The 53552-nt window shown below is 49.3% G+C and carries 68 protein-coding genes and 2 other annotated features; all 68 genes read right to left on the bottom strand.

Going from position 1 to position 53552, the window contains the following annotated elements; translation table 11 throughout:
* Window positions 1–375: 375 nt before the first annotated feature.
* The 68 genes from KNO58_RS14870 to KNO58_RS14535 all read right to left on the bottom strand — a co-directional run bounded on the left by KNO58_RS14870 (window position 376) and on the right by KNO58_RS14535 (window position 53367).
* The gene (locus tag KNO58_RS14870; protein ID WP_251026280.1) at window positions 376–996 is read right to left on the bottom strand and encodes a KinB-signaling pathway activation protein; all 621 of its coding nucleotides are present in this window, start codon (window positions 994–996) and stop codon (window positions 376–378) included.
* Window positions 997–1030: 34 nt separating this feature from the next.
* Complete coding sequence (locus KNO58_RS14865) at window positions 1031–2062, bottom strand: Mrp/NBP35 family ATP-binding protein (protein WP_021066632.1); 1032 nt, start codon at window positions 2060–2062, stop codon at window positions 1031–1033.
* A 142-nt stretch (window positions 2063–2204) separates the two neighbouring features.
* On the bottom strand, window positions 2205–2597 hold the full coding sequence (gene rpsI, locus KNO58_RS14860; protein WP_021066631.1) for a 30S ribosomal protein S9: 393 nt from the start codon (window positions 2595–2597) through the stop codon (window positions 2205–2207).
* A gap of 25 nt (window positions 2598–2622) precedes the next feature.
* Window positions 2623–3060: a 50S ribosomal protein L13 gene (rplM, locus tag KNO58_RS14855; RefSeq protein ID WP_021066630.1), complete on the bottom strand. Its 438-nt coding sequence runs from the start codon at window positions 3058–3060 to the stop codon at window positions 2623–2625.
* Between the two features lie 154 nt (window positions 3061–3214).
* Complete coding sequence (gene truA / locus KNO58_RS14850) at window positions 3215–3955, bottom strand: tRNA pseudouridine(38-40) synthase TruA (RefSeq protein ID WP_214755099.1); 741 nt, start codon at window positions 3953–3955, stop codon at window positions 3215–3217.
* A complete protein-coding gene (locus KNO58_RS14845; RefSeq protein WP_214755097.1) occupies window positions 3952–4743 on the bottom strand; it encodes an energy-coupling factor transporter transmembrane component T family protein in 792 nt (263 codons plus the stop codon). Before KNO58_RS14845 ends, truA begins: the two co-directional genes overlap by 4 nt.
* Entirely contained in the window at window positions 4740–5618 is an 879-nt protein-coding gene (locus KNO58_RS14840; RefSeq protein WP_214755095.1) for an energy-coupling factor transporter ATPase, read from the bottom strand. The genes KNO58_RS14845 and KNO58_RS14840 overlap by 4 nt, the downstream gene beginning before the upstream one ends.
* Entirely contained in the window at window positions 5594–6430 is an 837-nt protein-coding gene (locus KNO58_RS14835) for an energy-coupling factor transporter ATPase (protein ID WP_214755093.1), read from the bottom strand. Before KNO58_RS14835 ends, KNO58_RS14840 begins: the two co-directional genes overlap by 25 nt.
* 69 nt (window positions 6431–6499) lie before the next feature.
* Window positions 6500–6853, bottom strand: a complete 354-nt coding sequence (gene rplQ / locus KNO58_RS14830; protein WP_012727650.1) for a 50S ribosomal protein L17 — start codon at window positions 6851–6853, stop codon at window positions 6500–6502.
* 24 nt (window positions 6854–6877) lie between these two features.
* Complete coding sequence (locus KNO58_RS14825; RefSeq protein ID WP_021066625.1) at window positions 6878–7822, bottom strand: DNA-directed RNA polymerase subunit alpha; 945 nt, start codon at window positions 7820–7822, stop codon at window positions 6878–6880.
* Window positions 7823–7914: 92 nt separating this feature from the next.
* The gene (gene rpsK / locus KNO58_RS14820) at window positions 7915–8310 is read right to left on the bottom strand and encodes a 30S ribosomal protein S11 (protein ID WP_021066624.1); all 396 of its coding nucleotides are present in this window, start codon (window positions 8308–8310) and stop codon (window positions 7915–7917) included.
* A gap of 16 nt (window positions 8311–8326) precedes the next feature.
* Entirely contained in the window at window positions 8327–8692 is a 366-nt protein-coding gene (gene rpsM, locus KNO58_RS14815; RefSeq protein ID WP_021066623.1) for a 30S ribosomal protein S13, read from the bottom strand.
* Between the two features lie 19 nt (window positions 8693–8711).
* Window positions 8712–8825 (bottom strand): 50S ribosomal protein L36, encoded by a 114-nt coding sequence (gene rpmJ / locus KNO58_RS14810; protein ID WP_003156543.1) that lies wholly within the window; start codon window positions 8823–8825, stop codon window positions 8712–8714.
* A gap of 30 nt (window positions 8826–8855) precedes the next feature.
* Window positions 8856–9074, bottom strand: a complete 219-nt coding sequence (gene infA / locus KNO58_RS14805; RefSeq protein ID WP_021066622.1) for a translation initiation factor IF-1 — start codon at window positions 9072–9074, stop codon at window positions 8856–8858.
* Window positions 9075–9179: 105 nt separating this feature from the next.
* Complete coding sequence (gene map, locus KNO58_RS14800; RefSeq protein WP_021066621.1) at window positions 9180–9938, bottom strand: type I methionyl aminopeptidase; 759 nt, start codon at window positions 9936–9938, stop codon at window positions 9180–9182.
* Window positions 9935–10585, bottom strand: coding sequence for an adenylate kinase (locus KNO58_RS14795; protein WP_029594431.1), 651 nt, complete (start codon window positions 10583–10585; stop codon window positions 9935–9937). The genes map and KNO58_RS14795 overlap by 4 nt, the downstream gene beginning before the upstream one ends.
* Window positions 10586–10663: 78 nt before the next feature.
* Entirely contained in the window at window positions 10664–11953 is a 1290-nt protein-coding gene (gene secY, locus KNO58_RS14790; protein ID WP_214755091.1) for a preprotein translocase subunit SecY, read from the bottom strand.
* A complete protein-coding gene (rplO, locus tag KNO58_RS14785) occupies window positions 11953–12393 on the bottom strand; it encodes a 50S ribosomal protein L15 (protein ID WP_021066618.1) in 441 nt (146 codons plus the stop codon). Before rplO ends, secY begins: the two co-directional genes overlap by 1 nt.
* 31 nt (window positions 12394–12424) lie before the next feature.
* The gene (gene rpmD / locus KNO58_RS14780) at window positions 12425–12610 is read right to left on the bottom strand and encodes a 50S ribosomal protein L30 (RefSeq protein WP_021066617.1); all 186 of its coding nucleotides are present in this window, start codon (window positions 12608–12610) and stop codon (window positions 12425–12427) included.
* A gap of 15 nt (window positions 12611–12625) precedes the next feature.
* Complete coding sequence (rpsE, locus tag KNO58_RS14775; RefSeq protein WP_021066616.1) at window positions 12626–13126, bottom strand: 30S ribosomal protein S5; 501 nt, start codon at window positions 13124–13126, stop codon at window positions 12626–12628.
* A gap of 20 nt (window positions 13127–13146) precedes the next feature.
* A complete protein-coding gene (rplR, locus tag KNO58_RS14770; RefSeq protein ID WP_012727661.1) occupies window positions 13147–13509 on the bottom strand; it encodes a 50S ribosomal protein L18 in 363 nt (120 codons plus the stop codon).
* A 34-nt stretch (window positions 13510–13543) separates the two neighbouring features.
* Window positions 13544–14083, bottom strand: coding sequence for a 50S ribosomal protein L6 (gene rplF / locus KNO58_RS14765; RefSeq protein WP_021066615.1), 540 nt, complete (start codon window positions 14081–14083; stop codon window positions 13544–13546).
* Window positions 14084–14116: 33 nt separating this feature from the next.
* On the bottom strand, window positions 14117–14515 hold the full coding sequence (gene rpsH, locus KNO58_RS14760) for a 30S ribosomal protein S8 (protein ID WP_021066614.1): 399 nt from the start codon (window positions 14513–14515) through the stop codon (window positions 14117–14119).
* Window positions 14516–14546: 31 nt separating this feature from the next.
* The gene (gene rpsN, locus KNO58_RS14755) at window positions 14547–14816 is read right to left on the bottom strand and encodes a 30S ribosomal protein S14 (RefSeq protein WP_021066613.1); all 270 of its coding nucleotides are present in this window, start codon (window positions 14814–14816) and stop codon (window positions 14547–14549) included.
* A gap of 20 nt (window positions 14817–14836) precedes the next feature.
* Window positions 14837–15376, bottom strand: a complete 540-nt coding sequence (gene rplE, locus KNO58_RS14750) for a 50S ribosomal protein L5 (protein ID WP_016508927.1) — start codon at window positions 15374–15376, stop codon at window positions 14837–14839.
* 32 nt (window positions 15377–15408) lie between these two features.
* Window positions 15409–15717 carry a 50S ribosomal protein L24 gene (rplX, locus tag KNO58_RS14745; RefSeq protein WP_021066612.1) on the bottom strand — a complete coding sequence of 103 codons (309 nt, stop codon included), beginning with the start codon at window positions 15715–15717 and terminating at the stop codon, window positions 15409–15411.
* 37 nt (window positions 15718–15754) lie between these two features.
* A complete protein-coding gene (rplN, locus tag KNO58_RS14740; RefSeq protein ID WP_012727667.1) occupies window positions 15755–16123 on the bottom strand; it encodes a 50S ribosomal protein L14 in 369 nt (122 codons plus the stop codon).
* Between the two features lie 43 nt (window positions 16124–16166).
* The gene (rpsQ, locus tag KNO58_RS14735) at window positions 16167–16427 is read right to left on the bottom strand and encodes a 30S ribosomal protein S17 (RefSeq protein ID WP_021066611.1); all 261 of its coding nucleotides are present in this window, start codon (window positions 16425–16427) and stop codon (window positions 16167–16169) included.
* 33 nt (window positions 16428–16460) lie between these two features.
* Window positions 16461–16664: a 50S ribosomal protein L29 gene (rpmC, locus tag KNO58_RS14730; protein WP_012727669.1), complete on the bottom strand. Its 204-nt coding sequence runs from the start codon at window positions 16662–16664 to the stop codon at window positions 16461–16463.
* Complete coding sequence (gene rplP / locus KNO58_RS14725) at window positions 16651–17088, bottom strand: 50S ribosomal protein L16 (RefSeq protein ID WP_016508922.1); 438 nt, start codon at window positions 17086–17088, stop codon at window positions 16651–16653. The genes rpmC and rplP overlap by 14 nt, the downstream gene beginning before the upstream one ends.
* Window positions 17089–17120: 32 nt before the next feature.
* Window positions 17121–17780 (bottom strand): 30S ribosomal protein S3, encoded by a 660-nt coding sequence (rpsC, locus tag KNO58_RS14720; protein WP_021066610.1) that lies wholly within the window; start codon window positions 17778–17780, stop codon window positions 17121–17123.
* A gap of 13 nt (window positions 17781–17793) precedes the next feature.
* Window positions 17794–18126, bottom strand: a complete 333-nt coding sequence (rplV, locus tag KNO58_RS14715) for a 50S ribosomal protein L22 (RefSeq protein WP_021066609.1) — start codon at window positions 18124–18126, stop codon at window positions 17794–17796.
* Between the two features lie 20 nt (window positions 18127–18146).
* Window positions 18147–18422, bottom strand: a complete 276-nt coding sequence (gene rpsS / locus KNO58_RS14710) for a 30S ribosomal protein S19 (RefSeq protein ID WP_012727673.1) — start codon at window positions 18420–18422, stop codon at window positions 18147–18149.
* Between the two features lie 66 nt (window positions 18423–18488).
* Window positions 18489–19319, bottom strand: a complete 831-nt coding sequence (gene rplB, locus KNO58_RS14705) for a 50S ribosomal protein L2 (protein WP_021066608.1) — start codon at window positions 19317–19319, stop codon at window positions 18489–18491.
* A 34-nt stretch (window positions 19320–19353) separates the two neighbouring features.
* Window positions 19354–19635: a 50S ribosomal protein L23 gene (gene rplW / locus KNO58_RS14700; RefSeq protein ID WP_021066607.1), complete on the bottom strand. Its 282-nt coding sequence runs from the start codon at window positions 19633–19635 to the stop codon at window positions 19354–19356.
* Window positions 19635–20258 (bottom strand): 50S ribosomal protein L4, encoded by a 624-nt coding sequence (gene rplD / locus KNO58_RS14695; RefSeq protein WP_021066606.1) that lies wholly within the window; start codon window positions 20256–20258, stop codon window positions 19635–19637. The genes rplW and rplD overlap by 1 nt, the downstream gene beginning before the upstream one ends.
* A gap of 28 nt (window positions 20259–20286) precedes the next feature.
* Window positions 20287–20913 (bottom strand): 50S ribosomal protein L3, encoded by a 627-nt coding sequence (rplC, locus tag KNO58_RS14690; protein WP_021066605.1) that lies wholly within the window; start codon window positions 20911–20913, stop codon window positions 20287–20289.
* 60 nt (window positions 20914–20973) lie between these two features.
* A complete protein-coding gene (rpsJ, locus tag KNO58_RS14685; RefSeq protein ID WP_021066604.1) occupies window positions 20974–21282 on the bottom strand; it encodes a 30S ribosomal protein S10 in 309 nt (102 codons plus the stop codon).
* 378 nt (window positions 21283–21660) lie between these two features.
* On the bottom strand, window positions 21661–22170 hold the full coding sequence (locus tag KNO58_RS14680) for a hypothetical protein (RefSeq protein WP_214755089.1): 510 nt from the start codon (window positions 22168–22170) through the stop codon (window positions 21661–21663).
* Between the two features lie 109 nt (window positions 22171–22279).
* Entirely contained in the window at window positions 22280–23467 is a 1188-nt protein-coding gene (gene tuf / locus KNO58_RS14675) for an elongation factor Tu (protein WP_021066602.1), read from the bottom strand.
* A 115-nt stretch (window positions 23468–23582) separates the two neighbouring features.
* Window positions 23583–25661: an elongation factor G gene (gene fusA, locus KNO58_RS14670; protein ID WP_029594429.1), complete on the bottom strand. Its 2079-nt coding sequence runs from the start codon at window positions 25659–25661 to the stop codon at window positions 23583–23585.
* Between the two features lie 116 nt (window positions 25662–25777).
* On the bottom strand, window positions 25778–26245 hold the full coding sequence (gene rpsG / locus KNO58_RS14665) for a 30S ribosomal protein S7 (RefSeq protein ID WP_021066600.1): 468 nt from the start codon (window positions 26243–26245) through the stop codon (window positions 25778–25780).
* A 48-nt stretch (window positions 26246–26293) separates the two neighbouring features.
* A complete protein-coding gene (gene rpsL, locus KNO58_RS14660) occupies window positions 26294–26716 on the bottom strand; it encodes a 30S ribosomal protein S12 (protein ID WP_012727683.1) in 423 nt (140 codons plus the stop codon).
* Between the two features lie 288 nt (window positions 26717–27004).
* Window positions 27005–30604, bottom strand: coding sequence for a DNA-directed RNA polymerase subunit beta' (rpoC, locus tag KNO58_RS14655; protein ID WP_029594428.1), 3600 nt, complete (start codon window positions 30602–30604; stop codon window positions 27005–27007).
* Between the two features lie 22 nt (window positions 30605–30626).
* Window positions 30627–34175, bottom strand: coding sequence for a DNA-directed RNA polymerase subunit beta (gene rpoB, locus KNO58_RS14650; RefSeq protein ID WP_058765118.1), 3549 nt, complete (start codon window positions 34173–34175; stop codon window positions 30627–30629).
* Window positions 34176–34368: 193 nt separating this feature from the next.
* Window positions 34369–34965, bottom strand: a complete 597-nt coding sequence (locus tag KNO58_RS14645) for a class I SAM-dependent methyltransferase (RefSeq protein WP_029594426.1) — start codon at window positions 34963–34965, stop codon at window positions 34369–34371.
* An 86-nt stretch (window positions 34966–35051) separates the two neighbouring features.
* Window positions 35052–35417, bottom strand: a complete 366-nt coding sequence (rplL, locus tag KNO58_RS14640) for a 50S ribosomal protein L7/L12 (RefSeq protein ID WP_024372175.1) — start codon at window positions 35415–35417, stop codon at window positions 35052–35054.
* Between the two features lie 59 nt (window positions 35418–35476).
* Window positions 35477–35983 carry a 50S ribosomal protein L10 gene (gene rplJ, locus KNO58_RS14635; protein ID WP_214755087.1) on the bottom strand — a complete coding sequence of 169 codons (507 nt, stop codon included), beginning with the start codon at window positions 35981–35983 and terminating at the stop codon, window positions 35477–35479.
* A gap of 45 nt (window positions 35984–36028) precedes the next feature.
* Window positions 36029–36182, bottom strand: a sequence feature (ribosomal protein L10 leader region).
* 59 nt (window positions 36183–36241) lie between these two features.
* Entirely contained in the window at window positions 36242–36928 is a 687-nt protein-coding gene (gene rplA, locus KNO58_RS14630; RefSeq protein WP_214755084.1) for a 50S ribosomal protein L1, read from the bottom strand.
* Between the two features lie 98 nt (window positions 36929–37026).
* A complete protein-coding gene (rplK, locus tag KNO58_RS14625; protein ID WP_021066593.1) occupies window positions 37027–37452 on the bottom strand; it encodes a 50S ribosomal protein L11 in 426 nt (141 codons plus the stop codon).
* 146 nt (window positions 37453–37598) lie between these two features.
* The gene (gene nusG / locus KNO58_RS14620; protein WP_128124035.1) at window positions 37599–38150 is read right to left on the bottom strand and encodes a transcription termination/antitermination protein NusG; all 552 of its coding nucleotides are present in this window, start codon (window positions 38148–38150) and stop codon (window positions 37599–37601) included.
* Window positions 38151–38167: 17 nt separating this feature from the next.
* Window positions 38168–38338, bottom strand: a complete 171-nt coding sequence (secE, locus tag KNO58_RS14615) for a preprotein translocase subunit SecE (protein ID WP_012727692.1) — start codon at window positions 38336–38338, stop codon at window positions 38168–38170.
* A gap of 34 nt (window positions 38339–38372) precedes the next feature.
* Window positions 38373–38519 (bottom strand): 50S ribosomal protein L33, encoded by a 147-nt coding sequence (rpmG, locus tag KNO58_RS14610; RefSeq protein WP_214720358.1) that lies wholly within the window; start codon window positions 38517–38519, stop codon window positions 38373–38375.
* Between the two features lie 128 nt (window positions 38520–38647).
* On the bottom strand, window positions 38648–39289 hold the full coding sequence (gene sigH, locus KNO58_RS14605; protein WP_214755082.1) for an RNA polymerase sporulation sigma factor SigH: 642 nt from the start codon (window positions 39287–39289) through the stop codon (window positions 38648–38650).
* A 220-nt stretch (window positions 39290–39509) separates the two neighbouring features.
* Window positions 39510–40037: an NYN domain-containing protein gene (locus tag KNO58_RS14600; RefSeq protein WP_214720357.1), complete on the bottom strand. Its 528-nt coding sequence runs from the start codon at window positions 40035–40037 to the stop codon at window positions 39510–39512.
* Window positions 40034–40783 carry a 23S rRNA (guanosine(2251)-2'-O)-methyltransferase RlmB gene (gene rlmB / locus KNO58_RS14595; RefSeq protein ID WP_029594424.1) on the bottom strand — a complete coding sequence of 250 codons (750 nt, stop codon included), beginning with the start codon at window positions 40781–40783 and terminating at the stop codon, window positions 40034–40036. Before rlmB ends, KNO58_RS14600 begins: the two co-directional genes overlap by 4 nt.
* A 127-nt stretch (window positions 40784–40910) precedes the next feature.
* Window positions 40911–41318, bottom strand: a complete 408-nt coding sequence (locus KNO58_RS14590) for a Mini-ribonuclease 3 (protein ID WP_214755081.1) — start codon at window positions 41316–41318, stop codon at window positions 40911–40913.
* On the bottom strand, window positions 41315–42712 hold the full coding sequence (gene cysS, locus KNO58_RS14585) for a cysteine--tRNA ligase (protein WP_214755079.1): 1398 nt from the start codon (window positions 42710–42712) through the stop codon (window positions 41315–41317). The genes KNO58_RS14590 and cysS overlap by 4 nt, the downstream gene beginning before the upstream one ends.
* Window positions 42681–43370: a serine O-acetyltransferase gene (gene cysE / locus KNO58_RS14580; protein ID WP_214755077.1), complete on the bottom strand. Its 690-nt coding sequence runs from the start codon at window positions 43368–43370 to the stop codon at window positions 42681–42683. The genes cysS and cysE overlap by 32 nt, the downstream gene beginning before the upstream one ends.
* A gap of 49 nt (window positions 43371–43419) precedes the next feature.
* Window positions 43420–43623 (bottom strand) — a binding site (T-box leader).
* A complete protein-coding gene (gltX, locus tag KNO58_RS14575; RefSeq protein WP_214755103.1) occupies window positions 43620–45077 on the bottom strand; it encodes a glutamate--tRNA ligase in 1458 nt (485 codons plus the stop codon). It overlaps the preceding feature by 4 nt.
* Before the next feature lie 45 nt (window positions 45078–45122).
* Window positions 45123–45596, bottom strand: coding sequence for a 2-C-methyl-D-erythritol 2,4-cyclodiphosphate synthase (gene ispF / locus KNO58_RS14570; RefSeq protein ID WP_021066582.1), 474 nt, complete (start codon window positions 45594–45596; stop codon window positions 45123–45125).
* Window positions 45593–46273 (bottom strand): 2-C-methyl-D-erythritol 4-phosphate cytidylyltransferase, encoded by a 681-nt coding sequence (gene ispD / locus KNO58_RS14565; protein WP_214755075.1) that lies wholly within the window; start codon window positions 46271–46273, stop codon window positions 45593–45595. Before ispD ends, ispF begins: the two co-directional genes overlap by 4 nt.
* A 58-nt stretch (window positions 46274–46331) precedes the next feature.
* The gene (locus KNO58_RS14560; RefSeq protein ID WP_214755073.1) at window positions 46332–47396 is read right to left on the bottom strand and encodes a PIN/TRAM domain-containing protein; all 1065 of its coding nucleotides are present in this window, start codon (window positions 47394–47396) and stop codon (window positions 46332–46334) included.
* A gap of 115 nt (window positions 47397–47511) precedes the next feature.
* On the bottom strand, window positions 47512–48888 hold the full coding sequence (gene radA, locus KNO58_RS14555; RefSeq protein WP_214755071.1) for a DNA repair protein RadA: 1377 nt from the start codon (window positions 48886–48888) through the stop codon (window positions 47512–47514).
* 54 nt (window positions 48889–48942) lie between these two features.
* Complete coding sequence (gene clpC / locus KNO58_RS14550) at window positions 48943–51378, bottom strand: ATP-dependent protease ATP-binding subunit ClpC (protein WP_029594418.1); 2436 nt, start codon at window positions 51376–51378, stop codon at window positions 48943–48945.
* Between the two features lie 24 nt (window positions 51379–51402).
* Window positions 51403–52446 carry a protein arginine kinase gene (locus KNO58_RS14545; protein WP_214755069.1) on the bottom strand — a complete coding sequence of 348 codons (1044 nt, stop codon included), beginning with the start codon at window positions 52444–52446 and terminating at the stop codon, window positions 51403–51405.
* On the bottom strand, window positions 52446–52880 hold the full coding sequence (locus KNO58_RS14540) for a UvrB/UvrC motif-containing protein (protein ID WP_029594416.1): 435 nt from the start codon (window positions 52878–52880) through the stop codon (window positions 52446–52448). Before KNO58_RS14540 ends, KNO58_RS14545 begins: the two co-directional genes overlap by 1 nt.
* A 19-nt stretch (window positions 52881–52899) precedes the next feature.
* Window positions 52900–53367: a CtsR family transcriptional regulator gene (locus tag KNO58_RS14535; protein ID WP_021066575.1), complete on the bottom strand. Its 468-nt coding sequence runs from the start codon at window positions 53365–53367 to the stop codon at window positions 52900–52902.
* Window positions 53368–53552 lie beyond the last annotated feature (185 nt).

Raw genomic sequence — 53552 nt, 5'->3', positions numbered from 1 at the left:
CTGAGCCAGGATCAAACTCTCCAAAGAATTTGATATAGCTCTTTAAAAATGACGAAGCTTGCGCTTCATTCAAAAATTGTAAATCATTTTTGCCTCATCGTTCAGTTTTCAAAGACCAAATGTTGTCGTGTTAGCGACTTTTTAATAATAGCGATTTGACTTTTTAAAGTCAACCGTTTTTTATTATTTTTTTCATTCGCTTTCTGTTGTTCATATTTGAACAGCAGCGACGTTTATTAATATATCAGCGCCCCCCATTTTCGTCAACTGTTTTTCTAAAAAAACTTTATTTTTGTTTTACACGTTGTAGCTGAACGAAAGAACGTTTCAAACAAACAAGCCCAGACGAATGTCTGAGCTTGTACGAGTACGCTGTCACGATGATTTAGATGACACACGTTTCTTCGTCTTGGCCTTGCCTGCCGTCGACGGTTTGACGCTCTCTGCCTGAGCAGGTGCTTGGAAGCGATGCAGCATCAAGACTTGATACGCATTGGCAAACACGAGCGTCGCTAACGCCGGCCACAAGAGGGCAATTTCATCCGTCGCCTGAAGGGCTGGAATCCATTCAATCAACGTGATAACGATCATCAAGAAGAGCGTCGGGATGAACGCACTCGCGTTCGTCTGTTTCGCCTTACTCGTCGCGATAATCCAAGATACTAACACCAATACGACCATCTCACCGATATAGCGCCACATATGATCGTTGCCGAACGCGAGCATGCGAAGATATACCGCATCAAATAACGCAAAGGCGATCAATACTACTTGCACGCGATTCCATAACCTCGGTCCTCGGAACAAGTCCAACCCAACCCGGTGGACAATCAAATAAGCAAAGAACCCCATCATGCTAATTCCCGTCCACGTGCTCGAGTAGCTAAGCGCCGTGACGATTGCTTCCCAAGATTGACTCACTAAATAGCCTGGATTGGCCAGTAAGTTCATGACAAACCCAAACAACGTCCCAAAGACGAGCGTCGTCCAAAACAATCTTAAAAATCCCTGTACCTTCATTTGTGAACCATTACCCTTCTATCTGTTGAATGACCGCTTGTGCCAATCCATCGTATGTTTTCTCAAACGGATGCCCGTCCCGATAAACCGATGGGGCAAAGTCTTCTTCGTTTTCGTACGGCTGACCGAGCGGGATTTGCGCGAGCAACTTGCTCTTCAATGCCTCAGATAATTTTTCGCCTCCGCCGTAACCGAAGACGTACTCTTTCTCTCCAGTCACTTTACTTTCGAAGTACGCCATGTTCTCGATGATACCGAGCACTTTATGGTTCGTCTTAATCGCCATCGCCCCAGCTCGTGCGGCAACGAACGCAGCCGTCGCATGCGGTGTCGTGACAATCAACTCTTGACAGGCCGGAAGCATCGAATGGATATCGAGCGCGACATCACCTGTCCCTGGCGGTAAATCGAGGAGCAAGTAATCCAAGTCACCCCACTCGACGTCATTAAAGAAGTTATTGAGCATCTTTCCGAGCATCGGTCCACGCCAAATGACCGGCGCGTTATCTTCGACAAAGAAGCCCATCGAGATCACTTTCACACCGAACCGCTCGACCGGGATGATTTTTTCTCCGCGCACGACTGGTCGTTCTTCAATCCCAAGCATATCCGGCACACTGAATCCGTAAATATCGGCATCAATCAATCCCACTTTTTTCCCGGCCCGCGCGAGCGCGACCGCCAAGTTGACCGATACCGTCGATTTCCCAACGCCGCCTTTCCCTGACGCGATTGCGATGAACGTCGTGCCTGCGTTCTCACGAAGAATCGCCGGCTTTGTCGCTTCTTTCAAGCTTTCGTCATTGAGCGCCTCGAAGCGGAGGCCGACCGTCTTGAAGCCCTTCCCTTTTAACAGCGTGACAATCTCTTGTTGAAGTTGAAGCTGTTCCCCACTCCCGGTCTGACCGAGCGCGACTTTCACACTGACATAATCTTCTTTAATGCGAATATCCTTCACGCCAGCTGTATCTCCAAGCGTACGGTTGATTGTTGGATCGATCAACCCCGCCAATTCTTCACGAACTTGTTCTACTGTAAGCATGTGGTTTCCCCCTAATTTCTGTCTCGCTAACAGTATATCAAAAAAAGCGTTTTCTTGAGGGAACGGAATGCAACAATTTCATGCGCAACAAAAAAACTCTCCGCCCCAATGGACAGAGAGTTTGAACCAAATTGTTCGAAGATTAACGCTTCGAGAATTGTGGTGCGCGACGTGCAGCTTTAAGACCGTATTTTTTACGTTCTTTCATGCGAGCGTCACGAGTCAAGAAGCCTTTTTCTTTGAGGCTTGGACGGAATTCTGGGTCCGCTTGAAGAAGCGCACGTGATACGCCGTGGCGAATCGCTCCAGCTTGTCCTGTGAATCCACCACCGTTAACGTTAACGATTACATCGTATTTACCTTCTGTTTCAGTCAATACGAGTGGTGATTTTGCCATCATGATCAAAGTCTCATGACCGAAGTATTCTGAAATATCACGGCCATTTACAACAACTTTGCCGTCACCTGCAACGAGGTGAACGCGAGCCACCGAGTGTTTGCGGCGGCCTGTTCCGTAGTAACGTACATCTGCCATCGTTTAGTTCCTCCCTGTGTCCCGATTAACCGCGAAGTTCGTAAACTTCTGGTTTTTGTGCTGCGTGGTTGTGCTCAGCTCCAGCGTAAACGTGGAGTTTGTTGAATGATTGACGACCAAGTGATCCTTTTGGAAGCATCCCTTTGATTGCGAGTTCAAGCATACGCTCTGGACGTTTTGCGAGAAGCTCTTTTGCAGTTTGTGATTTCAAACCGCCTGGATGACCTGAATGACGGTAGTAAATCTTGTCGTTCAATTTGTTACCAGTCAAGTGGATTTTCTCAGCGTTGATGATGATGACGTGGTCTCCGCAATCAACGTGTGGTGTGAAAGTCGGCTTGTGCTTACCGCGAAGAAGTGATGCTACTTCACTAGTCAAACGACCAAGTGTTTTGCCTTCTGCGTCGATAAGGAGCCATTTGCGTTCTACTTCAGATGCTTTTGCCATGAATGTCGTGCGCATGTGGAATACCTCCTAAAATGTCTGTTTACTTAATTTTTTTAGTGCTTGTTTGATGCTTTATCATAATCCTAGTTTACGGGGCTAAGATTGTGGTTCATCTCTCAATGTGAAAATGAAATGCCAATGAATATAATACGATTTTATAGGGGGAATGTCAATCTACTTTTTCATAATTCACATTCCACAAATATAGACCGTGCGGTGGGGCTGTAATCCCAGCGCTACGCCGGTCTTTAGAAGCAAGCATTCGACTCACATCGGCCGGCTCATATTTCCCTCGTCCGACCTCGAGCAACGTACCTACCATAATCCGAACTTGGTTATAGAGAAAGCCGGAGCCGACGAATCGGAAGTACATCTCATCACCTGCTTCAACGAGCTCCGCTTCATAAATTGTCCGGACGCGGTCCTCCACTTCCGCCTTCGTCACCGAGAAGGACGTGAAGTCATGAGTCCCGACCAATAGACGAAGCGCTTGGCGCATCCGCTCATAATCGAGCGTATACGTGACCGTCACGGCATGGTGGCGTCGGAACGGATCGGCGTCGCCTCGAAAGAAATAGCGATACTCTTTCCGTTTCGCCCCGTACCGTGCGTGAAACGAAGCATCGACCTCTTCGGCCGCTTGGACGAGGATATCATCCGGTAACATCGCATTCAACGCTTTGACGAACCGGTCGACCGGCATCGAGAGGTGCGTATCGAAATGCAAGACTTGCCCCCTCGCGTGGACCCGGGCATCCGTACGGCCCGAGGCCACGACTTTCACGGCTCGGCTATGCATCCGCGCCAAGACGGCCTCCACTTCGGCTTGAATCGTGTTTCCATTCGGTTGTACCTGGTAGCCCGCATAGTTCGTCCCGTCATACGCCACCGTCAGTTTGATTCGCTTCATCCAATCCCTCGCAATCCGATTAGAATGAGTGTCACGATGACAAAGATGAGGAGTAACGCCGTATCACGACGATGCCACGTCATCTCACGCAATCGTGTCCGTCCTTCACCCCCACGGTACCCTCGAGCTTCCATCGCCGTAGCGAGGTCCTCAGCACGTTTAAACGCAGATACGAATAAAGGGATCATGAGCGGGACGACTGCCTTGAGGCGATCCATGATGGGACCGCTCTTCAAATCGACCCCTCGTGCCTGTTGGGCCTTCATGATTCGATCCGTCTCGTCGGCCAACGTCGGCAAGAACCGGAGCGAGATCGACAACATGAGGGCGATCTCATGCGCCGGTACTTTAAAGCGTTCGAGCGGGCGGAGCCCGGCCTCAATCGAGTCGGTCAGTTCCATCGGTGTCGTCGTCAGCGTCACGAGCGTCGTCAGCATGACGAGATAGAAGAAACGGAGCGAGACGATTAAGCCCATGCGGACACCTTCCGAATAAATCGCGAACGGTCCGAATGAAATCAACTCGGTTCCCTCACGATTAAAGAACAACTGAAGCAACAGCGTAAAGATGATGAGGAATAGAATCATCTTCAGTCCGTTCCATAAATATCGCCAAGACAGTTGAGACAATCGCACGGCGAACAACGTGAAACCGAGCAAGAATACGTTCGTCCACAAGTTATCCGCCAAAAAGACGATTGGGATGAAGGCGAGGATAAACAACGTCTTCGCCCGCGCGTCGAGTGTGTGGAGCCACGAGTGTCCGGGAATGTACTGTCCGATAATCAAGTCGCTCTCCCCCTTCCTAGCTCGAACGCAATCCAGTCCGCCAATTCGTGCTCTGTTCGGAGCGACGGTGTGTCGACACCAAACACTGGGGCAAGTTCATTGGCGAAACGAAGCACATGTGGTATCTCGAGTTGGAGCGACTCGACGAGTACCTCGTTTTTGAATAAGTCGAACGGATCGCCGTCAAAGGCGACCTGTCCCCGTTCCATGACGACGACACGTTCCGCATAGGCCAACACGTCATCCATATCGTGCGAGACGAGAATGAGTGTCAAATCGAGTTCTTGTTTTAATCGTTTGAATAACGCCAGCATCTCGCGACGGCCGAGCGGATCGAGCCCTGCCGTCGGTTCATCTACGACGAGAACGTCCGGACGACTCGCGAGTACACCGGCGATGGCGACACGGCGCATCTGTCCGCCTGAGAGGTCGAACGGCGAACGGCTCCACAGTGCTTCATCGAGCCCGACAAGGCGCAATGCGACATGGGCCCGTTCTTTCGCTTCGTCTTCAGACGCCCCGAAGTTACGTGGACCGAACATGACGTCGCGTTCGACCGTCTCTTCAAATAATTGATGTTCCGGATATTGAAAGACGAGCCCAACGCGGCGCCGAAGCGGGAGTAAGTTTTGCTTTTTATCGCGACGCTTCGTGATCGCACGGACTTCGATGTCATCGACGACGACACGCCCTTTTGTCGGCCGCAACAGGCCGTTCATATGTTGAACGAGCGTTGATTTCCCAGAGCCAGTATGGCCAAGAAACGCAACAAGCGCCCCCGACGGAATCATCACATTCACATCGCGCAGCGCGGTTCGTTCAAACGGAGTATTCAATTGATATTGGTATGTCACTTCTTCAATGCTAATCGGCATAGATGGTTCACCAACTCCGAATGTTGTAGCATCAGACGATCGAGTGGTATGCCCCGTTCCTTCAGTTCGAGTTGCATCCGGACAACAAACGGTACGTCGAGCTGAATGGCTCGTAACGCCTCCGGATTTTGAAACACGTCTTCGGGTGTGCCAGTCATCGCAACCTTGCCTTTCGACAATGCAATGATACGGTCGGCAAACAACACTTCGTCGAGCTCGTGGGTAATGGCGACAACGGTCATCCCTTCTGAGACGAGCTGTTGCACCGTTTCAATCACCTCTTTGCGCCCAATCGGGTCAAGCATCGAGGTAGCTTCATCGAGCACGAGGACATGCGGGCGCATTGCGAGAGCCGAAGCAATCGCAACACGCTGCTTTTGTCCACCGGATAACTGATGCGGTTCACGGTCCGCTAGTTCCGATAATCCAACGCGCGCTAGACTGTCATCAATTCGACGAACCATTTCTTGACGTGGAAGCCCCATGTTTTCGAGAGAGAATGCCACATCATCGCGCACGGTCGCCCCGACAAACTGGTTGTCGGGATTTTGGAAGACGACACCGATCCGTTTCCGAACGTCCCACACGTCTGTGGCGTCCGTTGGATCGAGTGCCTCAACCCGGACTTCTCCTTCTTGAGGAAGCAAAAGCCCATTCCACAACTTCGTCAACGTCGACTTGCCAGAACCGTTATGGCCAACGATTGCGAGCCATTCCCCTTTGTATACGTCGAGTGACAACCCATTGAGGGCTGGCTCGGTCTGTCCCGGGTAACGAAACACGATATCGCGTACCATAATTTGAGATTCCATCTGCCGACTCCTTTCCGATGTGGAAACAGGGCAATACGTCACCGCATGCCCTGTTGACTGCCTAATGAATTAGACGAGTTCGATGATTACGACTTCCGCACCGTCACCGCGGCGTGGGCCGACTTTCATGATGCGTGTGTATCCACCTTGACGTTCAGCGTAGCGTGGTGCCACGTCTTCGAACAATTTTTGGATTGCGTCTTTTTCTCCAGCGTTCTCTTTGCGAACGAATGAAGCTACTTGACGACGGGCATGAAGATCGCCACGTTTCCCAAGAGTGATCAATTTTTCAACGACTGGGCGAAGTTCTTTCGCTTTTTGTTCAGTTGTTTGAATGCGCTCGTTGATAATAAGGTCAGTTGCAAGATCACGTAAAAGTGCCTTACGTTGCGAGCTTGTACGGCCGAGTTTCGAATAAGCCATTACATTTCCCTCCTTCGTTTGAACTTAGTCTTCTTTACGCAAGCCCAAACCGAGTTCGTCCAACTTGAGTTGAACTTCTTCGAGTGATTTACGTCCGAGGTTACGAACTTTCATCATCTCTTCCTCTGATTTGTTTGCGAGTTCTTGAACCGTGTTGATGCCAGCGCGCTTCAAGCAGTTGTACGAACGAACTGAGAGATCGAGTTCTTCAATCGTCATTTCGAGTACTTTTTCTTTTTGGTCTTCTTCTTTCTCGACCATAATTTCTGCATTGAGAGCTTCGTCAGTCAAGCCAACAAAGATGTTCAAGTGTTCTGTCAAAATTTTCGCCCCGAGCGATACCGCTTCTTCCGGACGGATTGAACCATCTGTCCACACGTCTAATAGAAGCTTATCGAAGCTAGCATCTTGACCGACACGTGTTTTATCTACTTCGTAGTTCACGCGTTGAATCGGTGTGTAGATCGAATCGATTGGAATTACGCCAATCGGCATATCATCACGTTTGTTATCTTCTGCCTGGACGTAACCACGGCCACGGCGAGCAGTCAAACGCATGCGAAGCGTCGCGTTGTCAGCGAGAGTCGCGATGTGGAGCTCAGGATTCAAGATTTCAACGTCGCTATCATGGGTAATGTCTGCCGCAGTGACAGCACCGGCACTTGAAACGTTAATCTCAAGCGTTTTCTCTTCGTCCGAGTACACTTTGAGAGCCAACTTCTTGAGGTTTAATACGATTTGCGTGACGTCTTCGACGACTCCGTCAATCGTAGAGAACTCATGAAGTACGCCATCGATTTGAACCGCTGTTACCGCTGCACCAGGGAGCGATGACAAAAGAATCCGACGTAGTGAGTTGCCGAGAGTCGTGCCATATCCACGTTCAAGCGGTTCCACCACGAATTTACCAAACGTAGCATCCTCGCTGATTTCGACCGTTTCGATCTTTGGTTTTTCAATCTCGATCATCTGAACCCCTCCTTGAGTGTATCCTGCCATGCAGCGCAAGCTGCATTGTATATGCTGTTTGTGCTAGGTAAGCCCTTCACACGCACAAGCGATTATACGCGGCGACGTTTTGGAGGGCGGCAACCGTTGTGCGGAACTGGTGTTACGTCACGGATTGCAGTTACTTCAAGACCAGTAGCTTGGAGGGCACGGATAGCCGCTTCACGTCCAGCACCAGGACCTTTAACGTTAACTTCTACTGTACGCATACCGTTGTCCATTGCAACTTTCGCTGCAGTTTCAGCAGCCAATTGTGCTGCGAACGGAGTCGATTTACGTGATCCTTTAAATCCAAGGTTACCAGAAGTAGCCCATGAGATCGCGTTACCTTGCGTGTCAGTGATTGTAATGATTGTGTTGTTGAAAGTAGAACGGATGTGTACCACACCGACTTCAACATGTTTTTTGACTTTACGTTTTGAACGTACATTTTGCTTACGTTTCGCCATTGTTCAATTCCCTCCTTTACTTCTTCTTGTTCGCTACTGTACGGCGTGGGCCTTTACGAGTACGCGAGTTGTTCTTCGTGTTTTGTCCGCGAACAGGGAGACTACGACGGTGACGAACACCGCGATAAGCGCCGATCTCGATCAAACGTTTAATGTTGAGTGAAACTTCACGACGAAGGTCACCTTCAACTTTGATTCCGTCAATTGCTTCACGGATACGGTTGATTTCGTCTTCTGTCAAATCACGTGTGCGTGAATCTTCAGATACGTTTGCAGTCTTCAAAATTTCTTGTGCTCTTGTTTTACCAATACCAAAGATGTATGTGAGCGAAATAACGATACGTTTTTCGCGTGGAATATCTACACCAGCAATACGTGCCATGTGTGCACCTCCTCTTAGATTAACCTTGTTTTTGTTTGTGTTTCGGGTTTTCGCAAATTACCATTACTTTACCCTTACGACGAATAACTTTACATTTTTCGCAGATCGGTTTTACCGACGGTCTTACTTTCATGATTATACCCTCCTCCTGGAAAAATCGGAGTTACTTGTAACGGTACGTAATCCGCCCGCGAGTCAAGTCGTACGGAGACAACTCGACAGTTACGCGGTCACCTGGAAGGATTCGAATATAGTGCATCCGAATTTTCCCTGAGACGTGCGCGAGCACCGTGTGGCCGTTTTCTAACTCCACTTTAAACATTGCGTTTGGAAGTGGTTCGACAACAGTGCCTTCCACTTCAATGACATCTTGTTTCGCCATCATTTATTCCCCTTTCTATATGAAGATATTTAGGAGCACAGACGATCTATCGCATTGTACTGTGAGAGAAGGATCCGTTACGGATCAGCACGAAGCAATAGAGCCTCATTCACCGGAATCGAGTTTCGTTAAAATCTCGTATCCATCGTCTGTGATGGCGATGGTGTGCTCAAAGTGGGCGCACATGCTACCGTCCACTGTCACAACTGTCCAGTTGTCAGCCAGTGTTCGAACATAGCGTTGACCAGCATTGACCATTGGTTCAATGGCTAACGTCATTCCAGTCTTCAGGCGCGGCCCTTTCCCCGGTGGACCATAGTGCGGAATTTGCGGTTCTTCATGCAAATTTTGTCCGACACCATGACCGACGTATTCGCGGACGACAGAGAAATCATGAGATTCCACATACGCTTGAATCGCATGCGAAATGTCTGTCAGACGCTGCCCAGCCTTAGCGTGCTCCAATCCTTTATACAGACTTTCTTCAGTTACGTCAAGTAACTGCTGTGTCTCTGCTGAGATTGTTCCCACTGGATACGTCCAAGCGGAATCTCCATGGTATCCGTTATAGTAGGCACCGATGTCGATCGAGATGATATCTCCATCGTTCAATACCCGCTTTCCGGGAATCCCATGAACAAGCTCTTCGTTCACTGAAGCACAAACGCTACCGGTAAACCCGTTGTAGCCTTTGAACGACGGTGTCGCACCTTGGCTGCGAATGTATTCTTCCGCGATCCGGTCGAGTTCAAGCGTCGTAATACCTGGTTTGATATGCTCTTTGAGCACCTGGTGTGTTCGAGCAACAATTTGCCCAGCCTCACGCATAATCGCTATTTCACGAGGCGTCTTCGTGATGATCATTCAGTACCACCGAGTAACGCTTTGACATCGGCGTATACGACATCGATTGGACGATCTCCATCCAATGTACGAAGATACCCTTTTTCAGCGTAAAAGTCAATGAGTGGTTTCGATTGCTCGATGTTGACGTCAAGGCGACGGCGGACCGTTTCCTCTTTATCGTCTTCACGTTGCATGAGAGCCGACCCATCCACATCACAGATGCCTTCCACTTTAGGTGGATTGAAGATCACGTGATATGTCGCACCACACGTCGGGCAGATCCAACGACCTGTCAAACGCGGGACGAGAATTTCCGCATCCACATCGATATTCACGACATGGTCAATCTGTTTTCCCAAATCTTTAAGCAAACTTTCGAGTGCCTCTGCTTGAGCAACAGTACGCGGGAATCCATCGAGTAGGAAGCCGTTTTTCGTATCATCTTGACTCAAGCGCTCACGTACGATTCCGATTGTTACCTCATCCGGTACGAGTTCGCCTTTATCCATGAACGACTTTGCTTCTTTGCCGAGTGGCGTTCCGCCTTTGATTGCCGCACGAAACATGTCGCCTGTCGAAATGTGTGGGATTTGGTACTCTTCAACGATTTTAGCCGCTTGAGTCCCTTTCCCTGCACCCGGTAAGCCCATGAGTACTAGATTCATCTCAGTTAGCCTCCAGTTTTGATTTTCACAACACGTCGTAAACACGACAGGAAGGAAGGGTGTACCCTTCCTTCCGCTTTAACGGATAAAGCCTTTGTAGTGTCGTTTTACGAGTTGACTTTCGATTTGTTTCATCGTTTCGAGGGCTACCCCGATCACAATCAACAAGCTCGTTCCTCCGATTTGCACCGAAGTTGGGAGACCGGCAAGCTTAATGAAGATTGTCGGCATGATCGCGACGAGCGATAGGAAAATCGCTCCGAAGAATGTCAAACGATAGAGCAACTTCGTGATGTACTGTTCTGTTTGCGCCCCAGGACGAATCCCAGGAATATAGCCACCTTGCTTCTGCAGGTTTTCTGCCATCTGTTCAGGGTTGACCTGAATGAATGTGTAGAAGTAAGCGAACGCGATGATGAGCGCTACGTAGATGGACATTCCGATTGGAGATGTCGTATCGAAGTAAGTCTGCAACTTCTGCGTCGTTTCCGGAGAAGCAATGAAGCTTGCAACAGTTGGTGGTGTCACCATGAAGGAAATCGCGAAGATTACCGGGATGACACCGGCAGCGTTTAATTTGATTGGCAAGTGCGTCGACTGTCCGCCCACAGGGGTACGGTTCGCCGTGCGTTTTGCGTATTGAATCGGAATTTTGCGAGCGGCCTGTTGAACATAAATGATCCCCATGGTCACCGCAAGGATAACGAGCAATAATACAACCAAGTAAACGATGTTAATGAATAACGCATCTCCAGCATTTTGGAGCTTCGTCTCATAAATCTGCGTGAAGATTCTTGGGAACCCAGCGACGATACCGGCGAAGATAATGATGGAAATACCATTCCCAACACCTTTCTCCGTCGTCATCTCACCAAGGAACATCAAGAACGCCGTACCGGCAGTCAGTACGATCGCGATCACGAAATAGGTTGCCGTGCCCCACGTCTCATTGACGAGACCTGGATAGAGGCGGTTAAATCCAAACGACAATGACGTCGCTTGAATAAACCCTAAGATGATCGTCCCATAGCGCGTGACCGTCGCTAGCTTTTTACGTCCAGACTCGCCTTGTTTTGCCCATTCGGCAAACTTCGGAACGACATCCATTTGTAAGAGCTGCACAACGATCGATGCCGTAATATACGGCATGATCCCCATTGCGAACAGGGAGAAGTTCTGTAAAGCATTTCCTCCAAACAAGTTCAAGAAGTCGAGTAGACCTCCTGAGTCAAAACGCAACACATCCGTATTCACCATCGGCACCGGGATATGGGCCCCGATGCGGAAAATGATGATGATTGCGAGTGTGAAGAGAATACGCTGTCGAATATCTTTCACGCGCCACATATTGGAGATCGTCTGAAACATCAGATCACCTCAACTGAACCGCCAGCTGCTTCGATCGCTTCTTTCGCTGCACCCGAGAATTTGTTGGCTTTAACAGTCAATTTTGTTTCAAGCTTGCCGTTAGCAAGTACTTTGATTCCGTCTTTAGCAGAGCTGACAACACCAGTCTCGATTAAGAGTTCTGGAGTAACTTCAGTACCTGCTTCGAAACGGTTAAGCGTGTCTAGGGAAACAACTGCATACTCTTTACGAGTAGGGTTGTTGAAACCGCGTTTTGGAAGACGACGGTAAAGTGGGTTTTGCCCACCTTCAAATCCTGGACGAACGCCACCGCCCGAACGAGCTTTTTGACCTTTATGTCCACGGCCAGAAGTTTTACCGTTACCAGTCGCCATACCGCGACCGACACGGTTGCGTTCGTGACGCGAACCTGGAGTTGGCTTCAATTCATGGAGTTTCATAGTGGCACCTCCTTATTTAGTAAGATCTTTATTATTCGTTGATTTCGTTTACAGTCACAAGGTGCGACACCTTTTTGATCATACCACGCATCGCTACGTTGTCAGGGACAACGACAGTCTGATGCATTTTACGAAGACCGAGTGTACGTACTGTTACACGCTGATCCTCAGGACGACCAATAGTGCTGCGTGTGAGGGTGATTGCGAGTTTCGCCATGTCTAATTCCCTCCCTTATTTAAGAAGTTCTTCTACGCTTTTACCGCGTAGTTTAGCAACTTCCTCTGCTTTTTTAAGCTCTGTCAAGCCTTTAACCGTCGCACGGACGATGTTGATTGGTGTGTTAGATCCAAGCGATTTCGAAAGGATGTCACCTACACCTGCAAGTTCGAGCACTGCACGAACCGGTCCACCTGCGATAACCCCAGTACCTTCAGAAGCTGGTTTCATGAATACACGACCTGCTCCGAATACTCCTGTGATTTCGTGTGGAATTGTTGTACCAACCATCGGTACTTGAACCATGTTTTTCTTAGCGGCTTCAATAGCCTTGCGGATCGCTTCTGGCACCTCTTGTGCCTTACCTGTACCGAAACCGACGTGACCATTCTTGTCACCTACGACGACGAGAGCGGCGAAACGGAAGCGACGGCCACCTTTCACGACTTTCGCGACGCGGTTTACGGTAACAACGCGTTCTTCAAGTTGTTCCATGTTAACGTCTAACTGGCGCATCGAGTGTCCCCTCCTTTTTGTTAGAATTTAAGACCTGCTTCACGAGCTGCTTCAGCAACAGCTTTGACGCGGCCATGATAGAGGTATCCACCACGGTCGAACACAACAGTGTCGATACCTTTCTCGAGTGCACGTTCAGCTGCAAGTTTACCAACAGCTTTCGCTGCTTCAACGTTGCCGCCGTTTGTAAGATCGAGAGCTTTATCTTTCGAAGATGCTGACACAAGCGTTGTTTGTGCTGCATCATCGATGAGTTGAACGTAGATGTGCTTGCTCGAGCGGAATACGTTCAAACGTGGACGAGCTGCTGTCCCCGTGATCGTACGACGTACACGAGCATGACGTTTCTTACGAACTGCATTTTTGTCTGCTTTTGTGATCATTTATGCCACTCCTTTCCGTTCATTTCGTGACGAATTACTTACCAGTCTTACCTTCTTTACGGCGAATACGTTCATCAGAGTAACGAACACCTTTACCTTTGTAAGGTTCTGGAGCACGGTACGAGCGGATTTGAGCTGCAACGTGACCGACGCGCTCTTTGTTAATCCCTTTAACGATGATTTGCGTGTTTGAAGGAACTTCAATCTCGATACCTTCTTCAGCAACGTACTCGATTGGGTGCGAGTAACCGAGGCTGAGGACGAGTTTGTTACCTTGCTTAGCTGCACGGTAACCAACCCCTGAGATCTCAAGTGTTTTCTGGAATCCGTTAGACACACCTTCCACCATGTTGGCGATAAGGGCACGTGTCGTACCGTGGATCGTACGGTTCTCTTTCGAGTCATCCGGACGAACAACAGTCAATTCGTTTTCTTCAACTTTGATTTCCAAGGCCGGGTTAGCTGAAAGCGAAAGTTCACCTTTAGCACCTTTTACTGTGACCGTGTTGTCTTCTGCAACCGATACAGTAACGCCAGCTGGAATCGTAACTGGTTTTTTACCAATACGTGACATTGATTACACCTCCGTTCTTGTTAGAAAAGTGACTTACCAGATGTAGGCGAGCACTTCGCCGCCGACTTGTTGTTGGCGAGCTTCTTTATCAGTCATAAGACCTTTTGATGTCGAAAGAACTGCGATACCGAGTCCTCCGAGTACTTTTGGTACTTCATCTGCTTTTGCGTATACACGAAGACCTGGTTTCGAAATGCGTTTGAGACCAGTGATAACACGTTCGTTGCTTGCTCCGTATTTAAGGAACAAACGAAGTGTACCTTGCTTAGCGTCCTCGATATATTCAACATCGCGAATGAAACCTTCACGCTTGAGGATCTCTGCAACCTCACGTTTGATATTAGAAGCTGGAAGCTCTAATTTTTCATGGCGAACCATGTTAGCGTTACGGATACGTGTAAGCATATCTGCAATTGGGTCTGTCATTACCATGCGATGTACCTCCTTTCACACTGTTAGTGGATTACCAACTTGCTTTTTTAACACCAGGGATTTGACCTTTGTATGCAAGATCACGGAACTTGATACGGCTGATCCCGAATTTACCCATGTAACCATGTGGACGACCTGTGATGCGGCAACGGTTATGAAGACGCACAGGTGAAGAGTTACGTGGCAATTTGCTGAGTCCGATGTAGTCGCCTTCAGCTTTCAATTGTGCACGTTTCTCAGCGTACTGGGCAACGAGTTTCTCGCGTTTTTGTTCGCGATTCACCATTGACTTTTTAGCCATGTTGTCGACCTCCCTTTAGATTATTTTTGGAATGGCATTCCGAGAAGTGTGAGCAATTCACGAGCTTCTTCGTCTGTGTTCGCTGTTGTAACAACAACGATATCCATACCGCGTACTTTTGTTACTTTATCGTAATCGATCTCAGGGAAAATAAGTTGCTCTTTCACACCAAGCGTGTAGTTACCGCGTCCGTCGAATGCTTTCTTCGATACACCGCGGAAGTCACGTACACGTGGAAGTGAAACAGTTACCAATTTGTCGAGGAAATCGTACATACGCTCGCCACGAAGAGTAACCTTCGCACCGATTGGCATGCCTTCACGAAGTTTGAAACCAGCGATTGATTTCTTAGCCTTCGTTACGAGTGGTTTTTGACCAGAAAGAATTGATAATTCTTCCACTGCCATGTCAAGCGCCTTCGAGTTCGAAACAGCGTCACCTACACCCATGTTGATGACGATCTTGTCGACCTGTGGGACTTGCATAACTGAGTCATAGTTGAATTTATCCATCATCGCTTTCACGATGTCGCTTTTATACTTCTCTTGCAAACGGTTCATAGTCGAATGGACCTCCTTTCGTCACGTTCTTCTTATTTATCGAGTACTTCGCCCGATTTCGCGACACGAACTTTTTTACCATCGACTACTTTGAAACCAACGCGAGTTGGTTTGCCCGTTTTAGGGTCGAGTGGCATGACGTTCGAGACGTGAATTGGTGCTTCGATTTCAAGGATACCGCCTTGTGGATTCGCTTGTGATGGTTTCGAGTGTTTTTTAATCACGTTGATACCTTCTACGACTACGCGGTTCTTGCTTGGCATAGCTTTAAGGATAACCCCTTGCTTGCCTTTATCTTTACCAGACATTACCTGGACTGTATCGCCTTTTTTAACATGCATCGTTTTGCGCACCTCCTTATAGGATTGAAATTGGAAATTAAAGTACTTCCGGTGCCAACGAAACGATCTTCATGAATTCTTTTTCACGAAGTTCACGTGCAACTGGCCCGAAGATCCGAGTGCCGCGTGGGCTCTTGTCATCTTTGATGATGACTGCTGCGTTCTCATCGAAACGGATGTACGAACCATCTTTACGACGAGCGCCGCGTTTTGTACGAACGACAACTGCTCTGACAACGTCACCTTTTTTAACAACGCCACCTGGTGTTGCTTGTTTTACCGTTGCAACGATGATGTCACCGATGTTGGCAGTCTTACGACCTGAACCACCGAGGACTTTAATTGTCAACAGTTCACGCGCGCCAGAGTTGTCTGCTACTTTCAAGCGAGATTCTTGTTGAATCATGCGAGTGTACCTCCCTCCGGATGTTTATAGATCCGAACTGTTATTAGATGATTACTGACTCTTCTACCACTGTTACGAGACGGAAACGTTTGTCTTTAGAAAGCGGACGTGTTTCCGCGATGCGTACGACATCGCCGATTTTAGCGACATTGTTCTCATCGTGTGCTTTAAATTTCTTCGTGTAGTTTACACGTTTGCCATAAAGCTTATGACGTACTTTTGTTTCAACTGCAACGACGATCGTTTTGTCCATTTTGTCAGACACGACGCGTCCAGTGAGTACTTTACGCTTATTGCGTTCCATGAGTGTTACCTCCTCTTAAAGAATCCGATTAGATTAGCCGTTGTTGATGCCGAGTTCGCGTTCACGAAGAATCGTTTTAGCACGCGCAATCGACTTGCGTACTTCACGGATACGAGCAGGATTCTCAAGCTGACCTGTAGCCAATTGGAAACGAAGGTTAAAGAGTTCTTCCTTCCACTCGCCTACTTTACCGTTGAGCTCTTCAGTTGTTGATTGACGGAGATCAGTTGCTTTCATTCGTATCACCACCATTTTCTTCACGTTTCACGAACTTACATTTAACTGGAAGTTTGTGTGCAGCAAGACGAAGCGCCTCACGTGCTACTTCCTCAGATACACCCGCGATTTCAAACATAACTTTGCCAGGCTTAACTACAGCTACCCAGCCTTCTGGAGCACCTTTACCCGAACCCATTCGGACTTCGAGAGGCTTTTTCGTGTATGGTTTGTGTGGGAAGATCTTGATCCACACTTTACCACCACGTTTCATATAACGTGTCATTGCGATACGTGCTGATTCGATTTGACGGTTTGTGATCCAGCTCGCTTCGAGCGATTGGAGACCGAATTCACCGAAATGAACTGTTGTGCCGCGTTTTGCATTTCCGCGCATTTTACCACGGTGCACACGACGATATTTCACGCGTTTAGGTAACAACATAGTGTGTTGCCTCCTTCCTGAAAGAGTGTTTATTATTCAGCGTTTTTAGCTGTGTTGTTTTTTGTTGGAAGAACTTCACCGTGGTACAACCAGACTTTAATTCCGATTTTACCATAAGTTGTGTCAGCTTCAGCTGTTCCGTAGTCGATGTCGGCACGGAGTGTGTGAAGTGGAACTGTTCCTTCCGAGTACTTCTCTGAACGAGCGATATCAGCGCCACCAAGACGACCAGAAACTTCTGTTTTGATCCCTTTGATGCCAGTGCGCATCGAACGTTGGATTGATTGTTTCATTGCACGACGGAATGACACACGGCCTTCCAATTGACGAGCGATGTTTTCAGCAACAAGTTTAGCGACAGCGTCCGCGTTTTTCACTTCAACAACGTTGATGTGAACACGTTTGCCTTCAGCAAGCTTGATGATGTTTTTACGGAGTGATTCGATTTCCGAACCACCTTTACCGATAACCATACCTGGTTTCGCAGTGTGAAGTGAAATGTTTACGCGATTTGCAGCGCGTTCGATTTCTACTTTAGAAACACTAGCATCCTTCATTTTGTTTTCGATGTATTCACGAATAACGAAGTCTTCATGAAGGAGATCTGCGTAGTCTTTCTCAGCGTACCAACGCGAATCCCAGTCTTTGATAATACCAACGCGAAGACCGTGCGGATTTACCTTTTGACCCACTACATATCCCTCCTTATTTCTCAGTTACCACGATGTGGATGTGGCTTGTGCGTTTGTTAATGCGGCTTGCGCGACCCATCGCACGTGGGCGGAAGCGTTTGAGTGTTGGACCTTCGTTGACGAAGATTTCCGACACTACAAGGTTCTCAATATTCATATCGTAGTTGTGCTCTGCGTTTGCAATCGCTGACTTCAATACTTTTTCAACGATTGGCGACGCTGCCTTGTTCGTGTGAGCAAGGACAGAGAGCGCTTCGCCGACTTGTTTCCCGCGAATTAAGTCTACAACGAGACGTGCTTTGCGAGGAGCAAGACGGACCATATTAGCTGATGCTTTAGCTTGCATGGATTTGACCTCCCCTCAAATTACCGTTTCGTTTTCTTGTCTGATCCGTGACCTTTGTACGTGCGTGTTGGAGCGAATTCACCAAGTTTGTGACCGACCATGTCTTCTGTCACGAATACTGGTACGTGTTTACGACCATCGTGTACACCGAACGTGTGACCCATGAATTCTGGGAAGATTGTCGAGCGACGTGACCAAGTTTTGATGACTTGCTTCTCACCAGATTCGTTAAGTTTGTCAACTTTAGCGAGTAAATGGTGATCTGCGAATGGACCTTTTTTCAAGCTGCGACCCATGATAGAACCTCCCTTTGGAATGATTCGGGAACGGCCCTTTCGAACCGCCCGAGAATCATGTAGTAATTATTTCTTACGGCGACGAAGGATGTACATGTCGCTCGATTTGTTTTTCTTACGTGTTTTAAGACCAAGAGCTGGTTTACCCCAAGGAGTAAGTGGGCCCGAACGACCGATTGGCGCACGACCTTCACCACCACCGTGTGGGTGATCAACCGGGTTCATTACAGAACCACGTACTGTTGGGCGTTTGCCTAACCAACGTGAACGTCCTGCTTTACCGATGTTTACGAGTTCGTGTTCTTCGTTACCAACTGAACCGACTGTCGCGCGGCAAGTGCCGAGGAACAAGCGTGATTCACCTGATTGAAGACGAACGATAACGTACTTGCCGTCACGTCCTTGGATTTGTGCCGATGCACCAGCCGCACGAACAAGCTGACCGCCCTTACCAGGCTTAAGCTCGATGTTGTGGATAGTAGTACCGACAGGGATGTTCATAAGTGGAAGAGCGTTCCCCACTTTGATATCCGCTTCTGGGCCAGCCATGATTTCCATGCCTACTTTGATGCCCTTAGGAGCGAGGATGTAACGTTTCTCACCATCTGCATAGTTGATGAGGGCGATGTTTGCTGAACGGTTTGGATCGTATTCGATCGTAGCAACGCGTCCGACGATGCCATCTTTGTTACGTTTGAAATCGATGATACGGTATTTACGTTTGTGTCCGCCACCTTGGTGACGTACAGTCAAACGACCTTGGTTGTTACGACCGCCTTTTTTCGAAAGCTTTTCAGTTAACGATTTTTCAGGGCGATTCGTTGTGATCTCTGCAAAGTCGAGAGATGTCATGTTACGGCGACCGTTAGTGGTCGGCTTAAACTTTTTAATTGCCATCGAGGATTCCCTCCTTTTCTTCTAAGGTAGTAAATTAACCGAGGAAGTCGATTGTGTTGCCTTCAGCAAGAGTTACGATCGCTTTTTTACGACGCGATGTGTAACCAGAGTGACGACCGACACGTTTCGCTTTCGGTTTCATGTTCATTGTGTTTACCGAAGCAACTTTCACGTTGAAGATTGTTTCGATAGCGTGCTTCACTTGTGATTTAGTTGCTTTAACGTCGATCTCGAAAACGTATTTGTTAGCTTCCATGAGGCTAACAGAACGCTCAGTGATGATAGGACGTTTGATGATATCGTATGCTTGAGCCATTATGCAAGCACCTCCTCTACCTTCGCAACCGCATCTTTAGTGAAGATGACTTTGTCGTTAGCAACGAGGTCAAGAACGTTAACGCCGGCTGCTTCGATCACAGTCACTCCTGGGATGTTACGAGCTGCGAGAGCGATAGTCTCATTGTAGTCCGCTGTGACTACGAGAGCCTTACGTTCTACTGATAGGCCAAGAAGTACAGCGACCATATCTTTTGTTTTTGGTGCATCGAAAGCAAGGCCTTCGAGGACGATCATTTCGTTGTTTTTCACTTTTGACGACAAAGCCGAGAGAAGTGCAAGACGACGAACTTTTTTAGGAAGCTTGTAAGAGTATGAACGTGGTGTTGGACCGAAGACTGTACCACCACCAACCCATTGTGGTGAGCGGATAGAACCTTGGCGCGCACGACCAGTTCCCTTTTGTTTCCATGGTTTACGGCCGCCACCGCGTACTTCCGAGCGACCTTTCGTATCGTGAGTACCTTGACGGCGTGATGCTTGTTGCATAACGATCGCGTCATAAAGTACTGAGTCATTTGGCTCGATACCGAAGATGGCTTCTGCCAATTCGATTTCGCCAACTTGTGAACCTGTTTGGTTAAGCAAAGCTACTTTAGGCATTCGTAATTCCTCCTTTCCGTGCAGTTAATTAGTTACCCTTTACCGCTGTTTTGATGATGACGTTCGACTTGCGAGCGCCTGGGATTGCGCCTTTTACGAGTACAAGGCCGCGTTCCACGTCAACTTTGACAACTTCAAGGTTTTGAATCGTTTTACGCTCGCCACCCATTTGACCAGGAAGAAGCTTCCCTTTAAATACGCGGTTAGGAGCTACAGGACCCATCGAACCAGGACGACGGTGGTAGCGCGAACCGTGAGCCATTGGTCCACGTGATTGTCCGTGACGCTTGATCGCACCTTGGAATCCTTTACCTTTCGATGTACCTGTTACGTCTACTAATTCACCTGCAGCGAAAATGTCCGCCTTGATCTCTTGACCGATTTCGTATCCTTCTACTGAAGTACGAATCTCTTTGATGAAGCGCTTAGGTGTCGCACTTGCTTTCGCAGCGTGACCTTTTGCTGGTTTGTTTTGACGTGATTCTTTGATGTCGCCGAAACCGAGTTGAAGTGCCTCGTAACCGTCTGTTTCAACTGTTTTAAGTTGAAGCACAACGTTTCCTTCGACAGCAACTACTGTTACCGGTACGACTTCGCCTGCTTCGTTGAAGATTTGAGTCATACCAAGTTTTGTTCCTAAGATTCCTTTAGCCATGAGATACACCTCCTATTAATAATTATTGTCTCTTCTGGCTAGTATCTACTATATGAAGAATTAAAGTTTGATTTCGATGTCAACACCTGATGGTAATTCGAGACGCATAAGCGCATCAACCGTTTTTGGTGTTGGGTTAACGATGTCGATCAAGCGTTTGTGTGTACGCATTTCGAACTGTTCACGAGCATCTTTGTACTTGTGAACGGCACGAAGGATCGTGTAGATCGATTTGTCAGTTGGAAGCGGGATTGGTCCCGAAACCTTTGCACCTGAACGCTTCGCAGTATCAACGATTTTCTCAGCTGATTGATCGAGTACGCGATGGTCGTATGCTTTTAAACGAATACGGATTTTTTCATTTGCCATGTAAGTTTCCCTCCTTTGTCGCCTATTTTTAAAAATAGACAGTTCTCCGCGGAAATTTCCACACCGGCCATGGCAAAGCTGCCTGGCGTGTCATAACCTCCCGCTTCATCGCAGCGTGCTTGTGTCAGCAGAGGTATCCGATCATTGCAAATCAACGATTGGACCCGATTTCTGCTGTAAAGTCTCTCACCACTCGCACAAACACTTAATCATTATATCGAATCTACATATGAAATGCAAGATTTGATTTTTTAATCGTGCCGGATGTCTGATGAGTTGTTCAACGTTCACTAATGTAACAAGATTCGAACCCTTTTGCAAGCTATTTTCTTTCTTTTGTTGAACTATTTCTTTCGAGAACCGCCGTGCCAACTCGACCTAGCGTTTCATGTGTGTTCCGAAGCGTTCGGTGACGGCTTCAACCACTGAGGCAGGGGCTCGTTTGAGGCAGGTTTGGACGACCCCTTCATCGAGCTCATGCGTCTCAAAATATTCCGCTAGTCGATTTAACTTATCTTCCCGACCGATGACCGTGTACAGCACGATCCACTCTTCGAGTCGCATCCAGCTGCCGACCGGTTCAATGTAAGGATGCGTATAAATCCCATCAGTACACTTCATCCGGAAACTGGCCATCACATCGATATCGCCACCTTCAAACGTATACTCGCTAAAGTAAGTCGTCATGTAATCGGCGTGCGGTGCCGTTTCCACTTTCTCACCGACTCGACTCAACACTTGATCCAATCGTTCGAACTGATCCGGTTCCACGAATACATCCAAGTCATTCGTCGTCTCGATGAGTCCGTGGTGCTTCAATAACGTCGACCCACCGAACCGACACGCAATCCCATTTAAGCGACATAACGTCTCGACTTGTTTTTCCATCCTCGTCACCCCTTCCTGCAACATATGTCCCATCTTACCACGTCTCGCCTTAAAACAAAAAAGCAGCCCGCAAAATGCGGACTGCTTGAAAGGTCAGTATTTCAATCGATTACTCGATGATTTCAGTTACTGAACCAGCGCCTACTGTACGGCCACCCTCACGGATTGAGAAACGTGTTCCGTCTTCGATCGCGATTGTAGAAATCAATTCGATCGTCAACTCGATGTTGTCTCCTGGCATTACCATTTCAGTACCTTCTGGAAGGTGAACGATACCAGTTACGTCAGTTGTACGGAAGTAGAACTGCGGACGGTAGTTCGCGAAGAATGGCGTGTGACGGCCACCCTCTTCTTTAGAAAGAACGTAGATTGAAGCTTTGAATTTTGAGTGCGGCGTGATTGAACCTGGCTTAGCAAGTACTTGTCCACGCTCGATGTCTTCACGTGATACACCACGGAGAAGAGCACCGATGTTGTCGCCAGCTTCAGCGTAGTCGAGAAGCTTACGGAACATCTCTACACCAGTACATACAGTTTTCTTAGTTTCTTCTGTAAGACCAACGATTTCAACTTCGTCGTTGACGCGGAGAACACCACGCTCAACACGACCAGTCGCTACAGTACCGCGACCAGTGATTGAGAATACGTCCTCAACTGGCATCATGAATTCTTTGTCCGTGTCACGAACTGGCTCAGGGATGTACTCATCAACTGCGTTCATGAGTTCCATGATTTTTTCTTCCCACTGTGGTTCGCCGTTAAGCGCGCCAAGTGCAGAACCTTTGATTACAGGGAGGTCGTCGCCTGGGAAGTCGTACTCAGAAAGAAGTTCACGGATTTCCATTTCAACGAGCTCGAGGAGTTCTTCGTCATCAACCATGTCAACTTTGTTCATGAATACGACGATGAAAGGAACACCTACTTGACGTGAAAGAAGGATGTGCTCACGTGTTTGTGGCATTGGGCCATCAGTTGCCGAAACAACGAGGATCGCGCCGTCCATTTGTGCAGCACCAGTGATCATGTTTTTAACATAGTCAGCGTGACCTGGGCAGTCAACGTGTGCATAGTGGCGTTTGTCAGTTTCGTACTCGATGTGAGCTGTTGCGATTGTGATACCGCGCTCACGCTCTTCAGGAGCACCATCGATTGCGTCAAACTTTGTAGCTGTTTTCCCTTGTGCTTTTGAAAGTACAGCTGAGATCGCTGCAGTCAAAGTTGTTTTACCGTGGTCGACGTGGCCGATTGTACCAACGTTAACGTGCGGTTTAGAACGGTCGAATTTTTCTTTACCCATTCTAGATTCCTCCTCTATTAGACAATTAGTTTTTTATTTAACTAGGAAGACGTAGGCTACTTTTAACATACGTCCTCCTTAGCTTACAACAATCAATTAAGCGTTACAACCGTTATTAGCCGTTCGCTTTTTTGATGATTTCTTCTGCGATTGACTTCGGTACTTCTTCGTAGTGATCGAAGTGCATCGAGTACGTTCCGCGTCCTTGCGTACGTGAACGAAGCGATGTCGCATATCCAAACATTTCTGAAAGTGGAACCATTGCTTTAACGACTTGAGCGTTACCGCGTGCTTCCATACCTTCTACGCGTCCACGGCGTGACGTGACGTCACCCATGATGTCTCCCAAGTATTCTTCTGGGATGACAACTTCAACACGCATCATTGGCTCAAGGATGACAGCTTTCGCTTGTTCCTTAAGTTGTTTAACCGCCATCGAAGCAGCAACTTTAAACGCCATCTCGTTCGAGTCGACATCGTGGTACGATCCGAAGACGAGGGCAGCTTTAACGTCAACTACTGGGTAACCAGCGAGGATACCGTTTTCGAGAGCTTCTTCAATCCCGTTCTGAACAGCTGGGACGTATTCACGTGGTACAACACCACCGACGATCTTGTTCTCGAATGCGAATCCAGCGCCTTCTTCGTTCGGCTCGAATTCTACGACAACGTGACCGTACTGACCGCGTCCACCTGATTGACGTACGAATTTCGAATCGATCTTCGCAGCGCCACGGATTGTTTCACGGTAAGCAACTTGTGGTGCACCAACGTTAGCTTCTACTTTGAATTCGCGACGCATACGGTCAACGAGGATATCAAGGTGAAGCTCACCCATACCAGAGATGATCGTTTGACCAGTCTCTTGGTTTGTTTCAGTGCGGAAAGTTGGATCCTCTTCTGCGAGTTTCGCGAGGGCTTGACCCATCTTGTCTTGGTCAGCTTTCGATTTAGGCTCGATAGCGACCGAGATAACCGGTTCTGGGAATGTCATTGACTCGAGAACGACGTTGTCTTTTTCTGAGCAAAGCGTATCACCAGTCGTAGTATCTTTAAGACCAACGGCTGCGGCGATGTCACCAGCGAATACCATTGGGATTTCTTCACGGCTGTTCGCGTGCATTTGAAGGATACGACCGAGGCGCTCACGCTTACCTTTAGTCGAGTTCTTCACATACGAACCAGCTTGTGCTGTACCAGAGTACACGCGGAAGAACGTCAATTTACCGACGTAAGGGTCCGTCATGACTTTGAACGCAAGTGCCGAGAACGGAGCTTCGTCAGAAGGCTCACGCGTGATTTCTTCTTCTGTGTCGAGGTTAACACCTTTGATTGACTCAACATCAACTGGTGATGGGAGGTAATCAACAACAGCGTCCAACATCAATTGAACACCTTTGTTTTTGAAGGCAGAACCAACGAGTACAGGGTAGAATTCTACGCTGAGTGTTGCTTGACGGATACCAGCTTTGAGTTCTTCGATTGAGATCTCTTCGCCTTCGAGGTATTTCATCATCAACTCTTCGTTGTAGTCAGCAACCGCTTCGATCAATTGACCGCGAAGTTCTTCAGCTTCGTCAGCCATGTCAGCTGGGTAGCCATCCGTTACTTCGATGTCAGTACCGAGGTCGTTCGTGTACATGTATGTCTTCTTCTCAACGAGGTCGATGATTCCTTTGAATTCATCTTCCGCACCGATTGGAAGTTGGATTGGATGTGCGTTTGCGTGTAAACGTTCGTGAAGTGTTTTCACCGAGTACAAGAAGTCCGCACCGATCTTATCCATCTTGTTGACGAATACGACACGTGGAACACCGTAAGTCGTCGCTTGACGCCATACAGTTTCTGTCTGTGGTTCAACACCTGACTGAGCGTCAAGTACCGCAACAGCGCCATCAAGTACACGGAGTGAACGTTCAACTTCAACTGTGAAGTCTACGTGTCCAGGTGTATCGATGATGTTTACACGGTGGCCATTCCACTGTGCAGTTGTCGCTGCAGAAGTGATCGTGATTCCACGCTCTTGCTCCTGCTCCATCCAGTCCATTTGTGAAGCTCCTTCATGAGTTTCACCAATTTTGTGGATACGACCTGTGTAATAAAGAATACGTTCAGTTGTTGTCGTCTTACCGGCATCGATGTGAGCCATGATCCCGATGTTACGAGTATTCTTTAGGGAGAATTCTCTTGCCATACTGGGTATTCTCCTTCCGCATGTGTTTTTCGTGTGCTGGCACACGATATGATTATACCCGAAAGCCACTCCATTAAGCCACCGCTTGGTGACGTGGAGTGGTCTTTACGTTTAACTTACCAACGATAGTGAGCAAACGCTTTGTTCGCTTCTGCCATCTTATGCATGTCTTCGCGTTTCTTAACAGACGCACCAGTGTTATTGGCTGCATCCATGATTTCGTTCGCGATACGTTGCTCCATCGTTTTCTCGTTGCGGAGACGAGCGTAGTTCACGAGGTAACGAAGACCAAGTGTCGTACGGCGCTCTGGACGAACTTCAACAGGAACTTGGTAGTTTGCTCCACCAACACGGCGAGCTTTAACTTCAAGTACAGGCATGATGTTGTTCATTGCTTCTTCGAACACTTCCATAGGCTCTTTGCCTGAGCGTTCAGCGATGAGGCCAAATGCGTTGTAAATGATAGTTTGAGCTGTACCTTTTTTACCGTCTAACATGACACGGTTAATGAGGCGAGTTACCAATTTCGAGTTGTAGATCGGATCTGCGATAACGTCACGACGTTCTGCACGGTTTTTACGCATCCGAGTACCCTCCTTTCAAAATTTCAGTAGTTTTTAGTTTCGCGAGAATTACTTCTTCGCAGCTTTCGGACGTTTCGTACCGTATTTAGAACGGCCTTGCATACGTCCGTCAACACCTGCAGTGTCAAGCGCACCACGAACGATGTGGTAACGTACCCCTGGTAAGTCTTTTACACGTCCTCCACGGATAAGAACAACGCTGTGCTCTTGAAGGTTGTGGCCAATACCTGGAATGTACGCAGTCACTTCGATTTGGTTAGTCAAACGAACACGAGCATACTTACGTAATGCCGAGTTCGGTTTCTTCGGAGTCATTGTACCAACACGTGTACAAACACCACGTTTCTGTGGCGAGCTCACGTTAGTTTGTGACTTGATGAAACTGTTGTAACCTTTGTTAAGTGCTGGAGAGTCAGATTTAACGACTTTCGATTTACGTCCTTTACGGACTAGCTGGTTGATAGTAGGCATCTTTGAAGATCCTCCCTTCCTGAATTATGCTATTTTCTAGACCCACCGACCCGGGTGGTTCATTTAAGGTCATAACGAAACGCTTTTACGAGGCGTAGGCATTCCATGACCTCGCAAAAACGTGAGTTATACCTTGAAAGTGGCAATAATAGCAGCCAAACCTTTCCGGAGAAAGATCGGGTGACGTCCAAGTAGCTTGCCGACTGCTGGACACCGTTGTCATCGACAACAACCGATTGGCGGCACTAAATCATAGTAGCACCGCCAACCCATGCTGTCAAGACGTTTTTATTCTACCGTCGTGTCTTCGAGAACGGCTTTCGTCTCTTCTTCTTTGAGTTTAACATCACGGTAAACCGGCATCCCAGTACCAGCTGGAACGAGTTTCCCGATGATGACGTTCTCTTTGAGTCCGAGGAGATAGTCGCGCTTGCCTTTGATGGCAGCATCTGTCAATACACGAGTCGTTTCTTGGAACGAAGCGGCCGAGAGGAACGAATCTGTCTCAAGCGACGCTTTTGTGATTCCGAGAAGGACCGGTTTCGCTGTTGCCGGGCTCTTGCCTTCGCGAAGCGTATCTTTACACGCTTCTTTGAAGACGCTGATATCGACGAGCGAACCAGGGAGAAGCGGCGTGTCACCAGACTCGATGACTTTGACGCGACGAAGCATTTGACGAACCATGACTTCGACGTGTTTGTCGCCGATTTCTACCCCTTGCATGCGGTAAACTTTTTGTACTTCTTGAAGAAGATAGTTTTGAACACCAGATACACCACGGACGGCGAGCAATTCTTTCGGATCGATCGAACCTTCCGTAAAGACTTCTCCGGCTTCTACTGTATCTCCGATTTGAACACGAAGACGTGCTCCGAACGGAATCGTGTACGTACGTGTCTCACTGAGTCCTTCGACCGTGAGTTCACGCTTGTCACGCGATTCTGTAAAGTCGATGACCGTACCAGGGATTTCCGAGATGACCGCTTGCCCTTTCGGGTTACGAGCCTCGAATACCTCTTGGATACGTGGAAGACCTTGTGTGATATCATCTCCGGCTACACCACCTGTGTGGAAGGTACGCATTGTAAGCTGCGTTCCTGGCTCACCGATTGATTGCGCGGCGATGATTCCGACAGCTTCGCCGACTTCAACGTTCGAGCCAGTCGCCAAGTTGCGGCCGTAACATTTTTTACATACGCCGTGTGACGTGTTACATGTAAAGGCTGTACGGATTTCAACTCGTTCGATTCCAGCGTCGACGATGTCGCGAGCGAGATCTTCGGTAATCAATTGGTTCTTCTCGACCATGACTTCACCCGTTTCCGGATGTGCCACTGTCTCGAACGCTGTACGGCCGACGAGGCGGTCATACAAGTTTTCGATTTCTTCCGTGCCTTCGCGGAGTGCGGCGACGCGGATTCCGCGGTCCGTTCCACAATCTTCTTCACGGATGATGACATCTTGGGCTACGTCAACGAGACGACGCGTCAAGTAACCTGAGTCAGCCGTCTTAAGGGCTGTATCGGCAAGACCTTTACGCGCACCGTGCGTCGAGATGAAGTACTCTTGTACCGTCAAACCTTCACGGAATGAAGATTTGATCGGAAGTTCGATGATGCGGCCAGATGGAGCGGCCATCAAACCACGCATCCCTGCGAGCTGCGTGAAGTTGGACGCGTTACCACGGGCACCTGAGTCAGACATCATGAAGATTGGGTTCAAGCGATTGAGGGATTTCATCAATCGTGATTGAATCTCATCCTTCGCTTCGTTCCAAGAGCGTACAACGCGCTCGTAACGCTCATCTTCAGTGATGAGACCGCGACGGAATGACTTCATGATTTGATCGACTTGGGTTTGCGCTTCATCAAGGATCTCTTGTTTGTCCGGAAGAACGATGATATCGGCGATTCCGACCGTCACACCGGCTTTCGTCGAGTGTTTGAAGCCGAGATCTTTCATCCGGTCAAGCATGCGGCTTGTTTCAGTCGTTTCGAACTTCTGGAACACTTCCGCAATGACTTTTCCAAGGAATCCTTTTTTGAACGGCTCGACCAAAGGACGCGAGGCGATTTCTTCCGCCACGTTGGCACCTTTGTCGATGAAGTACTTGTCAGGCGTTGCTTCCTGCAAGTTTTCCATCGTCGGCTCGTTCAAGTATGGGAACGTGTTCGGCAAGATCTCGTTAAAGATCATCTTACCGACCGTTGTGATCAACAATTTCTCGTTTTGCTCATCTGTGAACGTTGGGTTGTTGAGCGTACGTGCTGGAAGAGCGACACGTGTATGCAAGTGGACATAGCCATTTTGATACGCGATGAGCGCTTCGTTCACGTTCGACAAAATTTTCCCTTGTCCGACGGCATCGTCGCGTTCAAGCGAGATGTAGTAGTTACCGAGGACCATATCCTGCGATGGTGTAACAACTGGTTTTCCGTCTTTCGGGTTCAAGATGTTTTGCGCTGCGAGCATGAGAAGACGAGCTTCCGCTTGTGCTTCAGCAGAAAGTGGTACGTGAACCGCCATTTGGTCACCATCGAAGTCGGCGTTGTAAGCCGTACATACGAGCGGGTGAAGGCGAATAGCGCGACCTTCGACGAGAATCGGTTCGAAAGCTTGAATCCCTAGGCGGTGAAGCGTTGGGGCACGGTTCAAGAGAACCGGATGCTCACGAATGACTTCTTCGAGGACGCCCCAGATTTCTGGTTGCATCTTCTCAATCTTACGTTTGGCGTTCTTGATGTTCGACGCGATGCCGCGACCGACAAGTTCTTTCATCACGAACGGTTTGAAGAGTTCAAGGGCCATCTCTTTCGGGAGACCACATTGGTACATCTTCAAGTTCGGACCAACGACGATAACCGAACGTCCTGAATAGTCGACCCGTTTACCAAGAAGGTTTTGACGGAAACGACCTTGTTTCCCTTTCAACATATGTGAAAGTGATTTGAGGGGACGGTTACCTGGTCCTGTGACCGGACGACCACGACGACCGTTGTCGATGAGGGCGTCAACCGCTTCTTGAAGCATACGCTTCTCGTTTTGCACGATGATGTTCGGCGCGCCGAGATCGAGCAAACGTTTGAGACGGTTGTTCCGGTTGATGACTCGACGATACAAATCGTTCAAGTCAGATGTCGCAAAGCGTCCACCGTCGAGCTGCACCATCGGGCGAAGCTCTGGCGGAATGACAGGAAGTACTTCAAGAATCATCCAATCTGGATCATTGCCTGACGTGAAGAACGCATCGAGCACTTCAAGACGTTTAATCGCACGTGTACGACGTTGGCCTTGAACCGTCTTCAATTCTTCGCGGAGTTCTCCGACTTCCTTCTCGAGTTGAACGTCTTGAAGGAGTGTACGGATCGCTTCTGCACCCATGTCTGCTCTGAAGTCGCTGCCGTATTTTTCACGGTAGAGACGGTATTCTTTTTCCGAGAGAAGTTGTTTCTTCTCAAGCGGAGTATCACCTGGCTCTGTCACAACGTACGACGCGAAGTAGATTACTTCTTCGAGCGCACGTGGTGACATATCGAGAACAAGCCCCATTCGGCTTGGAATCCCTTTGAAGTACCAGATGTGCGAAACTGGTGCCGCGAGCTCGATATGGCCCATACGCTCGCGACGCACTTTCGCTTTCGTCACTTCAACGCCACAACGATCACAAATGACTCCTTTATAACGGATCCGTTTGTATTTCCCGCAGTAACATTCCCAGTCTTTCGTAGGACCGAAGATTCGTTCACAGAACAATCCGTCCTTCTCTGGTTTAAGTGTACGATAGTTGATCGTTTCCGGCTTTTTGACTTCCCCGTAAGACCACGAACGGATCTTCTCGGGTGAAGCCAAGCCGATTTTCATATATTCAAATCGATTAACATCTACCAAGGGGCCGACCTCCCTTTTCGCCTTATTCCTCTTCCGTAACAGTCGGTTGAACGACTTGTTCTAACGCCGATGTTGCGTTCGGGATGTTGTCGTCATCTTCATCTTTCATTTCAACTTCTTCATCGTCCGCAGACATCATCTTGACTTCCATACCGAGCGCTTGGAGCTCTTTAATCAAGACGCGGAACGACTCAGGAACGCCCGCTTTCGGAACGCTCTCACCTTTCACGATGGCCTCGTATGCTTTCACACGACCAACCGTGTCATCCGACTTGATTGTAAGGATCTCTTGGAGCGTGTAGGCTGCGCCGTACGCTTCAAGTGCCCATACTTCCATCTCACCGAAACGCTGTCCACCGAACTGTGCTTTACCACCGAGCGGTTGTTGCGTGACGAGCGAGTATGGTCCTGTCGAACGAGCGTGAAGTTTATCGTCAACCATGTGCGCGAGTTTGATCATATACATGACACCGACCGAGACGCGGTTATCGAACGGTTCACCAGTACGACCGTCGTAGAGACGAGTCTTGGCATCTTTGTCCATTCCAGCTTCTTCAATCGTTGCCCATACGTCTTCCTCACGCGCACCATCGAATACAGGTGTCGCCACTTTGATGCCGAGCTTTTTAGCCGCCATTCCAAGGTGGAGTTCGAGTACCTGACCGATGTTCATCCGTGATGGTACACCTAGTGGGTTAAGCATGATGTCAATCGGTGTGCCGTCCGGCATGTATGGCATGTCTTCTTCAGGGAGAATGCGCGAGATAACACCTTTGTTACCGTGACGTCCCGCCATCTTATCCCCTTCGTGAATCTTACGTTTTTGAACGATGTAGACACGAACCATTTGGTTCACGCCTGGTGAGAGTTCGTCACCGTTTTCACGGTCGAACACTTTGACGTCCAAGATGATGCCGTCGCCGCCGTTTGGTACACGGAGTGACGTATCACGGACTTCACGTGCCTTCTCACCGAAGATCGCGTGCAAGAGACGCTCTTCCGCCGTCAATTCAGTCACACCTTTAGGCGTAACTTTACCGACGAGGATATCGCCATCCTTGACTTCCGCACCGATGCGGATGATCCCACGGTCGTCCAAGTTGCGAAGTGCGTCATCCCCGACGTTTGGAATATCACGTGTGATTTCCTCAGGTCCGAGTTTCGTGTCGCGTGATTCTGACTCGTACTCTTCGATATGAATCGATGTGTACACGTCATCTTTCACGAGGCGTTCACTCATGATGATCGCATCCTCATAGTTGTAACCGTCCCATGTCATGAAGGCGACGACGACGTTACGGCCGAGCGCGAGCTCACCCATATCCATCGACGGACCGTCAGCAAGGATTTCTCCTTTTTCGACACGGTCGCCAGCGGCGATGATCGGCTTCTGGTTGTAGCATGTCCCTTGGTTCGAACGGACATACTTTTGGAGTTTGTAGCGGTCAAGGTCACCTGATACCTCAGAACCGTTCACGTCAGACGTGCGGCGGACCAAGATTTCACGCGCTGTGACACGCTCGACGACACCTGGGAATTTCGCGATAATCGCGGCCCCAGAGTCTTTCGCTGACACATACTCCATCCCAGTACCAATAATCGGTGAATCTGGTTGAAGAAGTGGTACAGCTTGACGTTGCATGTTCGCTCCCATGAGGGCACGGTTCGAGTCATCGTTCTCAAGGAACGGGATACATGCCGTTGCGGCAGAAACAACCTGTTTCGGCGAAACGTCCATATAATCGACTCGGTTCGGCTCAACTGACAAGTTTTGTCCGCGGAAACGGCAAAGGACTTGTTCGTTGGCGAATCCGCCTTCTTCTGTGAGCGGCATGTTCGCCTGGGCGACGACGTAGAGATCTTCTTCATCCGCCGTCATATATTGAATCTCGCTCGTGACGAGACCTGTTTCAGGGTCGACTCGACGGTACGGAGCTTCAATGAAGCCGTACTCGTTTACTTTCGCATAAGACGAAAGCGAGTTGATGAGACCGATGTTTGGTCCTTCTGGCGTTTCGATTGGACACATCCGACCGTAGTGCGAATAGTGAACGTCTCGAACTTCGAAACCGGCACGCTCACGTGTCAAACCACCCGGTCCAAGTGCAGAGAGACGACGCTTGTGCGTGAGCTCTGCGAGCGGGTTTGTTTGGTCCATGAACTGTGACAATTGCGAACTACCGAAGAACTCTTTCAGCGACGCGATTACCGGGCGAATGTTGATTAACGCCTGTGGTGTGATCGCGTTTTGATCTTGAATCGACATCCGTTCTTTAACGACACGTTCCATACGAGAAAGCCCGATCCGGAATTGGTTTTGGAGAAGTTCTCCGACTGAACGAAGACGACGGTTTCCTAAGTGGTCGATGTCATCTGTTGTTCCGACTTCGTGTAGTAAGTTAAAGAAGTAGTTGATCGATGCGATGATATCAGCCGGCGTGATGTGTTTCACGCTGCGGTCGATATTGCCGTTACCGATAATGTTCAAGATACGCTCTCCATCTGGGTCATCTGGTGAGATTACTTTGATCGATTGAAGACCGAACGGTTCACCTTCAGCGACGCCGCCTGTCGGCTCAGCATCCATATAACCGAGGCCGTTCTCCAAGTGTGGAAGAACGCGGTCAAGGTTGCGACGATCGAGGACAGTTCCAGCTTCAGCGATGACTTCGCCTGTTTCTGGGTCAACGAGCGTCTCGGCCAATTTTTGACCGAAGAGACGGTTTTTAAGATGAAGTTTTTTGTTCATCTTGTAGCGACCGACGTTTGCGAGGTCGTAACGTTTTGGGTCGAAGAAACGAGAAACGAGAAGTGACTTCGCGTTCTCAACCGTTGGTGGTTCACCAGGGCGGAGACGCTCGTAAATTTCGATTAACGCTTTTTCTGTTGATTCGGTATTATCTTTTTCAAGGGTGTTACGAAGATACTCGTCATCCCCGAGAAGGTCGATAATCTCTTGGTCCGTACCGAAACCGAGGGCACGCAACAATACCGTTACCGGGATTTTGCGGGTACGGTCAATACGAACGTAAACGATATCTTTGGCATCTGTCTCAAGTTCGAGCCATGCACCACGGTTCGGAATCACAGTCGCTCCGAAGCCACGCTTACCGTTTTTATCGAGTTTCGCGTTGTAATAAACGCTTGGTGAACGAACGAGCTGGGAAACGATAACGCGTTCTGCACCGTTAATGATAAACGTTCCCGATTCTGTCATGAGCGGGAAATCCCCCATGAACACTTCTTGTTCTTTGAGCTCACCTGTCTCTTTGTTTTGCAAACGTACTTTTACGCGCAATGGCGCAGAGTAAGTTACGTCTCGCTCCTTCGACTCATCGATCGAATACTTCGGCTCACTGAGCGAATAGTCGATGAACTCGAGCACGAGGTTTCCGGTGAAGTCGGAGATTGGCGAAATGTCCGTAAACATCTCTTTCAATCCTTCACGCAAGAACCACTCGTAAGAAGCAGTTTGAATTTCAATCAAATTCGGAAGCTCTAATACCTCACTGATACGGGCAAAGCTTCTTCTCTGACGGTGACGACCGTACTGAACAAGTTGACCAGTCAACTGATTCACCTCTCAGACCCCCAATTCTCTATCGAATTTTTCGGGCGTAATAATCGAACATTGTCATTGAATGTCGCCTCTTTTCCGCGTCTAAAAAGCGGCAAACGCGGCAGTTCAAAGCGAATTCCATTCCAATGGCATTTTATAATGTTAGCATATACGTTATAGCGAGTCAACAAGACTTCACCGTTTGTCAAGAGCGAATTGCTCGGAAAATAAAATACCCTTTTTCTTTCGCGACCGTCTCGACTTGACCGAACACATCTTCAAGCAACTTCTTGGCAGAAGGCGCTCCTTGTTTCTTTTGGATAACGACGTAGAGCGCTCCACCTACGACCAGGTGTGTATACGCGTCGCGCAAAATCGTGTGGACCACTTGTTTCCCGGCCCGAATCGGCGGATTGGTCACGATTGCGGCGAACTGTTCATCACCGACTCCGTCATAAGCGTGGCTGAGTCGCGTCTCAATCGTCACCCCGTTTTGGGCGGCGTTTTGCTCTGACAAGGCAAGCGCTCGCTCGTTCACGTCGACGAGGAGTGCTTCACGCCCAGAGGCGTCGGCAAGCGAGATCCCCATCGGACCGTAGCCGCAGCCCACATCTAAAATGCGTCCTTCAACATCAGGCACTTCAAATGATTCGATTAAGAGACGTGACCCAAAATCGACCGATCCTTTCGAGAACACGCCGCGGTCCGAGGTGAAGCGATATGTCTTCCCTCGTAACTCAAACGTCCATGTCTCAGGGGCACTTTTCGAACTAGGGTCGTTCGTATAGTAATGATCTCCCATGCATTGAACCTCCTAACCCACTCTTCAAGGAAATAAAAGAAGCTCGCCATAGCGAGCTTCTATAGGTTGTAGAAGTAAAAGTTAGATTACTTAACTTCGACAGTTGCGCCAGCTTCTTCAAGCTTAGCTTTGACTGCGTCTGCATCTTCTTTAGAAACGCCTTCTTTGACTGGAGCTGGAGTTCCGTCAACGAGTGCTTTTGCTTCTTTAAGACCGAGGCCTGTAAGTTCACGTACCGCTTTGATGACGTTAATTTTACCAGCGCCAGCGTTTGTGAGGATTACGTCGAATTCAGTTTGCTCTTCAGCTGCTGCTGCGCCTGCACCTGCAACTGCTACTGGAGCTGCTGCTGATACGCCGAATTCTTCTTCGATTGTTTTTACGAGTTCGTTAAGTTCGAGAACCGTCATTGATTTGAGGTCTTCGATGAATTGCTCTTTGTTGAAAGCCATTATGGTTTTCCTCCTTTGATGTTGTAAAGATTGGTTTTGGTTACGCTACGAGACAAAAATTAAGCAGTTTGCTCTTCTTTTTGTTCTGCGATTGCGTTTGTTGCGACTGCGAGCCCACGGATTGGAGCTTGAAGGACGCTGAGAAGCATCGAGAGAAGACCATCGCGTGATGGAAGTTCTGCAAGGGCTTTAACTTCTTCAAGTGAAGTTACTTTGCCTTCGATGATTCCGCCTTTCAATTCGAGCGCTTTGTGCTCTTTCGAGAAGTCGTTCAAGATCTTCGCTGGAGCTACAACGTCTTCGTTCGAGAACGCGATTGCTGTAGGACCTGTGAAGACTTCGTCAAGACCTTCGAAGTTCGACTGAGCTGCCGCGCGGCGAAGGAGACCGTTTTTGTATACTTTGAACTCGATTCCAGCGTCACGGAGTGATTTACGGAGTGTAGTCACTTCTTCAACTGTAAGTCCACGGTAGTCAACAACGATTGTCCCAACGCTTGCTTGCATTTTCTCAGCGATTTCGTCAACGAGTAACGATTTCTGAGCTACGATTTTTTCGCTTGCCATGTGTTTGCACCTCCTAGTCATTTCTTATACCGGACGAGAGGCTGCTCTTCAAAAAGAAATCCCTCGTATGAAGACATACGAGGGCGTAATTGTTTGAAAGTAAACCTGTGACAACAGGCTCAAGTTCGAGCAAAGACACCTCGGAAGGGTTTACGGACCGATGTCCACCTTCTGTCTACGGTAATCCAACATATTCGGTTGAACGTGTATTACTTTAACAGCGGTATCACACGTTGTCAACAGTTTATTTCAAGTAGATTACTTGATGAAGTCGGCAGTCGCGACACGGATCCCAGGACCCATTGTCGAAGAAAGCGCGATGTTTTTAAGGTAAGTTCCTTTTGCAGTAGCAGGCTTCACTTTCATGAGCGTCTCGATGATAGTCTCGATGTTCTCAGAGAGTTTCGTTGCTTCAAACGATTTCTTACCAACTGGTACGTGGATGTTACCGGCTTTGTCAACGCGGTACTCTACTTTACCAGCTTTGATGTCAGCGATTGCTTTCGTCACATCAAACGTAACTGTGCCTGTTTTCGGGTTAGGCATGAGGCCTTTAGGTCCGAGAACACGACCAAGTTTACCAACTTCGCCCATCATATCAGGTGTCGCAACGATTACATCGAAGTCGAACCATCCTTGTTGGATTTTAGTGATGAACTCAGAGTCACCGACGTAGTCAGCGCCAGCCGCTTCAGCTTCTTTAACTTTTTCGCCTTTTGCGAAGACGAGAACTTTTTGTGTTTTACCAGTACCGTGTGGAAGTACGACGGCACCGCGGATTTGTTGGTCCGCTTTCTTCGGATCTACGCCGAGACGGACAGCAACTTCGATTGTTTCATCGAATTTAGCAGTAGCTGTTTTTTGAACGAGTTCAACGGCCTCAGCGAGTTCGTATGACTTCGTGCGGTCAACAAGCTTAGCTGCTTCTTGGTGTTTTTTACCCATGATTCTTTTCCTCCTTGTGGTTAGCGGAATTTCCTCCCACATAATGAAGGGATTGAAGGTGAGCATAATATTCACCGACAATCCCAGAGACTAATAAATTAGTCTTCGATTACAATACCCATACTACGCGCAGTACCTTCAACCATAAGCATCGCTGTTTCAACAGACGACGCGTTAAGGTCAGGCATTTTAAGTTCAGCGATTTCGCGAACTTTATCACGCTTAACCGTTGCTACCTTCTTACGGTTTGGTTCACCAGAACCGCTCTCGATACCAGCAGCTTTCTTCAAAAGAACTGCAGCTGGTGGAGTTTTCGTAATGAATGTAAACGAACGATCTTCGTATACCGTAATGACTACAGGAATAATCAATCCGGCTTGGTCTTGTGTACGAGCGTTGAACTCTTTACAGAATCCCATGATGTTAACACCTGCTTGACCAAGTGCTGGTCCTACTGGTGGTGCTGGGTTAGCTTTACCAGCTGGGATTTGAAGTTTAACGAGTTTAGTAACTTTTTTCGCCACGAGACACACCTCCTTAAGTCTAAAATGTGGTTTCTTGGACGTTGTGCGCCCTCCCACTCAATCTATTAGGTCGAGTTTGTACCGAAATAAAGCACAACATCAAACATTTCCGATTGTACCATCCGTTTCCGAAGATGGCAAGTGGTTTAGTTAATTTTCTGAACTTGTTCGAAATCAAGTTCGATTTTTGTTTCACGGCCGAACATGTCAACGACAACTTTGAGCTTCTCTTTCTCGGCTTCGATTTCATCAATCGTTCCTTCGAAGTTCTCAAATGCGCCTTCTTTGACACGGACGAGGTCGCCGAGTTCGTAGTTGTAACGATCTTTCTTCTCGATGAGACCCATCTGTGACAAGACGTTCGTCACTTCGTCCGGTTGAAGCGGAATCGGCTTAGCGCCGCCGCCCGTCGAACCGAGGAAGCCTGTGACGTTCGGTGTGTTCCGAACGACATACCATGAATCATCCGTCATGATCATTTCGACGAAGACGTAACCTGGGAAGCTTTTCACTTCTTTTTCTTTAATCTTCTTCTCGCCACTCTTGAGCGTGACTTCTTCTTGCGTTGTTTCAGTCGGAACGAGGACGCGGAAAATTTTATCTTCCATGTTCATCGAACCGATTCGACGTTCTAGGTTTTCTTTGACGTTGTTTTCAAATCCAGAATACGTCTGGACAACAAACCATTGTTTCTCCACGGCTTTCACCTCTTTCCTTAGTTAATCAATAGGTTGACGAGATAACTGACACCAGTATCTACGCCGAACACGAACAGGCCGATCACGACGACCGTCGCGATGACCGTGATGGTATATTTTGTGAGCTCTTTACGAGTCGGCCAACTCGTTTTCTTTAACTCTTTCCATACATCGCGCAAAAAGTTCATGGTAGCTTCCTCCTACGTTGAATGCCAATCTACGTTACTTTGATTCTCGATGTGTCGTATGTGCATTGCAACGACGACAGAACTTTTTCAGTTCGAGCCGCGTCGTCACGTCGTCTTGCTTCACGGTCGAGTAACCGTTCGCTCCGCAATCCGAACACGCGAGACTTACTTTCTTTGCCATTCATAAGCGCCCCTTTCGACAGCTCTCCCACTAAAAAAGAGCGAAAAAAAAACGCCTCCTGTAAATGGCGTCTACGGACAAGGCGCTGCCTTAAAAGTATCACATAGGAGGCGTGCGGTCAATATCGGTTAGCTCGTCAGCGTTTTGACGTCGACATGCCGCTCAAACTTTTTCTTCACGCGCTGTAACGCGTTATCAATCGACTTCACGTGACGGTCGAGGTCGTCTGAGATTTCTTGATACGAACGGCCGTCCAAATAAAGACGTAACACTTTTCGTTCCAAGTCACTCAGGAGCTCTTCCATCTTTTCTTCCATGAACAGTTGCTCTTCACGCGTGACGAGCAGATCTTGCGGGTCCGTCGGATGCGGCGGCAAAATCACATCAAGTAGCGTCCGGTCCGACTCGTCGTCAAAAATCGGCTTATCGAGCGAGACGTAAGAGTTGAGCGGAATATGTTTTTGACGTGTCGCCGTTTTAATGGCAGTGATCATTTGACGCGTGATGCACATCTCGGCAAAACTTTTGAACGAGGCGAGCCGTTCGTCCCGATAGTCTCGCACGCCTTTATACAGACCAATCATCCCTTCCTGAACGATATCTTCATGGTCGGCACCAATCAAAAAGTAAGACCTTGCCTTCGCCCGTACGAAATATCGGTAACGTTCAATCAAAAACTCAAGAGCGTCGCTATCCCCTCCGTTACGCGCAAGAAAGACGAGCTCTTCGTCAGACATGTTTTCAAACTGCTCGTATGGCCATCCGTTCATGTTTCCTACCCCCCGGCGATTGATGAACTTATGTAAGTTTGTGCTCTCATTATAGGCGTCGTCTGAAACGACCGTCAAATAAAATTCTAAAAATTCCGTCAATTACAATTCGTGTAACTCATACATGTAATAGTATACAACATTTCTTTTCAAAAAAATGTCAAATTAAAAACAAAGACGAGTCCATTTCATGAACTCGTCCGTGAGTTTCGTCACCGCTTCATTTCCGGCGACGAATTTCTTCTAATCGAGCCCGCACGTCTGGCGTGAGGTCGATTGTTTTTCGGTTGGATCGGTCCTGCTCAAGCGCCGACCGTTCTTGGTCGATTAACTGTTGCGCCTGTTTCCAATCTTTGAGCAGTTCGGCCGCGGGTACACGTAGCGCACCTTGACCGAAGATGACCCATTGCTCGGTGAAATCGTTCGTCGCGACGAATAACGTGACGAGACGATCATCGACGAGTTCATGGGCGCGTCGCTCAATCCATTCATCTGCGGTCTCGTTCTCTTTCGTGTAGATGACCGCAATCCGACTCTGTTTCGCTTTCGACTCTCGTCCATAGCGCATATGCGCATCGAAGACGATCGTTACTTCACGACCGGTGACCGCCTGATACTCGGCCATCGCTTCAATCAAGTCGGTACGTGCCTTCTCAAAATCGATGTCGCGCAGCTTGCGAAGGTGTGGCCAAGCGCCAATGATGTTATACCCATCCACGAGGAGCAGTTCCCGTTTCTTGATACTCATGACAACGGGTTACGTGAGCGATGCACTTCATACAATAGAAGTGCGGCCGCGACCGAGGCGTTCAGCGATGTGACATGACCGACCATCGGCATGTGGACGAGGAAGTCACACGACTCGCGCACGAGACGGCTCATCCCTTTGCCCTCACTGCCGATGACAACGACGAGTGGCATGTTCCCATCGAGGCGGCGATAGTCTTGGCTCTCGCTCGCGTCCGTCCCGACGACCCATAACCCTTTTTCTTTCAACTCTTCAAGCGTCCGCGTCAAGTTCGTGACGCGTGCGACCGGGATGTACTCGATTGCGCCCGTTGATGCTTTCGCCACCGTCTGCGTCAATCCGACCGAGCGGCGCTTCGGAATGATGATTCCGTGGGCTCCGACCGCATCCGCCGTCCGAAGAATCGAACCGAGGTTGTGCGGGTCTTCGAGCTCATCGAGCAAGATAAAGAGTGGCGTTTCCCCTTTCGACTCAGCGAGCGCGAACATGTCTTCCACCGACTTATATTCGTAAGCGGCAACCGCGGCGACAACGCCTTGGTGATGTTCACTGCCGGCCATCTTCTCGAGTTTCGTCTTCGGGACGAATGAGATTTGGACTGACGCCTCATTGGCCATCCCGATGATTTGGGCGAGCGGCCCTTTCTGTTGGCCTTCCATGATGAAGACCTTGTTCATGTCACGTCCGCTCCGGAGCGCTTCCATGACCGGGTTGCGCCCGTATAAGAAGTCGATTCCTTCTTCCATCACATCGACTTCTTGGTAATCCGGTCGTTCTAGTTTCTGACGTTGCGGACGGTCGTTCCGTTCGCCACGTGGGCGTTCATTCCGTTCGCCGCGCGGACGGTCGAATGAGCGTTGCTCCCTTGCTCCGTCATGTCGTTTCGAATGACTCGGTTTCGAGCCATGTGAACGCTTGTTCGATGAGTTCTTCAAGACGATCCCTTCTTTCCATTAGGTATGTGTAACCAATCAATGCTTCGAACGCGGTCGAGTAACGATACGTATGAACATCTGTCCGCTTCGGGATTGAACCGGATTTTGCGTTCTTCCCACGGCGGACGATGGCCGTTTCGTCCTCGCTTAAAAATCCTGTCTCGAGCCAGTGGGTCACGACCCCGGCCTGTGCGCCCGCATTTACATAGCGGATGGCGCCGCGGTGGAGATCGTTCGGCTTCGTCATTCCTTGTCCGAGTAGCCGTTTGCGTACCGCCATCTCATAGACGGCGTCCCCCATGTAGGCGAGGGCGAGAGCGTTCAGTTGAGGAGCCTGTTGTTTCATGACCGCTTCCACCGCACCCCTTGGGCCGTATCTTCGAGTTGAATGTTCTGCTCTTTCAACAAGTCACGAATCTCATCGGCACGCGCGAAGTTCCGCTCTGCCCGGGCCGTGTTCCGCTCTTGAATCAATTGATCGATTTCCGCGTCAAGCAATTCCACTTCGTTCGCAATCGTTAAACCGAGTACGCCCGTCAACTCTTCGAACAGGGCGATTACGTGTTCCAACGTCGTTTTCGAGACGTGGTCCGCCTTTGCGTAAATATTGGCTTCACGCGCCAAGTCGAATAAGACCGTCACCGCGTTCGCCGTGTTAATATCGTCATCCATTGCTTCGATGAACGTGGTTTTAATCGTCGCGAGCTTACGTTCCATCGCCTCACTCGGCTCTTCAAGGCCGGCTGTGACCGACAGGCGGTACTCGACGTTTTGGTACGCTTCTTTGATGCGGTCCCATCCGTTCGCCGCTTGTTCAATCAACTCACGACTGTAGTTGATCGGGTGGCGATAATGGACCGATAACATGAAGAAGCGGAGTACCATCGCATCGACTTCTTTCAACGCTTCGTGGACGAGCAGGAAGTTGCCGAGCGATTTGGACATCTTCTCGTTCTCGATATTGATGAATCCGTTATGGAGCCAATAGTTGGCGAACTTCGTATGGTTGCATGCCTCCGACTGGGCAATCTCGTTCTCATGGTGCGGGAATTTGAGATCATGCCCCCCGGCGTGAATATCAATCGTCGCGCCGAGGTGTTTTTTCGCCATCGCCGAGCACTCGATGTGCCAGCCTGGACGACCTTGCCCCCATGGACTTTCCCATGCCGGCTCACCTGGTTTCGCGGCTTTCCATAGGACGAAATCGAGCGGGTCTTCTTTCTTCTCCCCGACGTCGACGCGTGAGCCTGCGCGTAAGTCTTCAATCGACTGCTGGCTCAGTTTGCCGTACGTCTCAAACTTGCGCGTCCGGAAATAGACGTCCCCGCCTGCTTCATACGCAAAGTCTTGTGTCTCGAGTTCGCGGATGAATGTGATAATCTCTTCCATCGTGTCTGTGACACGCGGGTGGACGTCCGCCGGTAACACGTTCAAGGCACCTGTGTCTGCCAAATACGCGTCGATATACCGATTCGTCAACATCCCGACGTCTTCTCCGAGCTCATTGGCGGTCCGGATGATTTTATCGTCGACATCTGTGAAGTTGAGGACGTATTTGACGTCATAGCCCCGGTACGTCAAGTAGCGGCGGACCGTATCAAAGGCAATCGCCGGACGGGCGTTGCCGACGTGAATGTAATTGTAGACGGTCGGTCCACAAACATACATCGACACTTTCCCTGGTACGATTGGCACGAACGGTTCTTTCTTATTCGTGAGGCTGTTGTAAAACTGAATCATGTGTGTTCTCCTCCATCCGTTTCTCTAATGAAGCAAGTTTGTCTTCTAACTGAGCGACAGCACGTTCCAACCGCTCTTGGCACTCGCGGTCCGGGTCAGGGAAGCGATGATCAAGATCGTGCTGTTTGACCCGCTCGCCGTTTCGGATGACGACCCGGCCTGGAATCCCGACGACGGTCGAGTCAGATGGGACGTCTTTTAAGACGACGGAACTCGCCCCGATTTTGGCGCAATCACCAATCGTAATATTACCGAGCACTTTCGCACCGGCCGAAATCAACACGTCGTTCCCAATCGTCGGGTGACGTTTTCCTTTTTCTTTTCCCGTTCCGCCGAGCGTCACGCCCTGATAAATGGTGACGTCATTGCCGATAATCGCCGTCTCGCCGATGACAATCCCAAACCCATGGTCGATGAACAGCCGTTCGCCAATGACTGCCCCCGGGTGAATTTCCACCCCCGTTAACCAACGACTCGTCTGCGCAATCAACTTGGCTAACAGCTTCGCATTACGTTTCCATAGGCCATGTGCGAGTCGATGCGCCCAAAGCGCATGCAATCCTGGATACGTTAAGACAACTTCCGCCTTTGAGCGAGCAGCCGGGTCAAGTTCGAGCACATTTTGAATGTCGGCCCGTACACTTTTCCAAAATCCCATAATTGTTCTCCTTTTCCATATCAAAAACAAAGACGCCCCTGTGCCAAGGCACAGAGACGCCGTAAGCGCGGTTCCACTCTGTTTGGGAAAGTTCCCCTCTCATGTCTCGTTAACGCCGAGTCGCGGTCCCGACTACGTATCGCCGGAACGGCTCCGAGGTGCACTTCGACGGGGGACGCTTCTAGAACTTCCAGCCTAGGTTCTAGTCTCTGTTAAGTGTCATACCGCTTACTTTCCTCATCGTTGCCTTTAAGCTAATAATGTTGTGAGTCGTGCCAAGACACGCTCTTTGCCAATCAGTGAAATGGCGTTCGGAAGCTCTGGTCCGTGCGTCTGCCCGGTCGTCGCGACCCGGATCGGCATGAACAAGTTCTTTCCTTTTTGGCCAGTCGCCTTTTGTGTCGCTTTCGTCGCTGCTTTGACGGCTTCCGGCGTGAAGTCTTCGATTGCTTCAAGTTGAGTCTTGAATTCGGCGAGGACAGCCGGTACCGTTTCGCCAGCGAGGACCGCATTGGCCTCTTCGTCGTATTCGACCTCATCCTTAAAGAACAGATCTGTCAACGTCACGATTTCAGCACCGTGTGTCATTTGTTCTTTATAGAGGGCAATCAACGCTGTCGCCCAATCGGCTTGTTCCATCGACAAGGCGTTTGGTAAACGACCTGCTTCTTGTAAGAATGGTAAACTGAGTGCCACCACTTCGTCAAGCGAAGCCTGTTTCATATAGACGCTGTTGATCCACGCAAGCTTCTGTTGGTCAAAGACAGCCGGGCTCTTCGACAAACGACCCGCATCAAACATCTCAATGAACGCTTCCTTCGTGAAGATTTCCTCTTCTCCGACCGGCGACCAACCAAGGAGCGAGATGAAGTTAAAGAGTGCCCCCGGAAGGTAGCCAAGATCAGCGTATTGCTCGATGAACTGAATGATCGACTCATCACGCTTCGATAACTTCTTATGGTTCTCATTATAAATCAATGTCATGTGACCAAATGCCGGATAGTCCCAACCGAGCGCGTCATAGACCATCATCTGTTTCGGGGTGTTGGCAATATGGTCGTCCCCACGCAACACGTGACTGATTTTCATCAAGTGATCGTCGACGACGACAGCGAAGTTATACGTCGGGATGCCGTCCTGTTTGACGATGACCCAGTCGCCGAAGTCTTTTGATTCGAACGAGACGTCGCCTTTGACGACATCGGTCCACTTATACGTGACCGACTCTGGTACACGAATCCGAATCGACGGTTTACGCCCTTCGGCTTCGAACGCAGCCTGCTCTTCGTCGCTCAAGTTACGGTGGGCACCCGAATACCGTGGTGCCTCGCCGCGCGCGATTTGCGCTTCGCGTTCTGCCTCGAGTTCTTCCGACGTCATATAGCACTTATACGCGAGTCCATTATCCATCAACTCGTTCACGTATTTATTGTAAAGGTCGAGTCGTTCCATTTGGAAGTAAGGACCGTAGTCGCCGCCGCGGCCTGGACCTTCATCCCAATCAATCCCGAGCCATTCCAAGTACTTCATTTGACTCTCAACACCGTTCTCAACGTTTCGTTTCTGATCCGTATCCTCGATTCGGAGAATCATCTTCCCGCCGGCATGGCGAGCATACAAATAGTTAAATAGCGCGGTCCGGGCGTTCCCGATATGAAGGTGACCCGTCGGACTCGGCGCATAGCGTACGCGCACTTCACTCATAATATTTCCACCTTTCTTCTCTTCTGCCCAAATAGTATACCACTTTTGTCAAGCGCGGTTGAGCAGGATGACCGCCTGGGCGGCAATTCCTTCTTCACGTCCGGTGAAGCCGAGCTTTTCAGTCGTCGTCGCTTTGACGTTCACTTGGCTGATGTCCGCCTCGAGCAACTCGGCGATGACCGCTCGCATGTCGTCAATGTACGTGCGAAGCTTCGGCCGCTCCGCCATCACTGTCGCATCGACGTTGCCGAGCACATAGCCTTCCGCTTTGACGAGTTGCCAAACGTGTTGCAACAACACTTTCGAGTCCGCATCTTTAAACTCTGGGTCCGTATCGGGGAAATGCTTGCCGATATCCCCCGCCGCAATCGCTCCGAGCGCTGCGTCGGCAATCGTATGCAATAAGACGTCCGCATCCGAGTGGCCAAGCAAGCCGCGGTCGTGTGGAATCTCGATTCCTCCTAAAATGAGCGGCCGCCCTTCGGCGAACGCATGTACATCAAATCCTTGTCCGATTCTCATCGATAGTCCTCCTTCGTTAAAATCGCTTCACCAAATAATAAGTCTTCCGGGGTCGTCATTTTAATGTTGTGATAATCCCCCGGGATGATCGTCACCTGTTGGCCGGTCCATTCGAATAGACTGGCATCGTCCGTCCCGATAAAATGAGCGGTTTCTGCCCGCTCATGGGCGGCTTGAATGGCGCTTGCCGGGAACGCTTGAGGCGTCTGCGCCAACCATAGCGACTCGCGCGGTACCGTCTGTGTGATGTGTCCGTCCGTGACTTGCTTCACCGTATCTTTGACCGGAACAGCGAGAATCGCCCCTTCCGTCTTGGCCGCTTCGGCGATGGCATGAAGTTGGTCGAGGCGCACGAATGGTCGTGCCCCATCATGAATCAAGACGACATCTTCGGGATCGACGACTTGTAGTCCAGCTCGAACGCTCTGTTGTCGTTCTTCCCCACCCGCCACATATGTAATCGGGGTCGTGACATGATGCAACTGTTGCTCGAACCATCCTTGCTCCTCGGGACGCACCGCGAGCACGATGCGCGCGCACCATGCATCTCTCGCGAACGCTGCCACGGTCCACACGATAATCGGCTTTCCTTGCAACGTCAGCATCAACTTATTCTCATCGGCTCCCATCCGCTTTCCTTTTCCTGCGGCCGGAATGACAACCGTATAGCGTACCATTCCATTCACCCCTTTTCGCGAAAAAAGAGAGCGCCGATGCGTCTCTTTTTCCACTTATTTATTCAGGACGAGCAAAAATCATACGGCCAGCCGACGTCTGAAGCACGCTCGTGACGACAACAGGTAACGTCTTCGAGATCAGCTTGCGCCCACCTTCAACGACGACCATCGTGCCATCTTCGAGATAGGCGACACCTTGATTTTGTTCTTTTCCTTCTTTAATGACCGTCACGACCATCTCTTCTCCTGGAATGACGATCTGTTTGACCGAGTTGGCCAAATCGTTAATGTTCAGGACTGGGACGTTCCGAACTTCACACACTTTGTTCAAGTTGTAGTCGTTCGTGACGACGATGCCTTTTTTCAATTCGGCCAACTTGATCAATTTGATATCCACTTCGGCGACGTCTTCAAAGTCCCCGTCATAAATCTCCACTTCAATTCGCTCGTTGTCTTGTAACTCTTTTAAAATATCAAGACCGCGACGGCCCCGGTTACGCTTCAACGTATCCGAAGAGTCCGCAATATATTGGAGCTCACCGATGACGAACTGCGGCACGATGAGTGTCCCTTCGATGAAACCAGTCTTCGAGATATCGGCAATTCGACCATCGATGATGACGCTCGTATCCAAAATTTTATCGTTAGAGCGGCGCAATGGTTCTGCGGCCGGCTTCTCTCGTTCACTTTTGACGAACAGTTTAATCCATTCATTCCGTTTCCGGTAACCGACGGCAAAGCCGAAGTAACCGAACAGAGCGGTCACAAAAATCGGTACAATCTTGCTGAGCAAGAAGATATTCGTCACTTCTAACGAGACGCTAATCAAAAAGGCAATCAACAAACCAATAATCAATCCGATCGAGCCAAACAAAATATCGCCGACCGGCAAACGGACGAGCCGTTCTTCGATAAAACGGATAAATTTAACGACCCCATCGGTCAAGAACAAACTAAGAATGAAGAAGATAAGTCCACCAATCAAACTAGCAACGTAAGGAATCGTCAACCAAGCCGGTACGTTCACACCAAGGTCACCTAGCAATAACATCGCTTCGATAATCCCGAACCAACCGACGACGAGTCCGATCAATATAAATCCGATTCGCACAGCAATCTTCACTCATTCCACCTCCTTTATTATGAATTTAAATTTCAAGAAATTAACACTTTCATTGTAACACGGTTCTTTTGAAAGCGTTCGTTACAAAGCGTTAAAAACTGCCGGAAGCGCCCCGTCAGAACGGGATAGCCAGTTGGAGCGCTTCATCGACAGTGCTGACACCAACGACATCGATACCAGGCGGGGCCGTCCAGCCCCCGAGATTGTTTTTCGGAATGATGGCCCGGGTAAAACCGAGCTTGGCCGCTTCGGCGACACGTTGCTCAATCCGTGACACACGCCGTACCTCACCGGTCAATCCGACTTCACCGATACATACATCCGTCGGTCGGGTCGGCCGGTCGCGGAAACTTGACGCAATCGAAATACAGATGGCCAAGTCGATGGCCGGTTCGTCCAATTTGACGCCGCCGGCCGCTTTCAAATAAGCGTCTTGCGTTTGGAGCAAGAGACCCGAACGCTTCTCGAGCACGGCCATGAGAAGGGCGACCCGGTTCTGGTCAATCCCGGTCGCCATGCGCCGCGGGTTCCCGAACGAGGTCGGCGAGATGAGCGCCTGTAACTCGACGAGCACGGTCCGCGTCCCTTCCATCGATGCGACGACGGTGGAGCCCGAGACGCCAGCGGTTCGTTCTTCCAAAAAGATTTCGGACGGATTGAGCACTTCTTCGAGCCCGCCTTCTTTCATTTCAAAGATGCCGATCTCGTTCGTCGATCCGAACCGGTTTTTGACGGCCCGTAAAATTCGGAACGTGTGGTGACGCTCCCCTTCGAAGTAAAGGACCGCATCCACCATATGCTCGAGCAGACGAGGACCGGCAATCGAACCTTGTTTCGTCACGTGACCGACGATAAAGACGGCCACTCCTCGTGTTTTAGCGATTTTCATGAGCGCTGCCGTACATTCTCGGACTTGGGCGACACTACCTGGCGCCGATTGAATTTCATCCATATAAACCGTTTGAATCGAGTCGATGATGACGAACCCTGGTTGTTCTTCATCGATGACCCGTTCAATCATCAGCATATCCGTCTCGGCGAGGACATATAAGTCTTCGGTCGGCAGGCCGAGCCGTTCGGCCCGGAGTTTCGTCTGTTTGAGCGATTCTTCCCCGGAAATATAGAGCACTTTCCGTCCACTATGAGCCAAATGTGCACTCACTTGAAGCAGAATCGTCGACTTCCCGATGCCCGGGTCCCCACCGACGAGGACGAGCGAGCCTGGGACAATCCCGCCTCCAAGCACACGGTCAAACTCTTGACTGTTCGTATGGACGCGCGTCTCTTCTTGCGACACGACATCCGATAGACGCTCTGGCTTCAACTGTCTCGAGGAGCTATGGACGAATGCGGCCCCTCGCTTCGCCTTTTTCTCTTCGACAAATTCTTCGACGAGCGTATTCCACTCGTTACAACCTGGACAACGTCCCATCCATTTTGCGGATTCGTATCCGCATGACTGACATACGTACTTCGTTTTAATTTTTGCCATGATGTTCCTTTCCGTCTAAAAAAGCCCCCTCACACGAGAGAGGGAGCCTTGTAGTTACTGAACGACACCTTCATTACGGACGACGAATTCGCCATCTTGTACATCGAGCGCCACTTTGCTGCCTTTTGTGATGCTGCCACTGAGCATCGCTTCTGAGAGTCGGTCCTCAACCTCACGCTGGAGCGCACGGCGGAGTGGACGAGCCCCGTATTCCGGGTCGTACCCGACTTCGGCGATTTTCTCGAGCGCCGATTCCGTCAAGCTGAAATCAATCCCTTGTTCCCCGAGACGTTTTGTAAGTGTCTCAGCCATAAGTTTGACGATTTCTTGGATGTGTTCTTTTTGGAGCGAGTGGAAGACGGTGATTTCGTCAATCCGGTTCAAGAACTCAGGACGGAACGCCTTTTTCAATTCTTCCATGACTTTATCTTTCATTTCCGTATATTCACGCTTCACGTCATCTTCAACCGTGAATCCGACGTACTTGTTCCGTTTGAGCGCTGCTGCACCGACGTTGGATGTCATGATGATGACCGTGTTCCGGAAGTCGACCGTACGCCCTTTCGAGTCGGTCAAGCGCCCGTCATCGAGCACTTGGAGTAAGATGTTGAATACTTCAGGGTGAGCCTTTTCAATCTCATCAAGCAAGATGACCGAATATGGCTTGCGGCGAACCTTCTCTGTCAATTGACCGCCCTCTTCGTAACCGACGTAACCTGGAGGCGATCCAACGAGACGACTCGTCGCGTGTTTCTCCATGTACTCCGACATGTCGATTCGAATGATGGCGTCTTCGTCACCGAACAACGCTTCAGCCACAGCACGAGCCAACTCAGTTTTCCCGACACCAGTTGGTCCGAGGAAGACAAACGAACCAATCGGACGTTTCGGATCTTTCAATCCGGCACGAGCCCGGCGAATCGCCCGCGAAATCGATTTAACTGCTTCATCTTGACCGATGACTCGGCCGTGGAGAATCGATTCGAGTTTGAGGAGACGGTCTGTCTCTTCTTCAGCAATCTTCGTCACAGGTACTCCTGTCCAGTTGGCAACGACTTGCGCGATGTCTTCTTTCGTTACTTCGAGTTTTTCGTTCCCTTGCTTATTCTGCCATTCCGATTTGAGCTGTTCGAGTTCATCTCGAAGTTTCTGTTCGGTATCGCGTAGTGAGGCAGCCTTCTCGAACTCTTGACTCTGTACAGCCGAATCTTTTTCTTTGCGAATCGACTCAAGACGAGCCTCGAGCTCTTTCAAGTTCGGCGGTGCCGTGAACGAGCGAAGTCTCACTTTCGAAGCAGCCTCATCGACGAGGTCGATCGCTTTATCTGGAAGGAAGCGATCCGAGATGTAGCGGTCCGAGAGAACGACGGCTTCGTGAATCGCTTCATCTGTGATTGTGACGCGATGGTGAGCTTCGTAACGGTCACGTAACCCGAAGAGGATTTGTTCTGCCTCATCCGTCGTCGGTTCGTTGACTTGAATCGGCTGGAAGCGACGTTCGAGCGCGGCATCTTTTTCGATATACTTCCGGTACTCATCGAGTGTCGTCGCCCCGATACATTGGAGTTCACCACGTGCGAGTGACGGTTTCAAGATATTCGACGCATCGATTGCGCCTTCTGCACCCCCGGCACCAATTAACGTATGCAACTCGTCAATGAAGAGAATGACGTTCCCAGCTTGGCGAATCTCATCCATCACTTTTTTCAAACGATCTTCAAATTCACCGCGGTACTTCGTTCCAGCGACGAGTGTACCCATATCGAGCACCATGACGCGCTTGTTCCGAAGTGTTTCCGGCACTTCATTGTTGATGATCTGTTGGGCGAGTCCTTCGACGACTGCCGTTTTCCCGACCCCTGGTTCCCCGATGAGGACCGGGTTGTTTTTCGTCCGGCGTGATAACACTTCGATGACACGTTGGATTTCGCCTGAGCGACCGATGACCGGATCAAGACGTGATTCTCGCGCTTGCTGTGTCAAGTCACGAGCTAAGCCGTCAAGCGTCGGTGTAGCAGCACTTGTACCTGGTTGTGATGCATTCGCTGACGACTCAGTGTTTCCTAAGAGCTGGAGCACTTGCTGACGCGCCTTCGTCAAACTGATTCCAAGGTTGTTCAAGACTCGGGCTGCCACCCCTTCGCCTTCACGAATGACGCCGAGGAGAATGTGTTCAGTCCCGACATAAGAGTGACCAAGTTTTCGCGCTTCATCCATCGATAGCTCAATCACTTTTTTCGCACGTGGTGTATAGTGAATCGTCGATCCGTTTTCGGAACCTCGTCCGATGAGCGCCTCGACTTCTTGCTGAATTTTTTCCGACGTGAGTCCGAGAGCGAACAGTGCCTTAGCGGCAATCCCTTCTCCCTCACGAACAAGTCCGAGTAAAATGTGCTCTGTACCGATATTATGATGGCCAAGCCGTACTGCTTCCTCTTGTGCTAAAGCTAATACGCGCTGAGCTCGTTCTGTAAATCGACCAAACATCATTGACAAAACCTCCTTAAAGTTGGATCAAACTAACCCATGATCTAACGTTCGACGAACGAGCGTCGCACGTTCGCGATCTCGTTCTTTCGTAGATAATGTTTTCCCGAAATGCTTTTGTAGGAAACCTGATTGAAGTTTTACAATCAGTTCATGAAACTGAGGCGGACTCCAGTCCGATAAAATACCCAGGTCACTTGCCAAGTGAAGATCGGACAGGCGTTCGACAGCCTCTGTTGACGATAGCAGTTTGGCATACCGTAAAATCCCGTATGAGCGATAAAACTGATCTTCTAACTCGTCCTGGTTGCGAGCCAATAACTCTTCGCGGGCTTGTCGCTCTGCCTGAATGACTTGTTCCGTGATTTCCATGAAGTCGGTTAACAGTTGGGCTTCATGGCTCCCTAACGTGCGCTGGTTCGATAGTTGGAACAGTCGTCCCGCCGCATCACTGCCTTCCCCGTAACGTCCCCGAATCGTGTATCCGAGCTTACGAAGTTCTTTTAGAATAGGAGTTATCCGTCCGGTCAACGTCAATCCCGGCAGATGAAGCATCACCGAGGCGCGTAGACCTGTCCCGATATTACTCGGACATGTTGTCAAATAACCTAGCTGTTCATCAAATGCGTAAGGAAGGGACTCCCCACAGAGAGCATCGACACGTCTTGCCAGTTCGAAAGCCTCTTCTACTTGATAACCTGGGAGTAGCGTTTGAATTCGTAGATGATCTTCTTCATTGATGAGTACGCTGATGGTCTCATCTTCGCTTAAAAAGACGGCACTTTGTTCTTTCCCGGCAATCGTCGGGCTAATCAAATGCTTTTCAACGAGCGCTTGTCGGGTCACTTGATCATAATCACCCATATGCAGGTATTCAAAGCCCTGCAATCCTCCAAGTGACGTTTCAATCCGTTCACAAAGTTGATGCTGTCCTTCTTCCGATAATACGGGAGAAAAGACGGTATCTTTTAAATTGCGCGCCAGACGAATGCGAGTCGAGATGACCAAATCATCTAACTTGGCTCGCTCTCTCATTTTAGGACCAAGTGGATGTTTAAGATAAGACTCCATCACGCCTCACCTCGCCCTTTCAATTGATTAATCTCTTTTTTCAGCCTGGCTGCGCGTTCATAATCTTCTTGTTCGACAGCTCGTTCCAACTCCCCTGCCAACTTTGCAAGTCGCTCTTCGATTCGCTCGTCGGGAGTCCGTAACGCATCTGGCATCGAACCTACATGTTCGTCATGACCTTGTTGATACTGACGTGTGATTTTAATCAATTCTTCGCGAAAAACGGTATAACAAGTGGTACAGCCCGCTTTTCGAAGATGAGCTAATTCAGTTTGTGTCAATTGACAGCCTGGGCACCGTTTCACGGCTGGCACGTAACCTGCCATCAGTTCGACTGTACATTGACGACATAGTCGTCTCGTCACCGGTATCCCGTTCTCGACTACTTGGATCTCATTGATGGCAGGTCGCCGTTTGCATCGTTCGCATAACATCTTTTTATGCCTCCGTCGGTCAATGGTAACTAAGTAACTTCATTAATGCGAGTAACTGTTGTCTTCGAATCAAGTGACGATCGTCAGCGTGCAGCCCTAGCGCTTCATCAGATAATAAATGATAGAGCAACCGCACTTCACGCTCGCTCAACATTCCTTCTTCAAATAAGCGAATCAAGATGTTCTCGACAAGCTGTTCGGAAAGACGAGGATGGTCTTGTAAAATATCCATCAAGCTGACCAACACGTCTTGCTTTTCATGTAAAATCACACGACGAATGCGAATATATCCCCCGCCTCCACGCTTACTTTCGACAAGATAGCCCTTCTCGACCGTAAAGCGCGTATTGATGACGTAGTTGATTTGAGACGGAACACATTCGAAACGCTTGGCAATATCTTGCCGTTTAATCTCGATTGCTTCGGCCTGGCTCTCCTTCAGCACTTGTTTTAAATACTGTTCGATTACATCCGATATGTTTCTCATCTCCACCACCCTCTGACCATCTTTGACTTTTGACTATATTCTATCATTGATTCAAAAAAAGGCAAACGAAAAGCGATGTCGCAACTGCGACACCGCTTTAAACAGAAAAAAGACGACCGAGCGGGTGCTCGATCGTCTTTCGCGTTGGCCTGGCAACGTCCTATCCTCACAGGGGGAGACCCCCA

Origin of the sequence: Exiguobacterium sp. J17977, assembly GCF_018616375.1 — a bacterium.
Taxonomy (GTDB): domain Bacteria; phylum Bacillota; class Bacilli; order Exiguobacteriales; family Exiguobacteriaceae; genus Exiguobacterium; species Exiguobacterium mexicanum.
This window is presented reverse-complemented; position numbering and strand designations above follow the sequence as displayed.

Bases quoted from the DNA above. Each gene is read 5' to 3' on its own strand.
- KNO58_RS14600 (WP_214720357.1), bottom strand. From the start codon at position 40,037: ATGAGTATCAAGAAACGGGAACTGCTCCTCGTGGATGGGTATAACATC.
- rpsJ (WP_021066604.1), bottom strand. From the start codon at position 21,282: ATGGCAAATGAAAAAATCCGTATTCGTTTAAAAGCATACGACCATCGC.
- rplJ (WP_214755087.1), bottom strand. From the start codon at position 35,983: ATGGCAAGCGAAAAAATCGTAGCTCAGAAATCGTTACTCGTTGACGAA.
- rplV (WP_021066609.1), bottom strand. From the start codon at position 18,126: ATGCAAGCTAAAGCATCAGCTAATATGGTCCGTCTTGCTCCTCGCAAA.
- rpmJ (WP_003156543.1), bottom strand. From the start codon at position 8,825: ATGAAAGTAAGACCGTCGGTAAAACCGATCTGCGAAAAATGTAAAGTT.
- rpsE (WP_021066616.1), bottom strand. From the start codon at position 13,126: ATGCGCCAGTTAGACGTTAACATGGAACAACTTGAAGAACGCGTTGTT.
- rplO (WP_021066618.1), bottom strand. From the start codon at position 12,393: ATGAAACTCCATGAATTGAAGCCAACTCCAGGTTCGCGTCACGAACGC.
- KNO58_RS14840 (WP_214755095.1), bottom strand. From the start codon at position 5,618: ATGCCGATTAGCATTGAAGAAGTGACATACCAATATCAATTGAATACT.
- fusA (WP_029594429.1), bottom strand. From the start codon at position 25,661: ATGGCAAGAGAATTCTCCCTAAAGAATACTCGTAACATCGGGATCATG.
- rpmC (WP_012727669.1), bottom strand. From the start codon at position 16,664: ATGAAAGCAACTGATCTCCGTCAATCAACAACTGAAGAGCTCAACGGT.
- KNO58_RS14645 (WP_029594426.1), bottom strand. From the start codon at position 34,965: ATGGGAGATCATTACTATACGAACGACCCTAGTTCGAAAAGTGCCCCT.
- KNO58_RS14540 (WP_029594416.1), bottom strand. From the start codon at position 52,880: ATGTTATGCGAACGATGCAAACGGCGACCTGCCATCAATGAGATCCAA.
- rpsN (WP_021066613.1), bottom strand. From the start codon at position 14,816: ATGGCTAAAAAGTCAATGGTGAATCGCGAACAAAAACGCGAGAAACTC.
- KNO58_RS14795 (WP_029594431.1), bottom strand. From the start codon at position 10,585: ATGAATCTAGTACTCATGGGCTTACCGGGTGCAGGGAAAGGGACTCAA.
- rpsQ (WP_021066611.1), bottom strand. From the start codon at position 16,427: ATGGAACGCAATAAGCGTAAAGTACTCACTGGACGCGTCGTGTCTGAC.
- secY (WP_214755091.1), bottom strand. From the start codon at position 11,953: ATGTTTCAGACGATCTCCAATATGTGGCGCGTGAAAGATATTCGACAG.
- rpsI (WP_021066631.1), bottom strand. From the start codon at position 2,597: ATGGCAGATGTACGTTACTACGGAACAGGCCGCCGCAAACACTCGGTG.
- rpsL (WP_012727683.1), bottom strand. From the start codon at position 26,716: ATGCCTACTATCAACCAGCTAGTCCGTAAAGGACGTAAATCGAAAGTC.
- rpsH (WP_021066614.1), bottom strand. From the start codon at position 14,515: ATGGTAATGACAGACCCAATTGCAGATATGCTTACACGTATCCGTAAC.
- tuf (WP_021066602.1), bottom strand. From the start codon at position 23,467: ATGGGTAAAGAAAAATTCGACCGTTCTAAACCGCACGTTAACGTTGGT.
- truA (WP_214755099.1), bottom strand. From the start codon at position 3,955: ATGAAGCGAATCAAACTGACGGTGGCGTATGACGGGACGAACTATGCG.
- rplN (WP_012727667.1), bottom strand. From the start codon at position 16,123: ATGATTCAACAAGAATCTCGCTTGAAAGTAGCAGACAACTCTGGCGCG.
- ispF (WP_021066582.1), bottom strand. From the start codon at position 45,596: ATGAGAATCGGACAAGGATTTGATGTACATGCGTTCGCCGAAGGGCGG.
- KNO58_RS14825 (WP_021066625.1), bottom strand. From the start codon at position 7,822: ATGATCGAGATTGAAAAACCAAAGATCGAAACGGTCGAAATCAGCGAG.
- rpsS (WP_012727673.1), bottom strand. From the start codon at position 18,422: ATGGGTCGCAGCTTGAAAAAAGGTCCATTCGCAGATCACCATTTACTC.
- rplX (WP_021066612.1), bottom strand. From the start codon at position 15,717: ATGCATGTTAAAAAAGGCGATACAGTCCAGGTAATGTCTGGTAAAGAT.
- map (WP_021066621.1), bottom strand. From the start codon at position 9,938: ATGATCATCACGAAGACGCCTCGTGAAATAGCGATTATGCGTGAGGCT.
- KNO58_RS14535 (WP_021066575.1), bottom strand. From the start codon at position 53,367: ATGAGAAACATATCGGATGTAATCGAACAGTATTTAAAACAAGTGCTG.
- radA (WP_214755071.1), bottom strand. From the start codon at position 48,888: ATGGCAAAAATTAAAACGAAGTACGTATGTCAGTCATGCGGATACGAA.
- rplP (WP_016508922.1), bottom strand. From the start codon at position 17,088: ATGTTGTTACCTAAACGCGTGAAATATCGTCGTGTGCACCGTGGTAAA.
- rplB (WP_021066608.1), bottom strand. From the start codon at position 19,319: ATGGCAATTAAAAAGTTTAAGCCGACCACTAACGGTCGCCGTAACATG.
- secE (WP_012727692.1), bottom strand. From the start codon at position 38,338: ATGAACTTTTTGCGCGATGTATGGAAAGAGTTAAAGAAAACGAGTTGG.
- rplC (WP_021066605.1), bottom strand. From the start codon at position 20,913: ATGGCTAAAGGAATCTTAGGAACAAAACTTGGTATGACTCAAATCTTC.
- KNO58_RS14865 (WP_021066632.1), bottom strand. From the start codon at position 2,062: ATGCTTACAGTAGAACAAGTTCGTGAAGAATTGGCGGGGTTGATCGAT.
- rpmD (WP_021066617.1), bottom strand. From the start codon at position 12,610: ATGGCGAAACTCGCAATCACCCTCACACGCAGCACTATTGGTCGTCCT.
- rlmB (WP_029594424.1), bottom strand. From the start codon at position 40,783: ATGGAAGAAGGAATCGACTTCTTATACGGGCGCAACCCGGTCATGGAA.
- KNO58_RS14680 (WP_214755089.1), bottom strand. From the start codon at position 22,170: ATGGAAAAACAAGTCGAGACGTTATGTCGCTTAAATGGGATTGCGTGT.
- rplF (WP_021066615.1), bottom strand. From the start codon at position 14,083: ATGTCACGTATTGGTAAAAAACCAGTTACGATTCCAGCTGGCGTTACT.
- sigH (WP_214755082.1), bottom strand. From the start codon at position 39,289: ATGAACGGATGGCCATACGAGCAGTTTGAAAACATGTCTGACGAAGAG.
- rpsM (WP_021066623.1), bottom strand. From the start codon at position 8,692: ATGGCACGTATTGCTGGTGTAGATATTCCACGCGAAAAACGTATCGTT.
- rplA (WP_214755084.1), bottom strand. From the start codon at position 36,928: ATGGGTAAAAAACACCAAGAAGCAGCTAAGCTTGTTGACCGCACGAAG.
- cysE (WP_214755077.1), bottom strand. From the start codon at position 43,370: ATGGGATTTTGGAAAAGTGTACGGGCCGACATTCAAAATGTGCTCGAA.
- cysS (WP_214755079.1), bottom strand. From the start codon at position 42,712: ATGATTCAGTTTTACAACAGCCTCACGAATAAGAAAGAACCGTTCGTG.
- rplD (WP_021066606.1), bottom strand. From the start codon at position 20,258: ATGCCTAAAGTAGCTTTGCTTAACCAAACAGGTTCACAAGTTGGCGAA.
- infA (WP_021066622.1), bottom strand. From the start codon at position 9,074: ATGGCGAAACAAGATGTCATTGAAGTGGAAGGCACTGTTGTCGAACCA.
- KNO58_RS14590 (WP_214755081.1), bottom strand. From the start codon at position 41,318: ATGAAACAACAGGCTCCTCAACTGAACGCTCTCGCCCTCGCCTACATG.
- rpsG (WP_021066600.1), bottom strand. From the start codon at position 26,245: ATGCGTAAAAACCGTGCAGAACGTCGTGACGTTATCGCAGATCCGATC.
- rpsK (WP_021066624.1), bottom strand. From the start codon at position 8,310: ATGGCGAAACGTAAGCAAAATGTACGTTCAAAACGTAAAGTCAAAAAA.
- rplL (WP_024372175.1), bottom strand. From the start codon at position 35,417: ATGGCTTTCAACAAAGAGCAATTCATCGAAGACCTCAAATCAATGACG.
- clpC (WP_029594418.1), bottom strand. From the start codon at position 51,378: ATGATGTTTGGTCGATTTACAGAACGAGCTCAGCGCGTATTAGCTTTA.
- rplR (WP_012727661.1), bottom strand. From the start codon at position 13,509: ATGATCACAAAAGCAGACAAAAATGCAGTTCGTAAGAAACGTCATGCT.
- rplM (WP_021066630.1), bottom strand. From the start codon at position 3,060: ATGCGCACGACATTCATGGCAAAAGCATCTGAAGTAGAACGCAAATGG.
- rplE (WP_016508927.1), bottom strand. From the start codon at position 15,376: ATGAACCGTTTGCAAGAGAAGTATAAAAGCGACATCGTGAAAGCGATG.
- KNO58_RS14835 (WP_214755093.1), bottom strand. From the start codon at position 6,430: ATGGAATCTCAAATTATGGTACGCGATATCGTGTTTCGTTACCCGGGA.
- rplQ (WP_012727650.1), bottom strand. From the start codon at position 6,853: ATGGCTTATTCGAAACTCGGCCGTACAAGCTCGCAACGTAAGGCACTT.
- KNO58_RS14545 (WP_214755069.1), bottom strand. From the start codon at position 52,446: ATGGAGTCTTATCTTAAACATCCACTTGGTCCTAAAATGAGAGAGCGA.
- ispD (WP_214755075.1), bottom strand. From the start codon at position 46,273: ATGGTACGCTATACGGTTGTCATTCCGGCCGCAGGAAAAGGAAAGCGG.
- rplW (WP_021066607.1), bottom strand. From the start codon at position 19,635: ATGGCTCAAGCATACGATATCATCAAACGTCCTATCATCACTGAGCGT.
- rpmG (WP_214720358.1), bottom strand. From the start codon at position 38,519: ATGGCAAAGAAAGTAAGTCTCGCGTGTTCGGATTGCGGAGCGAACGGT.